The 47994-nt window shown below is 42.2% G+C and carries 37 protein-coding genes and 1 riboswitch; of the genes, 18 read left to right on the top strand and 19 right to left on the bottom strand.

The genetic code is table 11. The features are described from left to right. Nucleotides 1-263: 263 nt before the first annotated feature. The 4 genes from ACZMIG_RS11300 to ACZMIG_RS11285 all read right to left on the bottom strand — a co-directional run bounded on the left by ACZMIG_RS11300 (nucleotide 264) and on the right by ACZMIG_RS11285 (nucleotide 6109). On the bottom strand, nucleotides 264-2051 hold the full coding sequence (locus ACZMIG_RS11300) for a hypothetical protein (protein ID WP_487889562.1): 1788 nt from the start codon (nucleotides 2049-2051) through the stop codon (nucleotides 264-266). 239 nt (nucleotides 2052-2290) lie between these two features. After that, a complete protein-coding gene (gene nrdG, locus ACZMIG_RS11295) occupies nucleotides 2291-2764 on the bottom strand; it encodes an anaerobic ribonucleoside-triphosphate reductase activating protein (RefSeq protein WP_021853602.1) in 474 nt (157 codons plus the stop codon). A 90-nt stretch (nucleotides 2765-2854) separates the two neighbouring features. Continuing rightward, nucleotides 2855-4966, bottom strand: a complete 2112-nt coding sequence (gene nrdD, locus ACZMIG_RS11290; RefSeq protein WP_021853601.1) for an anaerobic ribonucleoside-triphosphate reductase — start codon at nucleotides 4964-4966, stop codon at nucleotides 2855-2857. Nucleotides 4967-5152: 186 nt separating this feature from the next. Next, entirely contained in the window at nucleotides 5153-6109 is a 957-nt protein-coding gene (locus ACZMIG_RS11285) for a LuxR C-terminal-related transcriptional regulator (RefSeq protein WP_487889561.1), read from the bottom strand. 2068 nt (nucleotides 6110-8177) lie between these two features. Between ACZMIG_RS11285 and ACZMIG_RS11280 the strand changes: the two genes are divergently transcribed. The 6 genes from ACZMIG_RS11280 to ACZMIG_RS11255 all read left to right on the top strand — a co-directional run bounded on the left by ACZMIG_RS11280 (nucleotide 8178) and on the right by ACZMIG_RS11255 (nucleotide 18935). Further along, on the top strand, nucleotides 8178-9935 hold the full coding sequence (locus tag ACZMIG_RS11280; protein WP_487889560.1) for a hypothetical protein: 1758 nt from the start codon (nucleotides 8178-8180) through the stop codon (nucleotides 9933-9935). Nucleotides 9936-10274: 339 nt separating this feature from the next. Continuing rightward, on the top strand, nucleotides 10275-12356 hold the full coding sequence (locus ACZMIG_RS11275; RefSeq protein ID WP_418874035.1) for a TonB-dependent receptor: 2082 nt from the start codon (nucleotides 10275-10277) through the stop codon (nucleotides 12354-12356). A gap of 96 nt (nucleotides 12357-12452) precedes the next feature. Continuing rightward, nucleotides 12453-12590 carry a hypothetical protein gene (locus ACZMIG_RS11270; protein ID WP_418874034.1) on the top strand — a complete coding sequence of 46 codons (138 nt, stop codon included), beginning with the start codon at nucleotides 12453-12455 and terminating at the stop codon, nucleotides 12588-12590. A gap of 990 nt (nucleotides 12591-13580) precedes the next feature. Then, entirely contained in the window at nucleotides 13581-15878 is a 2298-nt protein-coding gene (locus ACZMIG_RS11265; protein ID WP_487889559.1) for a TonB-dependent receptor domain-containing protein, read from the top strand. Nucleotides 15879-16430: 552 nt separating this feature from the next. Beyond that, a complete protein-coding gene (locus ACZMIG_RS11260; protein ID WP_487889558.1) occupies nucleotides 16431-18557 on the top strand; it encodes an outer membrane beta-barrel protein in 2127 nt (708 codons plus the stop codon). Between the two features lie 261 nt (nucleotides 18558-18818). Next, a complete protein-coding gene (locus ACZMIG_RS11255; protein ID WP_302024725.1) occupies nucleotides 18819-18935 on the top strand; it encodes a cysteine peptidase family C39 domain-containing protein in 117 nt (38 codons plus the stop codon). A gap of 171 nt (nucleotides 18936-19106) precedes the next feature. On the opposite strand, the gene rny is transcribed toward ACZMIG_RS11255, so the two are convergent. The 4 genes from rny to ACZMIG_RS11235 form a co-directional block, all read right to left on the bottom strand. After that, on the bottom strand, nucleotides 19107-20642 hold the full coding sequence (gene rny, locus ACZMIG_RS11250; RefSeq protein ID WP_487889557.1) for a ribonuclease Y: 1536 nt from the start codon (nucleotides 20640-20642) through the stop codon (nucleotides 19107-19109). Nucleotides 20643-20675: 33 nt separating this feature from the next. Then, nucleotides 20676-21014: a cell division protein ZapA gene (zapA, locus tag ACZMIG_RS11245; protein ID WP_487889556.1), complete on the bottom strand. Its 339-nt coding sequence runs from the start codon at nucleotides 21012-21014 to the stop codon at nucleotides 20676-20678. A gap of 10 nt (nucleotides 21015-21024) precedes the next feature. Continuing rightward, the gene (locus tag ACZMIG_RS11240; RefSeq protein WP_053398179.1) at nucleotides 21025-21318 is read right to left on the bottom strand and encodes a hypothetical protein; all 294 of its coding nucleotides are present in this window, start codon (nucleotides 21316-21318) and stop codon (nucleotides 21025-21027) included. 134 nt (nucleotides 21319-21452) lie between these two features. Next, nucleotides 21453-22103, bottom strand: coding sequence for a DUF8491 family protein (locus ACZMIG_RS11235; protein ID WP_487889555.1), 651 nt, complete (start codon nucleotides 22101-22103; stop codon nucleotides 21453-21455). Between the two features lie 249 nt (nucleotides 22104-22352). On the opposite strand from ACZMIG_RS11235, the gene rfbA reads away from it, so the two are divergent. The 3 genes from rfbA (at nucleotide 22353) to ACZMIG_RS11220 (ending at nucleotide 26312) form a co-directional block, all read left to right on the top strand. Further along, complete coding sequence (gene rfbA / locus ACZMIG_RS11230; RefSeq protein ID WP_021853939.1) at nucleotides 22353-23225, top strand: glucose-1-phosphate thymidylyltransferase RfbA; 873 nt, start codon at nucleotides 22353-22355, stop codon at nucleotides 23223-23225. A gap of 27 nt (nucleotides 23226-23252) precedes the next feature. Further along, on the top strand, nucleotides 23253-25760 hold the full coding sequence (locus tag ACZMIG_RS11225; protein ID WP_053398178.1) for a GumC family protein: 2508 nt from the start codon (nucleotides 23253-23255) through the stop codon (nucleotides 25758-25760). A 120-nt stretch (nucleotides 25761-25880) separates the two neighbouring features. Next, entirely contained in the window at nucleotides 25881-26312 is a 432-nt protein-coding gene (locus ACZMIG_RS11220) for a BT0820 family HAD-type phosphatase (protein WP_021853941.1), read from the top strand. A 465-nt stretch (nucleotides 26313-26777) separates the two neighbouring features. Here the strand turns inward: ACZMIG_RS11220 and ACZMIG_RS11215 are convergent, their stop codons facing one another. Both ACZMIG_RS11215 and ACZMIG_RS11210 read right to left on the bottom strand, forming a co-directional pair. Further along, complete coding sequence (locus ACZMIG_RS11215; RefSeq protein ID WP_021853942.1) at nucleotides 26778-27158, bottom strand: GtrA family protein; 381 nt, start codon at nucleotides 27156-27158, stop codon at nucleotides 26778-26780. Between the two features lie 80 nt (nucleotides 27159-27238). Continuing rightward, nucleotides 27239-28606, bottom strand: coding sequence for an MATE family efflux transporter (locus ACZMIG_RS11210; RefSeq protein ID WP_302353806.1), 1368 nt, complete (start codon nucleotides 28604-28606; stop codon nucleotides 27239-27241). Nucleotides 28607-29023: 417 nt separating this feature from the next. Between ACZMIG_RS11210 and ACZMIG_RS11205 the strand changes: the two genes are divergently transcribed. The 5 genes from ACZMIG_RS11205 to fmt all read left to right on the top strand — a co-directional run bounded on the left by ACZMIG_RS11205 (nucleotide 29024) and on the right by fmt (nucleotide 34501). After that, entirely contained in the window at nucleotides 29024-29524 is a 501-nt protein-coding gene (locus ACZMIG_RS11205; protein WP_370799831.1) for an RNA polymerase sigma factor, read from the top strand. A gap of 4 nt (nucleotides 29525-29528) precedes the next feature. After that, entirely contained in the window at nucleotides 29529-30194 is a 666-nt protein-coding gene (locus ACZMIG_RS11200) for a PG0215 family putative anti-sigma factor (RefSeq protein ID WP_487889554.1), read from the top strand. 13 nt (nucleotides 30195-30207) lie between these two features. Then, nucleotides 30208-31149 (top strand): hypothetical protein, encoded by a 942-nt coding sequence (locus ACZMIG_RS11195; protein ID WP_487889553.1) that lies wholly within the window; start codon nucleotides 30208-30210, stop codon nucleotides 31147-31149. A 411-nt stretch (nucleotides 31150-31560) separates the two neighbouring features. Then, entirely contained in the window at nucleotides 31561-33411 is a 1851-nt protein-coding gene (glmS, locus tag ACZMIG_RS11190; protein WP_021853948.1) for a glutamine--fructose-6-phosphate transaminase (isomerizing), read from the top strand. A 109-nt stretch (nucleotides 33412-33520) separates the two neighbouring features. Next, nucleotides 33521-34501: a methionyl-tRNA formyltransferase gene (fmt, locus tag ACZMIG_RS11185; protein WP_487889552.1), complete on the top strand. Its 981-nt coding sequence runs from the start codon at nucleotides 33521-33523 to the stop codon at nucleotides 34499-34501. Between the two features lie 168 nt (nucleotides 34502-34669). Here fmt and ACZMIG_RS11180 read toward each other — a convergent pair whose 3' ends face one another. From ACZMIG_RS11180 to ACZMIG_RS11155, 6 genes are all read right to left on the bottom strand, one after another. Continuing rightward, the gene (locus tag ACZMIG_RS11180) at nucleotides 34670-35080 is read right to left on the bottom strand and encodes a hypothetical protein (RefSeq protein WP_302024629.1); all 411 of its coding nucleotides are present in this window, start codon (nucleotides 35078-35080) and stop codon (nucleotides 34670-34672) included. A 22-nt stretch (nucleotides 35081-35102) separates the two neighbouring features. After that, nucleotides 35103-35627 (bottom strand): acyltransferase, encoded by a 525-nt coding sequence (locus ACZMIG_RS11175; protein WP_302330744.1) that lies wholly within the window; start codon nucleotides 35625-35627, stop codon nucleotides 35103-35105. Nucleotides 35628-35711: 84 nt separating this feature from the next. After that, the gene (locus ACZMIG_RS11170) at nucleotides 35712-37280 is read right to left on the bottom strand and encodes a peptide chain release factor 3 (protein WP_053398170.1); all 1569 of its coding nucleotides are present in this window, start codon (nucleotides 37278-37280) and stop codon (nucleotides 35712-35714) included. Nucleotides 37281-37425: 145 nt separating this feature from the next. Further along, nucleotides 37426-38286: a dTDP-4-dehydrorhamnose reductase gene (rfbD, locus tag ACZMIG_RS11165; protein ID WP_053398169.1), complete on the bottom strand. Its 861-nt coding sequence runs from the start codon at nucleotides 38284-38286 to the stop codon at nucleotides 37426-37428. A 38-nt stretch (nucleotides 38287-38324) separates the two neighbouring features. Next, nucleotides 38325-38870 carry a DUF4924 family protein gene (locus tag ACZMIG_RS11160; protein WP_288949199.1) on the bottom strand — a complete coding sequence of 182 codons (546 nt, stop codon included), beginning with the start codon at nucleotides 38868-38870 and terminating at the stop codon, nucleotides 38325-38327. Nucleotides 38871-38938: 68 nt separating this feature from the next. Then, complete coding sequence (locus ACZMIG_RS11155) at nucleotides 38939-39607, bottom strand: LysE family translocator (RefSeq protein ID WP_053398167.1); 669 nt, start codon at nucleotides 39605-39607, stop codon at nucleotides 38939-38941. Between the two features lie 119 nt (nucleotides 39608-39726). Between ACZMIG_RS11155 and ACZMIG_RS11150 the strand changes: the two genes are divergently transcribed. The 3 genes from ACZMIG_RS11150 (at nucleotide 39727) to ACZMIG_RS11140 (ending at nucleotide 43916) form a co-directional block, all read left to right on the top strand. Further along, complete coding sequence (locus ACZMIG_RS11150; RefSeq protein ID WP_021853956.1) at nucleotides 39727-40707, top strand: ROK family protein; 981 nt, start codon at nucleotides 39727-39729, stop codon at nucleotides 40705-40707. 787 nt (nucleotides 40708-41494) lie between these two features. Beyond that, complete coding sequence (locus tag ACZMIG_RS11145) at nucleotides 41495-42064, top strand: L-threonylcarbamoyladenylate synthase (protein ID WP_418874444.1); 570 nt, start codon at nucleotides 41495-41497, stop codon at nucleotides 42062-42064. Between the two features lie 82 nt (nucleotides 42065-42146). Further along, nucleotides 42147-43916, top strand: a complete 1770-nt coding sequence (locus tag ACZMIG_RS11140) for a chloride channel protein (protein WP_053398166.1) — start codon at nucleotides 42147-42149, stop codon at nucleotides 43914-43916. A 36-nt stretch (nucleotides 43917-43952) separates the two neighbouring features. On the opposite strand, the gene ACZMIG_RS11135 is transcribed toward ACZMIG_RS11140, so the two are convergent. Continuing rightward, a complete protein-coding gene (locus tag ACZMIG_RS11135; protein ID WP_021853959.1) occupies nucleotides 43953-44366 on the bottom strand; it encodes a PaaI family thioesterase in 414 nt (137 codons plus the stop codon). A 135-nt stretch (nucleotides 44367-44501) separates the two neighbouring features. Further along, the gene (locus ACZMIG_RS11130; RefSeq protein ID WP_418874445.1) at nucleotides 44502-45182 is read right to left on the bottom strand and encodes a phosphoribosylanthranilate isomerase; all 681 of its coding nucleotides are present in this window, start codon (nucleotides 45180-45182) and stop codon (nucleotides 44502-44504) included. Between the two features lie 805 nt (nucleotides 45183-45987). Between ACZMIG_RS11130 and rpe the strand changes: the two genes are divergently transcribed. Further along, entirely contained in the window at nucleotides 45988-46638 is a 651-nt protein-coding gene (gene rpe / locus ACZMIG_RS11125) for a ribulose-phosphate 3-epimerase (protein ID WP_021853962.1), read from the top strand. A 220-nt stretch (nucleotides 46639-46858) separates the two neighbouring features. Here rpe and ACZMIG_RS11120 read toward each other — a convergent pair whose 3' ends face one another. Then, entirely contained in the window at nucleotides 46859-47455 is a 597-nt protein-coding gene (locus tag ACZMIG_RS11120; RefSeq protein WP_487889551.1) for an RNA polymerase sigma factor, read from the bottom strand. Nucleotides 47456-47628: 173 nt separating this feature from the next. Then, nucleotides 47629-47808, top strand: a riboswitch (cobalamin riboswitch). Nucleotides 47809-47994: the final 186 nt, after the last annotated feature.

The following is a 47994-nucleotide window of genomic DNA, read 5'->3' as shown; positions in this document are numbered from 1 at the left end:
AGCATTGCTCCGAGGAGTTATTGACATACCATTCTTCCTCTTTAGGCTGACTAAAATTTATGCGTAATATTTTCTTTCCCCACTATTTATCGGGTGAGCCTTAATTACCTTCATCACGCTATTTTGATTTTTCTGCAAAAATAGGCAACAAGCACTAATTCAGCAAATTATCGCTGAAATAAAACTTCACAAAACTTCACAAAATTCACCTAAACCTTATATTCCCATTTATATAATTAAAATTCCTACTTTTCCGCCCTACATCAGAACTCTTCCTTCATATAAATATCAAAGTCTTTCGCGGAACCCTCTCTGTTTGAGAGCTTTAGCAACAATCTCTTACGGATATTTGCAATGTCAGATAATTTTCTTCCGGTGAGTATTCCTATTTCTGAAGGTGCGAATCCCAGTCTTACCAGAACGCAAATCTCATATTCGCCATTCTTCAATGTGTCTTTATACTCAGCAAGTTCGGGAAGCTCTTTTGATACGAACTTATACAATTCTTTCCAATCATCAAAAGCAGGAGATGCCATAACTTTCTCGGCGAAATAATGAAATCTAATGACAATTGACGAGTTATACAGTTCGACATTCTTTTTCTTTCTATACCGCTCCTGACTGTTTTTATCATATTCAGATATCTTTCTCTGCAGATCTTCCACAGCAGCAGTTTTTTCCTTTACCAGCTGCTCTATCTCTCCCTCGTATTGTCGCAGCAGTACATTCAGATCTTCTTTCGTCTGCTTGAGCATTCGTATATTCTCCCTATGCTTCCTGTTCTCCAGCTCCATCTCGTGCCATTCTTTCTGCATCCGTTCATTCTCTTTTTCCTTAAAGAGCAATTTTCTATAATAGAAAACAAAGAACACCAACAGAATCACAACAAACGAAGCAACAATAAGCACAATCGCTAACAATGCATTGTCCGCCCTCTCTCTCTCATCGGATGCAATACGCTGCTGCTGACCATAGTCATATAGCGTCTTCATATGCAACAGCTTTTCAGTGGTCATGCTGGCATAGGCCGAATCATTTGCCACGCGGGCCATCTCTGTATACTTCACCAAAGAGTCTGCCTGATTAAGCTGTTTATAAAGGGCTGCCAACCCGCGGCATGCACTCTCCGTATTGCTGAAACTTGACGAACAGCTCAGACCTTTGCGAAAAAAATACTCGGCTGAATCAGTTTTATTTATTCCCAGATAATATCCTCCCTTATATGAATAATACACATCGCGCCCCTCTTCTGCCATTTTATCATTACCGCCGGCAAAGACGTATCTGTCGTATATGTCCATATATTCTTTTGCAGCTGAATAGTTTTCGCAGCGCAGCATCTGATGAACCAAAGCCCCGACAGCCAACGCAGCATGTGCAGAATATCCATACTGTGAATATAATGCCGCCACGTGTTCTCTGACAGCCTTAACCGAGTCAGGCATATTTAGCAGATAGTAGGCATTGGCACGCTGTTCATGAAAGACCAATGCCGACAAAGTGTCACCGGCAGTCATGGCATAACGCTCTGCAATGGCAAATTCTTTAAGGGCATAATATGGGATTTCCTGCTTAAGAAACAGATTGGCCGCCTGTCCGTGTATACGGCATAGCAGACGATAGTCGCAGTCAGCGCTGGTTGTATCGGCCTGCTCTGCAGCTTTATTAAAATATTGCAAGGCCAAAGGCGAATCGCCTAAGTCGCGGTACACACTGCCCATAAGATAATAGGCCAGCATACGGTCGTCTGCGTCTCCTTCACTTTCATAATATTCAACGATATTGCGCATCACGCTGTCTGACGTAAACATCACTCCGGCACTGTTCTGAGCTTTTGTCCTCAATAGTCCTAAGCGCATTCTGCTGTCCGTTGACATATTTTCATTGCGCGCTGTAATGCTGTCTATAAATGCCATAGCTGCCGCCGGATCTGACTGCGACAGGCTGTCTGCCATAACAACAGACTTAGAGATACCGGTTCTTCCACACGAAACAACACCTAAAGCTATTGCCACAACCGACAATATATATATAGCCAAACGATTGTTCATTGACGCTTTCATTCTTTTGCGAATACAAAAATAGCCTTAAAAATCAAGACGCGCAAAAATTTACACTATTTTTACAATGCCTCTGTGGTATCCTTATGCAAAAATTCACCTTATTATATATGTCTGCCAAGCAAGCTAACAACCGACTACACCCCGCAAGCAATGTGGCTACCGGTGAAAACAAAGCGTCCGGTGCACTTACGCACCGGACATCATAGATATCAAATAAGAAAAAACTTTCAGTCTTTTCCACTCCAGAATCTGTATGTTATATCAGTAAAGCCGTCTCCCGAAGCACGCTTGTAAAGCCGCTGATTTGTCGTGCGGCTCTTCAGACATCCAAGATGCTCTATATATGGGCCAACCTTTATATAGTCGAAGTCAGCCTTGTTCACAGCCGACGATATCCTTGTGCGGCCGCTATACCAGCCTACCTTCATTTTAGGATAGGCCTTATGCACATAGCGGGCAAGCATATCTACATACTCAGGCTCCGAGTCGCCGCCCATAAAGCAGATGCACGTTATATCGTCGCCATACTCCCGTATAAATCCATCGAGCACCAGGGGCGTAAGCGGTTCGCCCACATCGCCCCAAAGGTAGCGGCTGTGGCAGCCGGGACATCGGCACGGACAGTTGGATATGTTCACCGCAAGTGTAACCTCGTCGGGTATCTCCTGAAACACCACACCGGTGTTAACGTATTTAAGCATGTATATGTCTTTACTTTAAGTTTTTAGTTCTCTTTGTCATCCCCGGTATGGCGCGTAATACGCCTGCCGGCATTTCAGCTACCGACACGACTACTCTGATACGGCCATCTTGTCCTTACCGGCATAGTATCTGCGCGCTGCCTCCTCCTGACGTGCTGCAGAGAAATTGCTAACACGCTTCAGGTATCCTATTATTCGCGTCATGTAATCAATGTTCTTGCTGTGGCAGTGAGGACATTCCTTCAGATAGCGTTTGTCTATGTGGCCGCAGTCGTTGCATATTGTATTGGGGATGTTGAACGTGAAATAGTTGCATCCCTCCTTGGCTGCCACCTTGAGCAGCTGGCGGTATTGTGCCTTCGACAGATGCTCGTCCAGGTTCATATGCAGCGCCGAGCCGCCCGTAAGGTGCTGTATGTATGGTGCTCCGTGCATCTTAAACTTGTCAATGATGTTCAGCGAATCGTCCTCAACAACATAGAAATAGCTGTTGTAGCAGTCGCGCGGCACGAAGTAGCCGTCTTCCCTGTCCCATTTGGCGTGCTTAACTCCAACGTTCTCTGCCGGAATCATCTCGCAGTTGAACAGCACGTCTTTCGAACGGTATTGCTTGTTGTATTTCTCCACAAGTCCGAGCACAGTCTGTACAAATGCCAGATAATCAGGATTGTCGGTTATCTGCAGGCCCATAAACTCGGCAGCCTCCACAAGTCCGTTGATACCTATTGTGAGATACTGTCTGCCTATGTTAATATATCCGGCGTCAAACAGCGGCAGCATGCCGTGGCGCTGCAGTTCCTTGAGGTTTTCGTTATATGCCAGCTGCACCTTGTGCGTAAGGTCGATCACGTCAGACAGAAACTCCTTATAGTCCATCTTGTTGTTCACGGCATACTGTATGCAGCGGTTGAGGTTTATTGTCAGCACGCTCTTCGAGCCAGTAGACACGCCGCCCGCACCAAGCGTATAGCTGAAGCCGTTGTCCTGTATCTCGTTTCTCAGTCGGCAGCATGAACTCAGCGAGTCGGCATTGTCGCTCATGTATGTAAAGAACGAGTGGCCTTCTGAATACATCTCTGCCGTAAAGTCGCCCCACTCCTTGTCTATCACGTCGCCGTCCTTGGCCAGCAGCGCCATCGTCTCAACAGGGAATGTCAGCACGGTCTTTGTGCGCTCCTTGTTAAACCATTTCATAAAGCGCTTCTGCAGCCAGCTTAGTCCGTCCCAGTCGGGCTTGCTGCCGTCAGGGAAGTAGAAGTCGCCGAACAGGCTCTCAAAGTATGGTTTGTCATAATATGCTATGTTCCAGAACACAGCCTGATAGTTGCGTGCGCCCGTAGGCTGGTTTATAGAGTAGACAATCTGCTCAAAGCAGTCGGTAACCATCTTGTCTATGGTGCGCTTCTTCATCGACAGGTCTACCACTTTGTCGGCCTCCTTCCAGTAGTCTTTTCCGTACTCAAGACCGATAAAATAGTTGAGATACATCAGAAACTCGGGCGTGGCGCATGCTCCGCTCAACATGCTCGACACCATGAACACCATATTGACAAAGCCGCCGCAGAACGACTTGAGGTTTGTGGGCGCCGTAGAGTTTCCGCCTATCGACGTAGTGCCGCCTATAAGCCACGGATACATCGTTATCGATGCACAATAGTTGGCCAGGCTCGTCTCGTCGTTCTTATATATAAAGTGGTGGTTAAGCAGGTCGATATACTTGTCGGCAAGCTCCTTTCCGTACATCTTCTTTATACGGTCGGTAAGCAGACGGCGGTTAAGGCGTATGAAGTTCGACTTTGGCAGCTCGCCTATGAGCGTTGCTATGTTTTTATGTTCAACGTTGGCGTTGGCGTCATATTTTGAGCCGGTTGCAGCATTTGCCGCGTCGCAGTAGTCTGTCAAAAATTTCAACTTCTCCATTGTCTCGCGGTCTTCGGTGTGCCTCTGTCTGTACAGCATGAAGCTCTTTGCCACCTTGTAGTATCCCTCCTTCATCAGGGCCTCTTCAACCTGGTTCTGTATGTCCTCCACCTTTATGCCCTCATGCATATCCAAGTGGCTGATTATCTTTGAGATACAGCCCAAGTCGGCAGGTTCATTCACTGAGTTGAACGCCTTGATTATGGCATTCATTATCTTGTCAAGACTGAAACGGTCTGTGCTTCCGTCGCGCTTCGTGATTGTAAAATTCTTTATTTCCATATTCTTGATTTTGGAAAACTTTTTCAAAAACGTTTTCGCAAAAGTTTTCCATTTTTGTCAACTTCGCAAATAATTTTCTTCAAAAAGTTTTCTTTTTAATTCTTTTTCGAGTGCAAATATAAAACAAAAAATCGATACAGCGTACCGATTTTAACACAAAAATTCATGACCGTTTTAAATCTTCTTTCAGAGTTTCACAGAAGATATGTCCACCAGATTGTTCACAATGGCATATATCGTCAGGCCTGCGGGGCTGTGTATCTGCAACTTACGCGCGATGTTGCGCCTGTGGGTTATCACGGTGTTGATAGAAATACAAAGATGGTCGGCAATCTCTTTATTGGTCATTCCCTGCACCAAGCTAACTATAACGTCTTTCTCGCGGTCGCTCAGCGTCTCGCTGTTATTAGGATTACGGCTTATCATTTTCGAAATCTTCACGCTCACGTCGTTCTGCTTAAACTTGCGTTCAAGGTTGCGTATGGCCGGTATGAATATGCAGTCTTCCACCATCGAATGGTTTTGCAGCCACTCTTCGTTGTTATACAGGTCATATAGCGTGGCCGTCAGCCTGTTGTTGTGCTGTATGTCGCTCGGCAGATACTTTATTATAATGTTCTTCAGCTCTCTCAGCTTCAGGTCTATCTGTCCGTGGTGCTTCGAGAAGGTTTCTATGTCATACTCATTGTTCACCTTGTTGTTAAGCAGGTCGTTTACATAGGGAAAGACAGTCTTCTCCTCATACTCCATGTGATGCCTTATCTCGTGGGCATATTCGTCATAAAGCTTCATTATAAGCCGCGCCAGGTTGTCGTTTTCGTCGAGCGCAGCCTCAAGTTCCTTTCTTATCGACGGAAGCTGAAAATTGAGATAATATTCGTGCGACGCCTTGAGATAGTGTATCAGCGTGGGTATCGAGAAGCGTCCGCCGTCGTCAAAGTCGCGATAGCCGTTTATCGAGAAGTTCACCACAGCAAGAAACGTATATGTGTCTACATTCTGATCTTCACAAACCTCACGCACCGTCTTGTCGCCGAAGCCGAGATTTATGCCAAACCTGCCAAGGCTCTGCAGTATGTTATAGTTGTCGGCAATCAGAGATATCATCTTGTCGTCGGCTTCATACATCTTGTTATTTTTCATCGTCCGCTAAATGTTTATCTGTCTTTATGACCCGAAGCTGTCATGCCTCCGTTATGTTGTCTGCAAAATAACAAAAATTATCTGAAACTTGCAATCATAATAAATAGGTATTTTGTCGTCATCCGCCATACTTCATCATACCTATTTTTTATGGCACGGACATTCATTCAATACAAATAACAGCGTATATCATGCCATAGAAGGCATTAAACTTTTACCGGTCTGACTCCTTTTAACCCAAATCTGTTATTAGGATCAGGCCTGGATTTTGCTTTATATTGAGTTGATTTTCGTTGGATTTTTCGCAAGCATTTTTATAATTCACAATTCATAATTAGCTACGCTGAACTTCGTTTCACAATTGACTATGCCGAAATTAAAGGAGTTAAAGCCAAATGCCTTGTGGGTATTATCTATTTTGGGCATTTGGATTTTTCACTCTTCCCTTTTCGTTTTTCACTTAATAACGTTTCTTTATTTGTAAATATTTCTGACATTTTCAGTCCGTTTGACGCTCTCAGAATAGCGATGTTCATCGCAATGTTGTGATTTGGCGTGAAAAACGGCAAAAATCAGGCGTTATGGTTAAGTCACTATCATTCAATGTCTTATGCCGTTTAAAGCTCAAAACTTCAATAGTTAAAAAATATTACTCTGCCGTTTACGCTCCAAAAGTGGCCGACTTATACTCTCAAAAGCATCCTTTAATCACTCTAAAACCATGCTTTTACGGCTCAAAATCCATGTTTGTTGCCTCGTTATCCATCCTGATAAGCAAACGAATGTTAACCATTTAGCATTTTCGCGCCATGCAATTAACATCCGTTATCTTTTGATTTTGCAGATTGAAAAAATATTTTGTCATAAGTTTTTACTTAAAGCAAGAACTGCTGATAAAAGGAAATCCAAAGAATTTGCAGCTTGGAACGAAAAGAAGCAACAAGACAATTGTTCTGTCGGATATGCTATCCGACAGCATAAAATATCAGGATCTTTGATCCGAAATTCATACCTTAATAGCTATTTTTTTGATTGAAATTCATACCTATTAATCAAAATAGGAAACAAGCGGATTAAAATCCTTATATTCAATTCCGGCAGATTACAAATCAGCCGGCACATTAGCTTTGTTGGTTCATATCGGTTGCACAGGACGAAAAGAAGCAACAAGACTATTGTTCTGTCGGATATGCTATCCGACAGCATTAAGTATCAGGATCTGTGATCCGAGATTCATATCTTAATAGCTATTTTTTGATTAGAAATTCATACCTATTAATCAAAATAGGAAGCAAGCGGATTAAAATCCTTATACTTAATTCCGGCAGATTACAAATCAGCCGGCACATTAGCTTTGTTGATTCATATCGGTTGCACAGGACGAAAAGAAGCAACAAGACTATTGTTCTGTCGGATATGCTATCCGACAGCATTAAGTATCAGGATCTGTGATCCGCAACTCATACCTTAATAGCTATTTTTTTGATTAGAAATTCATACCTATTAATCAAAATAGGAAGTAAGCGGATTAAAATCCTTATACTTAATTCCGGCAGATTATAAATCAGCCGGCACATTAGCTTTGTTGGTTCAAATCGATTGCACAAGTGGCGCATTAGTCTTGTAGCGATAAAAAGTCAGGAAACAACAATAAGAATCAAAATGCAAAGTAAGTTGATTATACCCAAAAGAAACTACAAAAATGTCAAGAATCAACAAGGCTATTGTTCTGTCGGATATGCTATCCGACAGCATCAAGTATCAGGATCTGTGATCCGAGATTCATACCTTAATAGCTATTTTTTTGATTAGAAATTCATATCTAAAATAAAAATAGGAAGTAAGCGGATTAAAATCCTTATACTTAATTCCGGCAGATTGCAAATCAGCCGGCACATTAGCTTTGTTGATTCATATCGGTTGCACAGGCGGTTAAATGAAAAGTGAAATAACAATAATCCACAAGAGTATCGAATTTTTCACTCTTCACTCTTCGTTCTTCACTTAAACAAGCTCCTTTAACTCCTAAAAATACACTATCTTTGCATCTCGAATACCATTTAAAACAATGAAAAGAATTATAACCAACATAACGGGCGGCCTGTTATTGGCCGTATGTATAGTACCAACACTATTATCTGTTGTATCTTGCGGACAGCAGGCAGCAGATAGAGATATAGCTGCGGCAGACAGTCTGAGCGAGGCGGCACCGCAAAGGGCGATGACGCTTATTGACAGTCTGGAGGGAGAAAGCACAATGAACAAAAGCCGGCACATGAAGCTGTTGCTGCTAAAGGCTAAAGTAAGAAACAAGCTCGCAATGCCCATGAGCACCGACTCGCTGAAAGACATTGCCGACTATTTTGACAAGCACGGAGATTCTAACGAACGTATGTTCGCATACTATATCATTGGATGCATATATCAAAGAAGTCAGGATGCCCCCATGGCATTGCAGTATTTTCATGAAGCGGCAGCAAAGGCAGACACCACTGACAGCAGCTGCGACTTTCTTACACTGCACAGAATACACGTATGGTCGGCAGAGATTTTCAAAAGCCAGCGTGCCTTCAGCGATGCATTCCACGAAAATAGCCTGGCATTTAAATACGCAATGAAGGCAAAAGACACTTTAAATGCTATTATTACATACGAGCAGAAAGCAAATATTTATTATATACAAGATTTAACAGACTCTGCCATCACTATAAGAAAAAGGCTGTATGAGCTTTACTCTAAATATGGATATAAAAAAGAAGCAGCCAGATCTTTAGGACCGCTTATTGACATTTATGCAAAAAACGGAAACATATCAAAAGCCAAGCATGCCTTGGATGTATATGAAAAAATGAGCGGAAGGTTTGATAAATATGGCAACATTAAAAAAGGCCTGGAAGTGCATTATGCAATTAAAGGATATTATTATCTTAGCATTAACGACTATGACTCTGCAAGGCTGTGCTTTGACAAGTGCCTGAAGACAACATCCAATTATCCTAATGATTTCTCTTACAGCTATAAAGGTCTTACTGGATTATACAAAAAGCTTCATCAACCTGACTCTGTCGCGAAATATGCAGACTTAGCACGCATGATGACGGATACGCTTTATGCCCAGATGTCAACCGAACATCTCCAGCAGATGCAGGCCATGTATAACTATAACAGATACAGGCAGACTGCTGAAGAGGCTGAGAAAGACGCATTGCGGACAAAATATATCAGCATAATCATAATTATGGCTATCATGGCAGCAGCCATTGGCGGGGCACTTGCCGTGAGAACATATATAATGAGGAAACGCAGGGCAAGAGTTAACGAGATAAAAGAATATGAACGCAGCATAAGCGAACTGAAGAAGGCAAGGCGCGAGCTGGACATACTGACCGAAAACAGACAGACACGGATGGAAAGTCTGATTAAGGAGAAGGAGGAAGAGATTGAAAGGCTGCAAAAAGAGAAAGCCGAATATGAGAAAAACAAGGACATTGCAGCCCGAATGACGCCGTTTGCAGACGAGCCTGTCGTAAGAATTTTACGTAGACATGCCGAAAAGGAGCACGTGATGATGAGCGGAGAAGAGCGCAAAATGCTCATAAGCCTGTTTGACAGCTACGAAGAAATAAGCAGGCTGAAGGCCGTTTTGAGTGAAAGCGAATATGAGCTGTGCCTCTTGGTCAAGCTTGGCTTCGCACCTTCGCAGATAAGTCTGCTCACCGGCCGCAGCAGGTCTGACATAACCAACATACGAAAACGTCTATACAACAGAATTACAGGCAAGGATGGAACGTCTAAAGACTTCGACAGATACATAAAGTCTTTATAGCCAGCATGTTATAGAATGCAAATTATGACGTTTGTGAATTATTTGTGAAGTTTAATGCTTCAATAATCTTTGCAAAACATATCTGCTCAGGACTATTCGAAAAGCTAAATATAAACAGGTTTTAATAAATATAAAAATCAGACACGTTTGCGTAGGTATGCAAACGTGTCTGTGAATTTTTTGTGAATTCTGAGTTGTCTGAAAATTTGTTTCTTGTATAAAAATTCCGTTCCTTTGCGAAAGAAAATTCAAGAAAAGCAAGTTAAATTATATTAATGAAGTCACAAAACGGTGCTTGCCTGCGTACACAATACAGTTAAACTAAAAAATTTTAGATATATGAACAAAAAACGTTTACTATTATTTACGATAGTTCTTCTAAGTCTGGATTATTATGCAAAAGCCCAGACAGACTCGATAAAAAATTATAAACTCAACGAGGTTGTGGTTGAGGGTACACGCAACTATGCCATTGCAGACGGTGTGGTTTACATTCCGTCAAAAGAAGCGAAGCAGCATGCTATAAACATAAACGACCTGCTGGCAAGAATGATGGTGGCAGGACTTAGAGTTGATCTTGGTTCAAACAAAGTGGAAACAACTTATCAAGGCGAAGTGCATTTCTACATTGACGGCGTGGAGGCGCAAGACTGGGAGGTGAAAGCCCTGAGACCGAAAGACGTGCTGCACGTAGAATATCTCAAATCACCTGCAGATCCTAAATACAAGAATTATCAGGCAGTGGTAAACCTCGTGATGAAGAAATACAAATACGGAGGATATGTGCTCGGCGAGGTTAATCAGTCGTTCGTCTACAACAGCGGCAACTATGGAGCCGCGGCAAAAGTGAATACTGGCAAATGGACGCTTACGGGACTGGCCGAAGCCTACTACCGCAACGCTGACGACATAACGCACAACACCGGCACACAATACATATTCAGTAAGGACAACATAATAGACAAGCTGACAGAAGAAACGCAAAGAGAACACACAAAGATGTTCACAACAGCCGTAAACGCAAGATACATAAGCGACAAGCTGACCTTCACGGCATCGGCAGGATACAGATATGAAAGCACGCCGGTGAACAACAGCGACATAAACATAACCTATACAGGCAACAACGCACCAGACAACGGCAAGGCTCTGACGGAAGCGTCGTCGAAAGGCATGCTGCCATACATCAACACATACTTCCAGTTGTCAAAGTTGCCCCGCAACTCAATGCTGTACGGCGCGGCATCGTTCTCTTACAACCACAACGACGCGTCTACCCTGTACACATTCGGCAGCCCGATATTCAATGCCACCGAGGAAGACGTGTATCTGCCTGACGTATGGATGTCATACGCCTTTCCGCTATACAAACAAAACTATATGACCGTAACGGCAGAATATAAATCTGAAATATTCAACACGCTCTACACAGGAACGGACAACACACGACAGAAACTCATAAACAACTATGTCTATGCCAGAGTGAGATATAACCACAAATTCTCTGACAACTGGTCGGCAAACGCGCAGATAGAAGTGCCTGTAAACTTCTACAAGGTGAACGACGACGGTTATGACACCAAGCCATACGTAAACGGATTCGTAGTAATGAACGGCCGCATCGGAAAGAAACACTCTCTGTATGCATACGCGCAAATTATGCAGATGCCGATAACTCCTTCATTCTATAACACCGTGGTGCGACAGGACAACGAGATTGAAGGCACCAAGGGCAACGCCGGCCTGAAGCCTCAACGGTATGCCTCAGCCCTTATGTCGTATGCATGGATGCCTATAAACGGATTTTCGCTTAACGCCGACGTTATCTGGGAAGAGATAATGCACGACATTGTGCCCTTATGGCATGCGGAAAACGGACTTATGATTAAGGACATCGTTAACAGCGGCAACTACGACATCATATCGGCATCGCTTACACCGTCGCTGTCGCTTGCCGGCGGAAAGCTTAACATACAGGCAAAGCTGTATTACGCACACGAGATGCATTCGGGCATAAGGAATTTCTCGTTAAACAACTATGGCTTGTACCCATACGTAAGCTACAACATGAACAAGAATTTCTCTGTGTCTGCAGGATACGGCAAAAATTTCAACAAGGGATTTATGCGCGGCGGATACGGCACGACGGCGCAATTCAGCGATAACCTTAAGGTGAATCTGCAATACACAGCCGGAAACTTTTACGCAATGCTGTCAGTAAACTCTGTGCTGAGAAAACACGGCTGGGTGAAGTCATGGTTTGACAGTGACAATTTGCACAGCAGCGAATATCTGTCGCGTCCGTGGGACGGAAGATACGTCAGCCTGACGATGCGCTACACACTCGACTTCGGCCGTAAGACAGATCATGGCAACAATGCCAGGTTTGAAGGCAGCGCAAAAACAAGCGTGCTGAAATAATAACAATGAAAATTGTCAAAGCGTAATGACAATACGATGGTTACGCTAAAACGGCTAATAGAAAAATGCCAAGACTAATTGTTCTTTCATTTACAAATGTCTGTGCCCCAAAAGGCATACTGTAATGCGATAAGCGAAGAAGCTGTATATGCCAACGCAGCACAGATAAACACTCCCGACTCGAGTCTGATACCAGGAGGGCTTACGGATGAAGAAGGCAATTTCTCTGATTAGCTTTGTTGGTTCATTTTAGTTGCACAGGCGGCGCATTAGTCTTTTAACGATAAAAAGTCCGGAAACAACATGACTATTGTTCTGTCGGATATGCTATCCGACAGCATAAAGTATAAGGATCTTTAATCCGAAACTCATACCTATTAATCAAAAATAGGAAGCAAGCGGATTAAAATCCTTATACTCAATTCCGGCAGATTATTTCTATTGATTGTCGGCTGCGCTCGGCATAACCAAATATAATTTGCTTCTACTCTCGCTTGCACGACAATTGCAAATCAGCCGGTACATTAGCTTTGTTGGTTCAACTCAGTTTTACATACGGCGTATTAGTTTTATAACTATAAAAACGTCAGAAAGCAACAAGACTATTGTTCTGTCGGATATGCTATCCGACAGCATTAAATATAAGGATCTGTGATCCGAAACTCATACCTATTAATCAAAAAATAGGAAGTAGGCGGATTAAAATCCTTATACTCAATTTCGGCAGATTATTTCTATTGATTGTCGGCTGCGCTCGGCATAACCAAATATAATTTGCTTCTGCTCTCGCCTGCACAACAATTGCAAATCTGCCGGAACATTAACTTTGTTGATTCATATCGGTTACACAAGCGAATTCTTCACTTAAACATGCTCCTTTAACTACTAAAAGTCTTATTTTCTCTTTTCCAGGCATACATACTGTCTAATTTTTATACACCACTGTCCAAATATTAGACATGCATACGAATAGGATATTAGTCTATCTCTCTGATATACAACAAAATACGTTTTATGGCACGGTTTTGGCAATTATAATATCGTACAAATTATAAAATTGCCCATAAAAGCACAACCTTAGTATCTGCCGACAGGCGGTCTGGCCTGAGTCGCCGTATGCGTACCGACAACAGACGAGATAATATGTAACCCATATCCTTCAAAAATACGACATGGGAAACAGTATGTAAAAATATTGACAGAAAGAACAATAAAATTATAAATATGAATAAACTTACAATACTAATCATCATGCTCCTTGCACTTACAAAGGCCTATGCACAGCAGATAAGCGGCAAGGTGATGAACGAAAAAGGCATGCCAATGGAATATGCCAGCGTGGCACTGATAAACACTGCCGACTCAAGTCTGATATCAGGAGGGCTTACGGACGAAGAAGGCAAATTCGTTGTAAACGACACAACACACTGCAAGACTCTGGCAGTGAGAGTAACATCACTGGGCTATGAAACCGCCTATGCCGACATTCCGCTAAACGGAGCAATACGCATGCAGCCTCAGGCTAAGGCTCTTGAAGGCATAACAGTAACGGGAGTGAGAAAATTCATAAAGCACAACGCTTCAGGACTTACAGTTGATATGGAAGGCAACCCGCTCGCCAAACTGCCGTCGGTCAATGACGCCATAAGAATGATGCCGATGATTGACGCAACAAGCGGCGGAATAGCAGTACTCGGCAAGGGAACGCCTGAAATATACATAAACAACAGACGCGTAAGGAACAGCAGCGAACTGAGCCAGCTGTCACCGGAAAACATAAAGAGCGTAGACATCATTACAGACCCGAACGTTAAATACGGCTCAAGCGTAACGTCGGTGATAATAATACACACCAAGAAACGCGACAATGGCCTGGCCGGAGTTATAACAGGCTCCGGAACAATGTCTGAAGTTGCATCGGGAAACGTAAACGCCGACTTTTCGTATGTCTTGAAGAACGGATTAGGATTCTTTATCGGAGGCTCTGTTGCCGACAGCGGATTTAAACAGGACAGGACGTATGACGAGAAATTCAACAACAACCAAAATTATACATTAACAGAAGGCGAATATAACAGCCGCAGCAAATCAATGAACCTGCAGGCAGGAAGCAGCTTTGATTTCGGAGAAAGCAATTCGGCAGGAGTAAGATACCAATTTTCGAGAACACCGTCAAGCAAATACAACACGGACAGCAACATAAAGACCAACGCTGACGGACAGGAAAGCAGCATTGCTTCGGCAAACGAATCGTTATCGCAGAGCATGCAGCATTATCTTAACGGATATGCCACGATTAAGTTCGGCGCAAAAAAGAACTTTGAGATTACGGCTGACGCCGACTACCTGTACGGAGAAAGCAGAAACAATCAGAACACCACCGAGGACAGCAAAGGGATATACAGCATTGTGAACACATCAAACAGGGCATCGTATCATCTGATTGCCACAAAGGCAAACTTAAACATGGCTTTCGGTAAACTGTCCTTTGACGTGGGAGGCGAATATTCGTACACGTCAGACAGGACTGATTTTGGCAGCATTATTGACGGCACAGGCTCACAAGCAAACGACTTTATTAAACAGAATCTTGCAGCCGGATATGTCAACGCAACATACAGACCGCTTAACAACCTGACGCTGACAGCCGGAATGAGGGCTGAAGCGACAGACTTCACTTACTATAAAAACGGAGAACGAATAGACGGTCAGTCAAAGTCGTACACCGACTGGCTGCCGAGGTTCACAATCAGCTATGCCGTAAAAGACCTGAGAATAGGACTTTCGTACAACACCAACGTATACAGGCCGAGCTATTCCATGCTAAACAACAATTCGACATACGTGTCGCATACGTCATGGGAGACAGGCAACCCGCTGCTGATCTCATCGACGCCACACAATATAAACCTTAGCATGGCATGGAAACAGACCATGCTTAACGTAACATATATAAGAATGAAAAGACAGATAGAGTATGTCTACATGCATATGCCTGACTATAACCTCAACATACGCAAGCCGATAAACCTGCCTGACTTCAACAAACTAAACATAGTGCTGTCGCACAGCATGGATATCGGCTTCTGGCATCCAATGGTACAGGGACAGCTCGCCGTCTGTGACTTAAAATACGGCTCGCAAGAAGAGAGCTACAACAAGCCCATAGGAAGCATTAGTCTTCAGAACCGTTTCGACCTGCCTTGGGGGATATATGCATACCTTACGGGATGGTGGTCGAGCAAAGGCAATAACAACACTTATTATATGTACGACAACGCCTCGGTGTATGTTTATTTGTTGAAAAGCATAGGCAACTGGTCGTTCTCTCTTTTGGCAAACGACATCTTCGGCACACAGAAGCAAAAGCATCTCACACGCACAAACGGAGTTAACGTAACCGAATACCGTAAAGGTGCTTCGCAACTGATACAACTGTCTGTAACCTACTCGTTCAACAGTAAAAACAAAAAGAAATATAAAGGTAAGGGAACCGGCAGTTCTGAGCTTAACAGATTCTGACAAGTATTTGTTTTAACAATATATAAAACGATGAAAAACTTTAAGATATACCTTCAGCACGACGCGATGCATTACTGGATTGCATGCCTGCACATGATATGCAGCCACTATGGAGCAGACAACAGTTTCGACAGATCCCCGGAATGACAAAACTGACATATGGATGCCAACAGCACAAAATGCATCATGGTCTTTCATCATTTAACATAAAATACAACCGACATATATAATTATGTATAGGCGGTGTAAACATAAAATAAAAAAGCGTGAACAGAGATTGAAATTAAAACCAAAATATTATGAAAAAAATACTATTAATAATGTTTGCCGTTATGGCATTTACAGCACACACATTGGCGCAATCTGTCGACACTTCGTCAATAAGCTCTTGTGGCAATACATTATATATCCAGTGGCACAGAAGCTATTGCTCCATTTATAAAAACATATTGAAGAGATGTTACCTTTAATTTATGGGAACAAAAAAGAGAAATAGTAAATTATAATTAAATACCAACGTTAAATTTAAGTCGAATCTAAAAGAACAAACATATGAAGACTTTTTTATTAATATTAGCACTGTATATTCATACCACCACTGATATTTATGCGCAACAAGACAGCATAAGTAAAGATTTCAGACTGAGTTCTATTGAAGTGAAAGCTTACAGACCTATAGTAAAAACAGAAGGAAGCAGACAGACTGTAACCGTTAAAGGAACTTTTCTAAGCAAGATGGGAAACCTTGGAAATATGCTGAGTGTCACACCCGGGATAATAGCAAAAGGGAACAACAACTTTGACGTGGCTGGAAAAGGAAAGCCAATATACTATGTTGACGGAAAAGAAGTAACCAATCAAAACATATTCACAACACTGAAAACATCAGACATTGCAAAGATAGAAATTGAAAGAGAACCTTCAGCCAAATATCCGGCAGGAACCAACGCTGTGATAAACATAATAACAATAAAACCACTAAAAGACTTCATTGCACTTGACGTCTATAATACGACCACTGTAAGACGGAAATTCTCAGAAAATCCATCATTTGAGCTTCGCATGAAATATGGTATATGGAATTCATCTATAGGATATGATTACGGAGCTTGGATGTCTCTCAACAAAGAAACATATTATACAGAGATTTTTCATCCCGACCGTACATTCCGAAGCGATGAAGCCAACGAATTATTCATGGGTTCTCACAGTCACGACATAACGTGGAATAATAATTTCGACATCAACAAAAACAACACAATAAGTCTGGCTTATTACTTCCAGCATGAAAAAGAAAACGACATAGGTAATGCTGATATGAAATATTCTGATACAGAAAAATACAACGACAAGAATATCAGAAGACAAACAATAGACAATCGTAACCTACATAATGTAACTCTATATTACAAAAGTAAAATAGGACAATCACTCCTGTCACTGGGCGGAGACTATTCTATAATAAGCAACAATTCGCGAACAGATATTGCAGAAAAAAACAAAAATAATGATAACGGGAACAATAACTTTACGAAAACTACGAACAAATATAAAATAATGACACTTAATGCCACTTATTCATTTAATCTGCCTTTCAATATCAGTTCGGAAGCAGGGGCACGTTATTATAATGTAAATGACAGATACGGCTATCTGTCTGACAGCAAATGGCAGCCTGAGACATTGGGCTCAAACGGACAGAAGACGGAAGACAATGTTACAGCCGCATATTTAAGCCTCGGGAAAAAATGGAAAAAAGTTCACTTATCATTGGGTGGGCGCTACGAATATTCTGATACAAAGGTTTGGATAAACACTCTGTCGGAAACAATCAGCAACTCCCGACATACTTCTTTCTTCCTGCCATCGGGTACATTAACCGTCTTCCCGTGGAAAAACTTGACTTTCCAGCTTAATTACAGACGAAGCGTAAATAGGCAGAAATACACCGGCCTTAACCCTTATCCTGTTTATCAGGACTCTTTGTCGTATTCAGCAGGTAACAGAGATCTGCAACCCAGCGTGAACGACAATATCTCAATTTACGCAGGATGGAAAGGATTATACGTGACTGCCGGATATACTCACACACGCAACCTTATAAAAAGCGTTGTATACAATCAGGATCCGTCCACAGATATAGTATGCGAGACACCGATAAACGTTAAACGTTCTGAATCATTTTACACAATGCTTGGATACAACAGAAGAATGTTTTCAGGTAAACTATACTTCAGTGGAAACCTTTACATAAACTTTCCGAAATATAAATACATATTCCTCAATAAAACAATAAAAATACACCATCCGTTTTATTCAGGAAACATGAATTTGTATTATTTTCTGAACAACAAAATTACGGCATACACAACATTCACATTCCAAAGTTATCTTGAAGACACAAATATATCCCAGCGTCCCGCAAACAACTGGAGCGCAGGTGTACAGATGAACATGATAAAAGACAAATTAACACCCACACTCAGTGTATCAGATATCTTGCACCGTGCAAATTATAACAATATTGATATCAGATACATCAACACCCAACACGGAACCTACGGCACTAATGACATGAGAGGTATCACATTGTCAGCATCGCTCAGTTTGTTTAATCAAGACATAACAGTAAGTTCATCAAGAAATAACAACGATGTGATAGACAGAACAAGGCAATAATCAATAAAAATCAGAATATTAAATGCTATATAAATTCATAAATTATGAAAAGATTCTTGGTAGTACTTCTATTTTTTAACGCCATTATCTATACAGATTCACTGATATCCCTCTTAGAAAGAATTATATGAAATGTCAATCTTAAGCAAGAAAGAACCATAAGAAAATTGACTTGGACAAGGACATCATGAAAGATATTCAGGATGACCTCAACTTGATGAACCGTAAATATTAGTTTGATTTTCGGGTATTATAAAATAAATGAGAAACTTTAAACTCTACCTTCAGCACGACGCGATGCAGTGCGGTTTAGCATGCCTGCGCATGATATGCAGCCACTATGGGACAGACTACATCTTCGACAGATCCCCGGAATGACAAAACTGACATATGGATGCCAACAGCACAAAATGCATCATGGTCTTTCATCATTTAACATAAAATACAACCGACATATATAATTATGTATAGGCGGTGTAAACATAAAATAAAAAAGCGTGAACAGAGAAATGTTCACGCTTTTTATATAGAAGTATGTATTTTCTGATTTTACTTAGCGTATGCCACGCTTCTTGTTTCACGGATAACAGTGATCTTAACCTGTCCCGGATATGTCATCTCGTTCTGAATCTTAGTTGCTATCTCGCCAGACAGATTCTCTGTTTCCTTATCGTCCATCTTATCCGCACCGACGATTACGCGCAACTCGCGGCCAGCCTGAATTGCGTATGTCTTTGTAACGCCCGGATAACTCATAGCGATAGCCTCAAGATCATTAAGACGCTTGATGTAAGCCTCTACAATTTCGCGGCGTGCGCCAGGACGGGCTCCACTGATAGCATCGCAGACCTGAACGATAGGAGCGAGCAGTGTGTTCATCTCTATTTCATCGTGGTGAGCGCCAATGGCATTAACGATATCCGGCTTCTCCTTATACTTTTCAGCAATCTTTGCACCATAAAGAGCATGCGGCAGTTCGCTCTCCTCGTCAGGCACTTTACCTATATCGTGCAACAATCCGGCACGTTTAGCCTTTTTAGGATTAAGACCAAGCTCAGAAGCCATTACAGCACAGAGGTTGGCTGTCTCACGGGCATGCTGCAAGAGATTCTGACCATAGCTTGAACGATACTTCATCTTACCGATGATACGTATAAGTTCAGGATGCAGACCATGTATACCAAGGTCGATGGCAGTACGCTTACCTGTCTCGATAATCTCGTTATCGAGCTGCTTCTTAACCTTAGCAACAACTTCCTCGATACGTGCCGGGTGGATACGTCCGTCAGTAACAAGCTGATGAAGAGCCAGACGGCAAACCTCACGGCGAACAGGATCGAAAGCAGAAATGACAATAGCCTCAGGAGTGTCATCGACAACAATCTCGACACCTGTTGCTGCTTCAAGAGCTCTGATGTTGCGTCCTTCACGGCCGATGATACGTCCTTTCACTTCATCGTTGTCGATATGGAACACGCTGACAGAGTTTTCTATCGCGGTTTCAGTGGCAACGCGCTGTATTGTCTGTATAACGATTTTCTTAGCCTGAGCATTGGCGTTAAGCTTAGCCTCGTCCATAATCTCGTTGATATAGCTTGCAGCATCTGTACGGGCTTCGTCTTTCAGACTCTCAACAAGACGGTTCTTTGCCTCTTCTGCGCTGAGACCGGAAAGTTCCTCAAGCTTTGCACGCTCCTGAAGCTGCATCTTGTCGAGTTCCTCCTGCTTAATCTGCAAAAGTTTCTTTTCATTATCAACACGCTGCTGCTGCTGATCTACGTCCTGCTTTCTGCGGCCCAGTTCTTCCTGGCGCTGATTCAAAGAGAGTTCTCTCTGCTTCAGGCGGTTCTCGCTCTGCTGAATTTTCTGGTTACGGCTCTGCACCTCCTTTTCGAGTTCAGACTTTTTATTAAGAAGAATCTCCTTAACCTCGAGCTTCTTCTTTTCCTTCAACACTTCAGCTTCTTTTTGAGCTGCAGAAATCATTTCATTATATTTCCCGGTAAGAACATACCTGAATATAAAATATCCGCATAGTCCACCCAAAACAAGTGCTACGACGGCAATAATAATATTTAATATCATTTGTTTATTTTAATAATGTTAATATTCTCACTTTTATTTTTTATCCGTAGTTGCACGCATGCCTGTATCAGACACGCCAAGAGCATCTTCGATCTCATTGGTTATCTTTGTGAGAATATCATCATAGGGTGCTGTGTCGTTGTTAGTTTTTTCAAACTCCAGATTCAGTGCGATATTAATCATCGCCATATACAAGATTTCTTTCTCGCTTTTAGTTGACCTAAAGCGTTCTGAATATGTATTTACCGTTTCTGTTATAAGCTTGGCCGCATTACGATAAAAAGGCTCTTCTTCCGGTATTATATTATAAACCGGTATCTCTGTATCATAAACGTGCAGTCTTATATTTAATTTATCTTTTCCTTCAGCCATCACTACGTCACTATTCCTCACTAAGCAGCGTGATACATTTATTAACCTCACGTATAAGGCCTGACAGTCTGCGCTTTGCCGACTCAATGTCGCCGTCAGATATCTCCATCATTTTGGCCATCTTGAGGCTTTCGTAGTCTTTCTGTGCCTGTTCCAAAGTTGATTTCAGACGCTTCATTTCCTCCTCCTGTGCATCAAGCATCGCATAAAGCTCCTCGTTTTCTTTCTTCAATTGGTTGTACTGAAGAATCAACTGCCTTACACGTGTGGTAAACAGCGTCATTATTTTATCATTGTCAGCCATCACAAAAAGTTTTGCCTACAAATTTAGCACAAATTTATCAACTTGCAAAATTTATTCATCCGATTTTACATAAATCAACAAATTATGCCATAACGAGACTGCGGAGGCAAACTCATTACGGCATATAAGCAGACTTAATATTTCGAATTATTTTTCAAGTTGTCATCATCAGCGGGACGCGGTTCCTTCTTAGCCAGCATTACGACCTGGAACACAAAATCGGTTATCCATTTTTCGCTGAAGCCCAACCGTTTATCGTAATTACGGATGGCTACCACCGTCTTCATGACGCCCATATCCTTAAAGTCGTTCTTATGGAAAATGTCAGCTACGGTCTTTTCGGTCATTCCATATATAGCCTTTTTCATGAACGAAGGCATACGAAGCTTAAACTTCATCAGATTACCCATAAGCATCATGAGATCTTGAGTAAAATTCTGGAACTGGATAAGATATGTCTGCACGTCCTGTATCTTACGGCAATTCTTACGGATGCTTTGGTCAACTTCCTTGAAGAAGTCATCTTCTGTATTATACAAGTCCTTAAGCATCTTTTTACAATGCTTTTTCTCCCCCACTCCAAGTTTGTTGTTCAATGTCGGAACGTGAAGAGTGGTTTTGAACATTCTCAGGTCAGGAAGCATCGCCAGATTAGTTATGCCGGCATTTTCAGCGATTGCAGCCTGAAGATAGACACGCACAAGTGTCATATAATCTTCCATGCCTCCAGTCTTATGTTCTTCTTTTTTATTGCTTTTTCCAAATAATTTACTTAAAAGTCCCATGTCTTTAATCAATATAATTTAAACTAACGAGCCATGAACAATATCACGGCAATTAAAATATAAATGCAAAATTACATCAAATACATCAAAAATCAAAATAAAATTTGATTATTATCAACTTTTATTATACCTTTGCAAAGCATATGCGATTATTGCAATTGATGTATAATTTTTTAAACAACATCACAAAGACCTGACAAAACAGGCATTCAACAGGTTAAGTATTATTTAATTTAACAGCAAAACAAGATGAAAGGTATTGTATTGGCCGGTGGTTCTGGCACACGTTTATATCCAATCACTAAAGGTATCAGCAAGCAATTGATACCAATTTTTGACAAGCCGATGATATATTATCCCATTTCAGTACTTATGCTTTCTGGCATAAAAGACATTCTGATAATATCAACACCACACGACCTGCCTGGATTCAAAAGACTGCTAGGAGACGGCTCCGACTATGGCGTACATTTCGAATACGCCGAACAGCCTTCGCCTGATGGACTTGCACAGGCATTTATCATCGGCGAGGAATTTATCGGCGACGACAGCGTATGCCTTGTATTAGGCGACAACATTTTTCACGGAGCAGGATTTTCTGCGATGTTGCACGCAAGTGTCGAAGAGGCAGAGAAGAACGGAAACGCAACTGTATTCGGATACTATGTCAACGATCCGGAACGTTACGGAGTGGCTGAATTTGACAAGAACGGCAACTGTCTCAGCATAGAGGAAAAGCCTGAAAATCCGAAGAGCAACTATGCCGTTGTCGGCTTATATTTCTACCCAAACAGCGTTGTTGAGATTGCAAAGAACATCAAGCCAAGCAAACGAGGCGAACTGGAAATAACATCTGTCAACCAAGAATACCTCAGACGACAGACTCTGAAAGTTCAAACACTTCAAAGAGGATTCGCATGGCTCGACACAGGCACACACGACAGTCTGAGCGAGGCGTCAACTTTCATTGAGGTTATAGAGAAACGTCAAGGTCTGAAAATTGCATGCCTTGAAGAGATTGCATTCAAACAAGGTTGGATTGACTCTGAGAAACTTAAAGAAGTTGCTCAGCCCATGTTGAAAAATGAATACGGAAAATACCTTATAAGTTTAATAGGATAACAAACAAATAAACTAGGATAAAAATAAATGAACGAATTAAAAAACAACCAAGAAGTTCAGGAATTTGCAGAAGAGCAATCTTCCTTCAACTTCCAAACCATTTACAAGGCGTTTATACTTAATTGGAAATGGTTTATTTTATCTATACTGATATGTGTTGGCATTGGTTTTCTTTACCTGCGCTACACTACACCGGTATACAACACAATAGCTAAGTTGCTGATTAAGGACGACGACAACAGCCGACGCTCTGGACGAGGAGGCCTTCAGGCACTGGAGAGTATGTCTAACCTTGGTATTATAAGCAACAACTATGGTATAGAGAATGAGCAGGAAATCCTGACATCAACCACTGTTGCCGAACAAGCTGTACGCGACTTAAAATTATACGTCAATTATTATCTAAAGGGGCATGTAAAAGACCAGCTTATATACAAAGAGCAGCCAATAAATGTTGACATGGATTTTGCCCACATGGATAAGCTGAATGCTCCGGTCAAACTAAAAATTACAAGAAAAGACAATGGCTACATTGTCAAAGGTACATATTATATCCCAGAAAACGAGGTTGCTTTTGACGGTCCTTACGAAATAGAAAAGACAATAGATGGCATACCTGCCGTAATACGTACAAAAGTCGGAATTATCACATTGACTGCAAACGGCCGTTATAAACTTGAAGACGGAGAATCAGAAATTGCCATATTAAATTCACCCCGTATTGCTGCATATAAATATGTCAAGAGCTTATCCGTTGAACAGACATCAAAGACGTCTTCTGTATTGAGCCTGCAGCTTCAGGATCAGGACATAAGCCGCAGTATGGATTATCTGCGCCAGCTTGTGGTTTGCTATAACAGACAAGCCAACGAAGACAAGAACGAAATAGCCGTACGTACAGAAGAGTTCATCAATGAACGTCTGGCAAAAATCAATGCCGAACTTAGTTCGACAGATGGCGAACTTGAAGATTACAAGAAGCGCAACAGGCTGATGGAGCTAAAACTGGATGCCACCACGACATCGACAAACACTTCTGTATACGAGCAGAAGCTCAATGAGGCAAACACTCAGATATCTCTGATAACCAGCCTTATCAACTTTGCCAACCGTCCCGGTAACAGGCATCAGGTTTTGCCGTCAAATGTAGGACTTCAAGACGAAGCGTCAACATCGCTTATCAATGAATACAACAAGATAGCCCTCGAACGCAACAGACTGCTTCGCACGGCTTCAGAAAACAGCCCGGTGGTAATAGAGCTGACATCACAACTCGATGACATGCAGGCAAGCATACATCAGGCTCTGCAGCAGGCAAAGAAGAGCCTCACAATACAACGTGACGCCATACAGATGCAGCTGGGCCAATACAGCGGTGAAGTAACCAAAGCCCCTGAACAGGAGCGTATACTAACTCAGATCGGAAGACAGCAGGAAGTAAAATCAGGACTCTATCTTATGCTATTGCAGAAACGTGAAGAGAACTCTATCTCATTAGCAGCAACAGCAGACAAAGGAAAACTTATCGAAATGCCGCAGTACGCCGGCAAGGTTAGCCCGAAGGGCAGCATAATAATGCTTATAGCCCTCATAATGGGTATAGCCATTCCGTCTCTGATTTTATACGTAATTAATTTCTTCAGATACAGAATTGAAGGCCATGAAGATGTTGCAAGCCTTACCAAGCTGCCAATCATTGCAGACATTGTCGTAGCAAGCGAAACAGCAAAGACAAGGGCAGACATTGTCGTACACGAGAACCAGAACAACCAGATGGAGGAAATATTCCGCTCTATGCGTACGAATATTCAGTTTATGCTGAAAGAAAAGCAAAACGTAATCATGTTTACGTCTTCAACATCCGGCGAAGGAAAGACATTTACAGCAGCCAACCTGGCCGTAAGCTTTGCACTTCTCGGCAAGAAAGTAATCCTCATCGGTCTTGATATCCGTAAGCCAAGATTGGCAGAATTGTTTAAGATAAACAATCACAATAACGGTATCACGCCATTGCTTACAATGACGAATCCGGAATGGAGCGATGTTAAAAAACAAATCGTACCTTCAGAGATTAACAATAACCTCGATCTTCTGATGGCAGGTCCTATTCCTCCCAACCCGGCAGAGCTTGTTTCTCGCCCAGCACTTGAACAGGTGCTCAACTTGCTCAGAGAGAACTACGACTATGTATTGGTAGACACGGCTCCGGTCGGACTGGTAACAGATACGTTGCAGATTGGCAAGCATGCCGACATCTGTATCTATATGTGCCGTGCAGACTACACTCCGAAAGCCAGCTTCGGCATGATAAACGAACTGGCTGCAGAGAACAAGTTGCCAAATCTGTGCATCGCTATCAACGGCATAGACCTTTCAGACAAGAAGTATGGCTATTATTATGGATATGGCAAATACGGCAAGTATGGCAAATACGGACATTACGGCAAGGGTAAGTCGTATGGCTCATACGGCAACTATGGCGATTATTCTAACAGCCATTACGGCAACAAAAACGACACATCTGTAAAAAGATAACAACTGACTAAAAGTATACGGCGGCTTTCTCATCAGAAAGTTTCCGTATACTTTTAAACATTTATATTCAATTACTTATAAAGTTATTCATATTTAGCATTATTTTTTTGAAATAGAATTATGACTATTGCAGTAGACTTTGACGGCACAATTGTTGAACACAGATATCCTGAAATAGGCCAGGAGATTCCGTTTGCGACAGATACTCTTAAAATGTTGATTGCTGATCATCACAAGCTCATATTATGGTCTGTACGCGAAGGCGAACTGCTCGACGAGGCCGTACAATGGTGCAAGGACCGCGGAGTGGAATTTTATGCTGTTAATAAAGATTATCCTGAAGAACAAGGCACGTCAAACAACAACCACTACTCACGCAAGCTTAAAGCAGACATGTTTATTGACGACCGCAATATAGGAGGCCTGCCTGATTGGGGAACAATATACAGAATGATAAAAGAAAACAAGACATATAAAGACATCATGATGGAACGCCAGGGCCATGTTTCATATGATGAAAGACCTAAGAAAAAACATTGGTGGCAATTCTAATCAAAAGATATAAATAAAAGCATTGCGCAAAAAGCGTGATGCTTTTTTTAGCTCCCTATCCCGAAATTTTTTAATTCGATGTAATAATACATCGGATTATCCGTAAAAAACCATTTATTTTCAATGAAAAACTGGGCCACTTTTGATGCAAAAGTGGCCCAGTTACGACTCAAAAACAATAGGTTAATGATTTAAAACCAATACACGTCGTTTTACTTATACATTTCGCAAACCCTACTGTAATATCAACGATTTGCAACCACAACCAGGCTCTCTGCTTTCGATTTTTTTACATTCAAAATTAGCGCTGCTTATAAAAGTGCCATAATGACTGCTAAACAAAACGGGCAAAGAATAATACTATGCAAAATTTTGTTTACCTATGTCCCAATATTCTTTTAATCATATTTCACCAGATATCCTTATAACTAAGCTGTAAGCCATATTCAGTCAAGCAAGCAAACATCAACCTATTTTCCTGAATACAAAACGGACAATCAAAAAGTTTGTCGGTATTGCAATACAATAAACAGGCACAGGCGCAAGCTCTTTGCTCACACCAAGCCAAAGGAATAGATTAAGCAGTCCAATCTGCAGGAAATAGTTGAAAAGATGAGCTCCGCCAAAGCCAAAACCATTTTTAACCGACTTTTTCTTACGGAACGTAAACTTTGCCGACAACAGATAGTTTACCACAAAACTCAGAAAATATCCTATGGTATAAGCAACATTTACGTCGATTACACTTTGCAAAAGCCAATATATGCCATAATGCAGGGCCGTGGCAATAACGCCTACGATGCCAAAACGTATTATCTCAAAAAAAGTTTCACGACTTAACAGCATAATTTATAATATTCTATTCTGCAAAGGTAATGCAAAGCTGAAACAAAACCAAATATTTGAAAAACGATTAACAGCACGTGCTACATGCGGCGCAATATACGTGGAAACTGATATGCAAAAATCAGCGTACATAGTATTGCTGCAGTTGCATCAGATATTCCTTCGGCTGCATAAACGCCCATCACGCCCATATACTTAGGCAACAGCAAAGCCAAAGGTATGAGCAATATAACTTTACGGAGCAAGGCGATAAAGACAGAAACCTTAGCCTGTCCCAGGGCTACAAACATATTCTGGCACGTGCGCTGCAGTCCAAAAATGGTCATACCGCACAAGAATACGGGCATGGCCCGGCATACCGTACTGATAAGAGCTTCGTCGGTTGTAAAGGCTGCTGCAACCAAAGACGGAAACAGAACCATGAACAGCACAAGTACGAAATTAAACGTAAACATTATTGCCAGCACAATCTTGAAGCATTCCTTTACACGGTTTCTGTCTCCATGGCCATAGTTGTAGCTGACAATAGGCACAAAGCCCTGCGCAAAGCCTGCAAGGGGAACACTAACTACAAGCATGGCGCTCTGCATTATGGCCAAAGCGCTGACATTAATGTCGCCGAACTTTTCAAGACTGCTGTTAAGGACAAAGCCAACGAGGCTCTCCGTACTTGCCATAATGAACGGCGACACACCCAAAGCCAGAATGTGAGAAATCACGTTTCTGTCAGGGCGCATATACCTAAACTCCAATCTGAGTGAAGCACGCTTTGACGTTAGAAAACTTACTATCCACAACGCGCTGCATGCCTGCGATATAACAGTAGCCAAAGCCGCGCCCCTGACGCCCATGCCCATCACAAAAATAAAAATAGGGTCGAGTATTATGTTAAGAACGGCGCCTATCAGCACCGAATACATCGCTATCGCCGGACGTCCCTGAGTGTTTATAAACGTGTTAAGTCCTACCGACGTTTCAACAAACAGTGTACCTAAAAGATAAATTGAAAGATAATCTTTTGCGTAACCTACAGTATTCTCAGACGCGCCGGTAAACATCAGCAACGGCTCCATGAAGAGATATGTAAGAGTAGTGGTCAGAAGCGTAAAAATAAGCAACAGGACAAAACCGTTACCCAAGGTCTGCCCTGCCCTCTTTCTGTCGCCCTGACCGAGGGCTATGGCAGCCAACGGAGCACCGCCGCCACTGACTATTGCCGAAAACGCAGAAATAAGTATTATTATGGCCCCCGTAACGCCGATACCAGCCAGCGCGTCCGTGCCGATGCCCGGAATATGGCCGATATATATCCTGTCGACCAGATTATACAACAGATTCACAATCTGAGCTGCCACCGACGGCATAGCCATGCGCAGCACAAGAGGCAACATTCTGTCTGTACCCAAACGTTCTTCGTATGCCGTATTATTTAGATTTGCCTTACCCATAAATTACCTTAAAAACTCTAACCTGTAACATTATTCATGCCGAAACCAATATGCAGACATCAAGCAAGATTGCTGCATCGATGATTTCAAGGTGCAAAATTACACAATATTCATAAAACGGCGTATCTAAAACAAATGTTATTTCCGGCCAAGGCAAAATGATATACAATATGCGAAATCTTAGCAACAGTCAAAAGACATTTGACTACAATATATATAGGTAAAAAATCAGATCGTCCTGACATAACGGCACATACAAGCCGCCATTATTATAAAAGGAAATATCAGTCATAAACAGAAAATACTCTAAAAGGCGAAATGATTTTTATAAGCGCGAGCCGCTGCTTTCATAATAAATGTTAACGTCAGTTTATAATCAGGCAGGCAAAACGTTATAACACTAAACAAGGAAAATATATGGAGCAGACAGAGTTCGAACAAATAGCAAAATCAACAAGAGCAAAAGCTGTGGCTACAGCCCTTGCCCTCTCTATGAGCAAGGATGAAGCCGAAGACATTGCTCAAGACGTGATGCTAAAGCTCTGGACATTGCGCAACGACATAAGCAGCAAGACTGACGCCGAGAAACTGGCAGTATGCATTGCACGCAACAAGGCAATAGACGTACACCGCAAAAGGCCTCAGCAGCCATTGGACAGCCACAGCAACATAGCCGACAGCAAGGCTCCGGCCCCGGACGTCTGTGTTGAAATAAAAGAAGACCACAACTGGCTGATGAAACGGGTGGCCGAACTTCCTCCGAAGGAATATCAGATACTAAAGCTGAGGCAGGTTGAACATAAAAGCAACGAGGAAATAGCCAAGCTGCTCGGCATGGAAAAAACCTCGGTGGCAACTCTACTATCAAGGGCTAGAATGAAAATACTGAAAGAATTTCAAAAAAGGGCTGGAATATAACACTATGAATAAAGAAATAGAACAACTCATAAAGCGATTCATGGACGGACAGACTACGGTTGACGAAGAAAACCGCATAGCTGAATATCTCCGCACACATGAAGTGGAAGACGAATGGAAGCCATACAAAGATATGTTCGGATGGTTTGAAGACGGAATGCCATTACAATCCAACGGACAAAAGCATACGGTAAAAAACAGGAGTAAAGCCATAACAGTGGCTATGCTCATGGCAGCAGCCGCAGCAATAGTAGCATTGGTTATGATAGTGCGTCCTGGTACTCCGGACATTATGCCTGAACAACAAACAGTTAACGCAGCCGGCAAATTGGCGACAGAAGAAAATATCAGATCATCCAAAGATACTTTGGCCATCGACTCTATGAAGAAAGAGGCCGTAAAGCCAAATAAGAAAAAGAGCAGAATAAAGAGAAGGGGCTACAAAGTGATGCCGCCAAAGACATATCTCGCAAAGGCTGAGCGCGACTCGATAAATGTTGTAGCCGACCAAATGGCTGAAGAAAAGCTGCGCCAGATATGTTTCGAACAAGAACAAAAAATAAGAGAGATATACGACCTGTATAACAGACAGGATATAAAGATAGAACTTATTATGGCCACCCTCGAAGAAGGTATTGACTATGAAACAGAAGAAAACGAATATTATTAAAAAACATACCATTATGAAGACATATAGATATTTTGCCACAACAGCAGCGTGCATAATAATGTCGCTTGGTGCCCATGCCCAAAAGAATATAGACAATGCCATTGATGACTTTGTGAACAATAAAAATTATGAGGAATACATAAAGAAAGAAGTTACAATGGAGCAAAACGGCGTAAAAGACAAATCTTACTGCTATTCATATACCTTTGAGCTTCCGTCAAATAAGTCGAAAGCCTTAAACAGCATACACTCTGCATTCAACAAAGACGCATCAAATGCCTATAATTTGGCAAAAAGATCAAGCGGTATAAGCGATGCAACACTGATGAGAGTAAGCTATGGCCGCAATCTTGACAAAGAGATTTTGTTCGGAAAACATATTGACCATAACTATGATGTTATGTTGTTTCATGACAGCAACGACAGTCTTTACAGATACGTTTATGCCATAGTATGGAAGGAGAAAGTAAAAGAAGACAAAGTATGGGGAATAATATATAAGATATACGGAAAAGACCCACAGAAAGTGGATCGCCCTGCCACAAGAACAATTATTACCATGAAAGACAACGGCGATATAGTTACTATTAATGACAACGGACATATTATAACACATAAATCAGGACAATCGTCATCGTACAACAATAACAAAGATTTTTCAAATATAACAATCCACACAAGCGATGACGCAATAAAAACTGACATGGACTTTCTGAAAAGATTCGGAAATCTAAGGGTTGCATATTATGCCGTTCTGGATGAAGGCGGTTCAAACAAGCTCACTATCTGCACTGGAATTGTAAACAAAATATTGGAACTATGCAAGTCATACGGCAGCCTGCTCAACGAAAGCGAGAAGGTGACATGTATGGACAGCATTAAGGAAATGCAAAAGCGCAGCAAAGACAATTATCTCAAAGCGCTGCTCAACGAAGCAATTAACGAACTGAAATAATCATAATACTCGCTCTAAAATAAAAAATCTTTAAGATTAAAACAAGTCAAAACAAAGCATTCCGTCCTTGTCTTGCCAATGGCTGAAGACAAGGGCGGAACTTTTTATATAATGGCTTCAGCTATTTTTATCCTCTGCCATATTCAATTAACACGAATAGCCAAAACAGCTTGAATATTTAATCCATAGGCAAAATATTTTATCGCATTATCCATATGGCAGAATATTATAGTAACCGGTCAAACATTTGTAACAGTCAATACATAAAACTCAAAAATAAAATATAAAATGACAGGGCAAAATGTATATTTATGACTAAAATTACTATCTTTGCAGATATATACCTGCCGCATATAACCGTTTGACATCTGATGCGGTGAACTTTTATATAAAAACAAACAAGGAATAACAATGTGTGGAATAGTTGGATATATAGGTTTCAGAGATGCTTATCCCATTCTTATACAAGGACTTAAGCGCCTTGAATACCGAGGATACGACTCTGCCGGAGTTGCACTTATAAACAACGAAGGAGTTATGAACGTTTATAAGGAAAAAGGCAAGGTAAGTAATCTTGAAGCCCTGACATCACAAAGAGATATTTCAGGACAAATTGGCATTGCTCACACAAGATGGGCTACTCATGGCGAACCATCAGCCATAAACGCACATCCACACGTGTCTCAGAGCGGACGCCTCGCCCTTGTCCATAACGGAATAATTGAGAATTACAGCAATCTGAAAATCCTTCTCGAAAAAGAAGGATACACATTCAAGAGTTCAACAGACACAGAAGTGCTGGTTCAGCTCATTGAATATATGCAAAAAAAATACGACAAGAGCCTTGAAAACGCCACTATCATGGCGCTGCGAATGGTTGTCGGAGCCTATGCCATTGCCGTTATCGACAAGAACTGTCCCGACAAAATTGTCGTTGCAAGAAAGAGCAGCCCTCTCGTAATAGGCATCGGGGCCGATCATAAAGAGTTCTTTATTGCATCTGATGCCCTGCCGATTGTTGAATATACCAAACAGATGGTTTATCTCAACGACAACGAAGTGGCACTGCTGAAAATCGGAAAGAAAATAGAGATAAACAATCTTAACTACGAAGACATAACGCCTGAGGTTAAAGAAGTGAACATTAGTCTCGAGTCGCTTGAGAAAGGCGGATTTGAACATTTCATGCTGAAAGAGATTTACGATCAGCCGAGATGTATGGCCGACTGCATGAGAGGACGCCTGCTGCTCAACGAAAAGCGAATTGTACTAAGCACCATAAACATGCACCGCGAACGCCTGATGAAAGCCGAAAGATTCATTATCGTAGCATGCGGTACTTCATGGCACGCAGGCCTTATCGGCAAACAGCTCATTGAGCAATGGGCCAATATTCCGGTTGAAGTAGAATACGCTTCTGAATTCCGCTACCGCAACCCCGTAATATCACCGGACGATGTTGTGATTGCCATATCACAGAGCGGTGAGACAGCCGACACGCTTGCAGCATTCCAGCTCGCCAAAGAGAACAAAGCCATGTGTTTCGGCATAGTCAATGTTGTCGGATCCAGCATAGCCAGGGCATCTGACACAGGCATATACATACACGTAGGTCCGGAGATTGGCGTAGCCTCAACTAAGGCATTCACAGGCCAGGTTACGGTTCTGACACTTTTTGCCTTAGCTCTCGGACATGAACGTGGAACAATCTCAAAAGAAGAGTATGAAAGCACTATTGAAGAGCTTGGCAACATACCAGAAAAGATAAAAAGCGTTTTAGCAAAAGACGAAGAGATCAAAGACATTGCACGCTCACTGACTTATGCAGAAAATGCCTTATACATGGGGCGCGGATTCAATTATCCGGTAGCACTCGAAGGCGCTCTGAAACTAAAGGAAATAAGCTACATACATGCAGAAGGCTACCCTGCAGCCGAAATGAAGCATGGTCCGATAGCTCTTATTGACGAAAACATGCCCGTGGTATTTGTGGCGACCCACCATCAACTGTACAAAAAAATCATCAGCAACATAGAGGAAGTAAAAGCAAGAAACGGCCGCATCATTGCCGTCGTAACGGAAGGCGACGAGGCCGTAAAAGAAATTGCAGAAGCTACGATAGAAGTTCCTTCTACGTTAGCCTCGCTGGCCCCACTTCTTTCTGCCATTCCTCTTCAGCTCATAGCATATCACGTGGCTGTTGAAAAAGGACTGAACGTAGATCAGCCACGAAATCTCGCAAAGTCTGTTACCGTAGAATAACATGACTTTAAAATTTACAGACATGTCATAACGACAACCTCTATAATATTAAACTTGGAGAAATAATTTAAAATTTAGTAACAACAAGCAAAAGATTAAGGTAAAAGACATGGAAAAGAAAGATTTAAGGATAATATTTATGGGTACTCCGGAGTTTGCCGTTGAAACTCTTCAGGCACTCGTTGAAGGCGGCTACAATGTTGTAGCTATAGTAACACAGCCGGACAAGCCGGTAGGCAGACACCAAGACACGCTCCAGGCTCCTGCCGTAAAACAATATGCGTTGTCAAAAGGCCTGCCAGTTTTGCAGCCTGTAAAAATGAAAGACCCACTGTTTATCGAAGAACTTAAAAAGTATAACGCTGATATTCAGGTTGTAGTAGCCTTCCGCATGTTGCCGGAGGTTGTATGGAACATGCCTAAATACGGAACATTCAACGTGCATGCAGCCCTGCTGCCGCAATACCGCGGTGCAGCTCCTATAAACTGGGCTGTCATAAACGGTGAAAAACAAACCGGAGTAACGACATTCTTCCTAGACCATGACATTGATACAGGAAGAATAATCATGCAAGAACCATTCGAGATAAAAGAAGATTATAATGCCGAGGATGTGTATAATGGGCTTATGCACCTTGGGGCAGGAATTGCAATCAAGACCATAGACAAAATAATTGAAGGCAACGGACATGTAGATTCCATGCCGCAGGAGGAAATGATAAAGACCGGAGAAGAGATGCATAATGCACCCAAGATATTTAAAGAAACCTGCTTTATCAATTGGGAACAGACAGCCAACAGTCTTTACGACTTCATACGCGGTATGGCGCCATATCCTGGAGCATGGACAAACATGACAGATAAAAACGGCAAGAAAAACGTATTGAAAATATTCAAGTCAACAAAGACAATGATTCCATGCAACGGCAAGAAAGAAGGAACAATAATGGTGTTCAACGGAAAATTCTTAGTTGCCACAAAGAATGCATGGCTCCAGCTCGATGAGATACAGCTTAGCGGCAAGAAGCGCATGAATGCCAACATGTTCCTCAACGGTTTCAGAAACATTGAAGAATACACATTGGGATAATTCTTTTGCTGTAATTCTTATTATTCACAAACTCACGTGATATTAAACAAAAATCCATACATGCTGTTAGTATATGTATGGATTTTTGTCTATTGTAGGCATTATTATCTCACACAAGGCACATTTGCATAAAACGTAAGGGATACCGACAGTCAGCCTTGACTATGTTCAATCATTTTGCCATAAGGTGAGGCTATGCCTGACAGCATGCATCAGCACGTCATTTTCTTGTTTCACCATTTTTTCAACTTCACTCCATCTTGGATCAGACGTAATCTTGGGATTCTGTCTTGCTGCATTAATCTGCATTCTCATCATATTCCATTTCGAGAACTTATTTCCCATAAACATAATAAGCCACTGAGGAACACTTGCGTCTATAACAATATTTCCGTCACAGTCTTCCATCTGCTTATTCAGTTCTTCGCCAATACGCATCATTTCATCACCAAAATCATCACAAGAAATCTTACCATCGGCAAATTTTGCCAAAACAGATACCGCCCGCAGTTCAATACTATCAACCATGCCGTTGCCTTCATCTGCAGGACAAATATCATATAAATGTTCGTAACTCATAACGTTAATTGTACAAAAATTATTATTTCATCATTCTCTTCTTAATAAACATATCTTCTCCTGCCGCCATTATCACCTTTTTTTTCTCCCTTCTCGACAGTCCCTTTGTATCAAGATTATAAGGTTTATTGCGCTCTATATATTCTTCCACCCTGCATATTATGCGTGCCGGATTGCCACCGACAACCACTCCTGAAGGAACAGAATGGCAGACAACACTGCCTGCAGCAATAAGCACATCACTGCCAATGGTTACTCCGGGCATGATGAGCGAATTGTTGCCGATATACACATTATCGCCTATCTCAACTTTTCCGAAACAATCAAACTTTGGATAAATTGTACGGGCAACCTTACTTCCGCCATGAGTGAAAATCTTAACGTCAGCCGTTATCTGACAGTTGGAACCGATCTTTATCAGATAAGGCTCGGCAGAAGACCAAAAACATGAAGCAAAAGAATTGTTCTCACCAAAAACGACACCTGCCTTCTCTGCAAGTTTTTCAACAGAAGAGCGTTTGTGTCTACGGAAGAAAGGAAAATGCATGATATAGATTTTAAAGGTTAATGGCGTGAAATAGCCGGAAACGTCTGTATGCGTTCACGGAATTTCACGCCTATACTTGAAATATTAAAATTCACTAGTAAAATGGAATCTGATATGCTTAAAGTCCTGCTGTGCCATCTGCAAGACATAACCAGAATCAGCCAGGAACACATCGCGGCCGTCCTTATCTTTAGCCATATACTGATATTTGCGTTTCTTGAATGCATCTAGCTCTGCAGGATCGTCAGAGTCTATCCAGCATGCCTTATACAGATGAACCGGCTCCCAACGGCATTTTGCGTTATACTCATTTTCAAGTCTGTATTGTATAACCTCAAACTGCAGCTGCCCTACCGTGCCGATTATCTTTCGGCCGTTGAACTGATTAACGAACATCTGCGCCACGCCCTCGTCCATAAGCTGGTCTACACCTTTGTTGAGCTGCTTGCTCTTCATCGGGTCGTCATTCTCTATATACTTGAACATTTCAGGAGAGAAAGACGGCAATCCTCTGAAATGCAATATCTCTCCGTCTGTCAGCGTATCACCTATCTTGAAGATGCCATTGTCGGGCAATCCTACGATATCGCCTGGATACGCCTCGTCGATAGTACTCTTGCGCTGCGCCATAAACTGCGTCGGCGACGAAAAGCGGAGAGTCTTTCCCTGACGTACATGCAGATAAGGATGATTGCGCTCAAACTTACCGCTGCAGACCTTACAGAAAGCGATGCAAGAACGATGGTTGGGGTCGATGTTTGCTGTAATCTTAAAGATAAAGCCTGTAAACTTAGGCTCATCAGGCGAAACCATACGCTCCTCAGCCTTGACAGGCTTAGGGCTCGGGGCTATCTTAACGAAACAATTCAACAGCTCCTGCACACCGAAGTTGTTCAGCGCACTACCGAAAAACACAGGAGCAACTTCTGCATTGCGGTAATCATCTACATTGAACTCAGGATATACACCCTCAACCAGCTCAAGATCTTCACGAAGCTTGCTTGCGTCAGCCTCACCTATATGCTGTTCAAGTTCCTCGCTGTTAACATCAACTTCAACTTTCTCTGTCACGCGCTGCTTGTCGGGGGTAAACAGGTCGAGTTTCTCCTCATATATATTATATACGCCCTTGAACTTCGCGCCCTGGTTTATCGGCCACGACAAAGGTCTCACATGTATCTCGAGTTCCTGTTCAAGCTCATCAAGAAGGTCGAACGGGTCACGTCCCTCACGGTCCATCTTGTTGATGAATATTATAACGGGCGTGTTGCGCATACGGCACACATTCATCAGCTTTCTGGTCTGAGCCTCAACACCTTTTGCTCCGTCGACAACAATGATAGCCGAATCAACAGCAGTAAGCGTGCGGTAAGTGTCCTCGGCAAAGTCCTGGTGACCGGGCGTGTCGAGAATGTTCACCTTATAACCTTCATAATCAAACTCCATAACCGAAGTAGAAACAGAAATACCACGCTGCTTCTCTATATCCATCCAGTCTGAAGTTGCCGTCTTGCGTATCTTGTTGTTCTTTACGGCTCCTGCCACCTGTATCTGTCCTCCAAAGAGCAGGAACTTCTCCGTAAGCGTAGTCTTACCGGCATCAGGGTGCGAAATTATGGCAAACGTTCTTCTTCTTTCAATCTCGTTATTCATATACTTTTATCTTGTAATTGGAAAATAAGCACGAGACGATTTTCCGGCTGCAACTGCTCACATGCAACATGGCAAGTCGTGCGGCCTGCCGTCTCAACTTAAAATCAGGAATTCTGTCATCAGACAGATTATTAAAAAATTCGTATCAGTTATTATTCAGCAACTTTTCAATGCAGTCGGCAAGACTTTCTTCCCAATAAGGGATATCCAGTCCGTACTCATTCTTTATCTTCGTCTTGTCGAGCACGCTGTAATGCGGACGTACCGCAGGTGTGGGATACTCGGCAGTGTGAAGTGGCCTTACCTTGCAAGTGCTGATACCGGCTATGCGGTGAATGGCTTTGGTGAAGTCATACCAGCTGCAGACGCCTTCATTAGAGAAATTATACACGCCCGGCTTAATGCCCTGCTCAATGACAGCCATTATTGCAACAGCCAAATCGCGTGCATACGTAGGTGTGCCTATCTGATCGAACACCACGCCAAGCTGCTCTTTCTCGCGTCCAAGACGCAGCATGGTCTTCACAAAGTTATTTCCGAACGTTGAGTAAAGCCACGCTGTTCGTATTATCATCGTGCGCTTACAGAATTTGCTGACGCCAAGTTCGCCTGCCAACTTTGTGCTTCCATATACGCTGTCAGGACACGGTGTGTCTGTTTCGGTGTAAGGAACAAAGCTCTTTCCGTTAAACACATAATCTGTAGATATCTGTATCAGCCATCCGCCACGCTTCTCTATTTCCATGGCGAGGTATGCCGGAGCCTCCGTGTTGAGTGCCGTGCAAAGTTTCTGATTCGACTCAGCCTTGTCAACAGCCGTGTAAGCCGCACAGTTTACAATACCGTCGATTGCATTGCGGTTGATAAAGTCAGCCACAGCCAGCTGATTGGTGATGTCAAGTTCGTTTACGTCTGTATTATAAAAGCGGTGCTGAGGATATTTATCCTCAAGCAGCTGCATCTCGTTGCCCAACTGTCCGTTGCAACCTGTAATCAATATATTCATAGTATAAAAGTTTCTTTAGTTAAAAGCTAAGCTGACTGTCAGTCAAACTCAAGGGGCTCATTCTTGTCTTTGATATAATAATCCGAGAGCATCCCGATGAATGTCGTTATCTCTTTTATTGCATGCTCCGTGTCCGGACTTATCTTTTTTTTCTGCAGTCTGAGCATCATCACGCCATAAAGGGCATTAAAGCAGGTTTCAATTTCATTCTCCTCGTTGTCTGCTCCCCTCTTGCGCAGCTCAACAATAAACGGCAGGACTTTATAATACTCCGTAGTATAGAACGGGAATTTTGTGCTTTGCAGCAACTGCGCGTTAAGCTCGATAAGCTGCTGCATTACGATTTTGTTTATCTGTAAATGTCCTTTCTGGCGGCATCCTTCCTGATTCATCATTCTCACCAGGTTTCCATACCAGTCGGTCATCTCCTCCTTCTGTTCCTCGTCATAGTTGAATTTGTCGATATAATCATGACGTATGGCGCTAAGGCTGCAGCCATATGCCCTGATAAGGTCTTCCACCTGCCACATATAGAGCAGATACTCGGCTATGTTCTTTTTTCTTAATTCTTGTGATATAAACATGTTTTAGATAAAATAAAGTTCAACACAAAACTGTTGCGCCGGCAATTAACGGTTACGGCTCATGCACACTAATAGTGGAAAGTGTACAGATTGAACACAGTGCCGATAAGCACCAGCAACGAGAAGATAATGACAACACTGCCGATAATCTTGTTGATTATAACGATGCTGCTGTTGTCGAACTTATTGCGGACTTTGTCAATAAGCCATGTAAGACCAAACCACCACAACAGGGCTCCGCATATAATGCTAAGATAGCCTACACACATGTGTAGCGGATGCTTTGGCATTACGAAAGCAAACTGGGCAAAGGCTGCCATGAACAGGAATATAATCAGCGGATTTGAAAAAGTTACAAGGAATGCCGTTACGCAGTTATGAATAAGACTGCCCTTTTTGCTGCCGCTGATATGTATTTTCTTCGTAGGGTCAGACCTGTAGCAGTATATACCAAACGCCATGAGCATTATGCTGCCAAGTATCTGAAAGACAAAACGATTTTGGTTATTGTTGATTATGTCTACAATAAAGCTCATGCCAAAACCCGTTATCAGCGCATAGATAAAGTCGCTGATTGTGGCTCCGATACCGGTAACAAGGCCATACCAACGCCCTTTGTTCAGCGTGCGCTGAATGCAAAGAACCCCGACAGGCCCCATAGGCGCAGACGCTACAATGCCTATGAGTATACCCTTGAAAATCCAGTCAAGTATGTCAAGATGAAATTGAAACGGCATAACGGGTGCAAAATTGCTAATTTTTTATGAAAGGAACAAATTTTATATACAAAACTTTGCTACGTATAATAAATTTGATAACTTTGCATTGCTAGAATTATTATTTAAAATAAAATATCATGATTTCACAAGCATTAAAGCCCTACGTCATAGGCCTCGACCTCGGTGGCACGAACTCTGTTTTCGGCATCGTCGACAGCCGTGGTGACATTAAGGCAACAACAGCAATAAAAACACAATCGTACTCGCAAGTGAGCGAATACGTCGACGCTTCAATAGACGCACTGCAGATAATAATCGACCAAGTCGGAGGCATCGACAAAATTAAGGCAATGGGCATAGGCGCCCCCAATGCCAACTTCTACAAAGGCACAATAGAATACGCACCTAACCTCGTATGGGGACATGAATGTGTAGTTCCGCTGGCAGAGATGTTCAGCCAGAAATTAGGCATTCCCGTAGCCATAACAAACGATGCAAATGCCGCAGCCATAGGCGAAATGACATACGGAGTGGCACGCGGAATGAAAAACTTCATCATGCTTACACTCGGCACAGGTGTTGGTTCAGGCATAGTAATCAACGGACAGCTTGTTTACGGATGCGACGGATTTGCAGGAGAACTTGGCCACGTCATAATGAGACGTGAAAACGGAAGATTATGCGGTTGCGGACGCACAGGATGTCTTGAAGCATACTGCTCTGCCACCGGCGTTGCACGCACAGCACGCGAATTTCTGTCAACATCAAACGAGCCTTCATTGCTGCGCGACATGAAACCGGAAGACATAACATCGTTTGACGTTTCTGTTGCAGCAGGAAAAGGTGACGAGCTTGCAAAAAGAGTGTACGACTTTACAGGCGAGATGCTCGGAGAGGCCTGCGCCGACTTTGCAGCCTTCGCTTCACCCGAAGCCTTTGTCTTCTTCGGCGGCCTCACTAAAGCCGGCGACCTGATTATGGACCCGATCAAGAAGAGCTACGATGAACACGTGTTCCACACATTCAGAGGCAAGGCACAGTTCCTTATAAGCGGACTCGACGGTTCTTCTGCAGCCGTGCTCGGCGCAAGTGCCATTGGATGGGATATCCAGGAATAACTCAGAAAGTAACATTAAAACATAATTTGATATTATATCAATGGGCCTGCAGGCAATTTGCCTGTGGGCCTTTTTTATTGCATTCATATAATGGATTTGGCTAAACCATTGAGCCGCCTTGTTGCATATTTTAGTGAAAAAAGATGATACATACAACAGCATAAAAGCATCCGACTTTATGATATGCCAGATTGGCAATGAAAAACCTATTGTTTAGGTGACGAAAACGGGCCATTTTCGATGCAAAAGTGGCCGAGTTACGACCCGAAAACAATAGGTTAATGATTTGAAACCAATACACAAGATTTTACTTACAATTTAAACCGCACACATCAAGATTTGGCACTTCCTTAAACATAAAACACACGATTTGCTTTCGATTTTCGCGCCACAAAAACGACATTACTTTTTCTACATAAGAAATTGACAAACTTTCGGAACAAAAAGTTCACGGCTTATCCGTATATATTCCACTCGTCTGTATTGCATAGCAGCCTTACAGCAGTCTAAAAGACGACAACTATCATCCAAAAGACGACAAACAAAAAAAATAACACCTTAATTAATATAATAAAGACACAATAAAACAGACATTGCAGCTGTCGGAACTTCATTTATTGACCAATCACAATAAATATATAATACAAAAAGTAAAAAAGCACGTAATATTTTATGTGTATCGTATTTTTATGTATATTTGCAGTTTGTAAAAACACCGGCTAACACGCCGGAATGTTTGAAAACAACTTGATGAACAGCAATAAAAACATTTAAATAATTTAAGGCAATGAACAGACAGGACGACATAAAAAAAGCAGTTGAAGTAATGAAAAAAGGCGGAGTGATTCTCTACCCCACCGACACTGTATGGGGCATAGGATGCGACGCTACCAATGCCGAGGCCGTGGCGAAGGTATATAAGATAAAACAGCGCGACGACTCAAAGGCTCTCATCTGCCTTGTAGACTCAGACGCAAGGCTTCAACGATATGTACGCAATGCACCCGAAGTGGCATGGAACGTAATGGAGCTTGCCACAAAGCCAACTACAGTCATCTTTGACGAAGCTGTCAACCTGGCGCCCAACCTCATTGCAGAAGACGGAAGCATAGCAATGCGCATAACCAACGAAGAATTCTCCAAAGAACTGTGCTACAGATTCCAAAAGCCCATTGTGTCTACAAGCGCCAACATCAGCGGCCAGCCGGCAGCGCAAAACTACTGCGACATTTCTGAAGAGCTGCTTAACGCTGTAGACTACGTATGCTTCAGCCGCAGACAGGAACATAAGCCGCACACTCCGTCGAGCATAATAAAGATAAAGAACAACGGAGAGATAGACATAATAAGAAAATAAGTTTTTATAATCTGAAATAAAAGGACACAAAGTGAGTCGTATTAACGGAATTGCAGAAGGGGCTTCAGGCGAACAGACACTGATGGAGCGTATCATATCATGGCGCAAGCAGTATATAACAGACCGCCAATTCACGCTATTCTTAAGCTTTCTTGTAGGATTTTTTGCTGCCATAGCAGCATTCATCCTGCACTGGATTATTGAGGAAATTGCCCTTTTGCTGACATCTAAATTTGATGCAAACACATTCAACTGGATGTATCTTGTATATCCGGTGATAGGTATTTACCTTACTTCACTTTTTGTCCGCTACATCGTCAAAGACGAGATAAGCCACGGTATCACCCGCATCCTTTATGCCATCAGCAGCAAGCGCAGCAGGCTGAAAGGACACAACTGCTGGAGTTCGGTGATAGCGTCGGCCATAACTATCGGATTCGGCGGAAGCGTAGGAGCCGAGGCACCTATCGTACTTACTGGTTCGGCAATAGGCAGCAATCTCGGCAAGCTGTTCAACATGGACAACAAGACCCTGATGCTGCTTGTAGGATGCGGAGCCGCCGCAGCGATAGCCGGAATATTCAAGGCCCCGATAGCCGGGCTTGTGTTCACGCTCGAGGTCCTGATGATAGACCTTACCATGGCATCGCTGCTGCCAATACTGATATCAAGCGTAACAGCCACATGCTTCACGTATATATTCACGGGCAGCGACCCGCTGTTTTTCTTCCATCTTGACAGCGCATGGCCCGTTGAACGCGTGCCGGCAAACATTCTGCTGGGTATATTCGGAGGCTTTGTAAGCCTTTACTTCATACGCACCATGACCGCCTGCGAGTCTGTTTTCGGCCGCATAAAGAACCGCCCCATGCTAAAGCTTCTGCTCGGCGCGATGGTGTTAAGCCCGCTGATATTCTTGTTTCCGTCACTTTACGGTGAAGGATACGGCAGCATAAACATCCTGCTAAACGGAAAGACTGAAGCCGAATGGGAGACCATTCTGCACAACTCGCCGTTCTACGGCAACAGCGAAATGCTCCTGCCATACATCGGAATGGTTCTTCTCACCAAGGTGTTTGCCACCTCTGCCACAAACGGCGGAGGAGGATGCGGCGGAACATTCGCTCCTTCATTGTTTATAGGAGCATTTGCCGGCTTCTTCTTTGCAAGAGTATGGAACATTTATGAGATAGGAATATATCTGCCTGAAAAGAACTTTGCACTGCTCGGAATGTCGGCCGTAATGGCTGGAGTGATGCACGCACCGCTTACGGGTATCTTCCTCATTGCCGAAATAACCGGCGGTTACCAGATGTTCATCCCTCTGATGATTGTAAGCATCTGTGCATATCTTACCATCATTATATTTGAGCCTCACAGCATCTACGGCATGCGACTGGCACGTCAGGGAAAACTGATAACACACCATAAGGACAGGGCCGTGCTTACGCTTATGAGCCTTGACAGCGTGATTGACAAGAGTTTCACGGCCGTGTCTCCCGAACTCAACCTGGCTTCGCTCGTACACGCCATAAGCAAGAGCCACAACAACGTGTTGCCTGTGCTCGACGATGCGGGCAACTTGCTTGGCGAAATAGACATAACCAAGCTTCGCCACATTGTGTTCAGGACTGAGCTGTATCATCACTTCAAGGTCAAGCAACTGATGTCTCAGCCAGAAGCAACGCTCAGCGTGAACGACACAATGGAGATTGTGATGAAAAAGTTTGACCAGACCGACTCTGCCATGCTGCCTGTGCTCGACAATGAGAACCACCTGCTGGGCTACATATCACGCACACACATGTACACCATGTACAGAAAGATGGTGGCCGACCTGTCGGAAGACTGATTGCCAAGCAATAATCAAAGCAATCAGTCTGACGCTTTACATCAAAGCGTCAAACTTGAAGTCTGTCTTTTTCCTGTAAGCTATAGCTGTAAACTTACAAATTAGTTTATTGTCCTGATTGCATATCTTAACCTCGCAATAAGGTATTTTGTGATGATTGCACGTTTCTGTTGCCTCAGCCGTAAGCACATCACCTTCTACGGCACTGTGCAGAAACGTTATCGTGCTTTCTATGCTAAGCGTCAGCTGTCCATGGCTGTTCATTACTGCAGCCAGAGCCAAATCGGCAAGTGTAAAAAGCGCACCGCCCTGACAAACGCCACCGGCATTGAGATGCGACTTGCCAACCGTCATTACTGCACGTGAATATCCCTCTCTCACCTCCACAAGTTCCATGCCGGCATTCGCCGCAAATATATCCTTTTCGTTTAAAAAATCTTTTAACGTCATTGCAAATTATTTATATATAACCTTCCTCTGTCAAAAACACTTATCAGCTAAACTGATACAAAAGCTAAAACATCCTGTAAGCGACTGCCGCCTCCGGCGACATTAAACAATATCAAAGGCAACAGGGCTATGCTGCTATCCATTTCTTATACTTTCTATAAACGGCTTCAACAAAGAAATATCCTTTACAGCCGGAGAAGTTTCAAAACGGCTGTTAATGTCTATTCCTGCCATGCAAGGATGAGTCAACGAAAGCACTTTCTCCACGTCATCAGGTCCTATTCCGCCGCTTATAATAAACGGTATATCACCGTCATAATAGTCAAGCAAGCTCCAGTCAAACTTTGCTTCAACATCATCGCCATACTGTTTTTTAGGATAAAAGAGTAGCATGTCAGCAACATTCTTATACTTACGCCACAGTCCGACATCTTCCATATCAGCAATACCAATAGCCTTAATGAACTTTATTCCCGGACATATCTCATCCCTAAGAGTCAGCCGGAGATTATTTATCATTATCTCGTCGTTTTTGCCATAAAGCTGAACATAATCGAGCTTATAATTATAAGCCATCGTTATAATGTTCTGGGGCATATCGCTACCAAAGACCCCTACTCTTGCCACTTTTCCATCCTCATTCAGATCATGCCCCTGTATACTTGCATAATCAGGCAATAAGCCGACATTAGAGGGTATCGAAGAGACATAACGCGGATTTCTTCTGTCAAAAACCAAGCCTATCATATCAGCGCCAAGCCCCATGACGGCACGTATATTTTCAGGATCGCGCAATCCACAAACTTTTATTATCATGACTACAGTTTCGTTTCAGACATAAATAAATTAGCTATGACAAATTCCTTTAAATACATTACTGATGAATTCTGCCATGTAACAAAGATACAAATATTCTGCCTATTAAGGCATACACGCCACGAAATTTTTACCTAATAAACTAATCTTAATAAAAAAGGCCTGCCGTTTCGGCAGGCCTCAAAAAATGTATAATTCTTCTTCACACAGTACAATAGCCAGCTATATTCTGCTTTTGTGAACTAAGCCATAACTATGCAAATATTGTTTTCAGTAAATTTTATCTATTTATACGTATGCCGCATAAAACAAAGGCACACTCACCAACAAATCAAGCGGATACCCCAGCTTAACCGATTGCAAAGATAAACATTATTCTATAAGCAACAAACTTTTTGGCACATTTTTATCAAAAAAGTTGCAGTTTTAACACAATACGGCAAGTTATGTTTACAACGTTAGCACATTTATATATAAAAACAAGAACATCAGTGCAACAACAAAAGAGCATAAAACACACAGAAAAGCCCTAATATCTAAATGTAATTCAATAATATTTTAAACATCAACAGCTTCTGTCAAACGAAATCAGAAAAAAAGACATATAAAAGAGTAATAAAAACGATTTATCATCGTTACAATAATAGAATTAAAAATAATTTGCCTATGAAATATTTTACCAAAGAAGAAAACAAGCCGTCTAAGAATACGCTAAACATTATCAAGCAGATAGCTTATACCTACAGGTCTATAAAACTTAACGGAAAAAACGAAGCTTATTGTCTGAATTAGAAACCTACCATTTATGGCAACATTAATTTCACCTTCATTACTTTCTGCCGATTTTCTTAATCTGCAGAAAGACATCGACATGATAAACAACAGCGAGGCAGACTGGCTCCATCTTGATGTTATGGACGGAGTGTTTGTGCCAAACATTTCATTTGGCTTCCCAGTAATTGAAGCTGTCGCAAAAACATGCCAAAAGCCGCTTGACGTGCATTTCATGATAACAGCACCTGAAAGATACATAAAGCAGACAGCAAAGACAGGAGCCATGATGATGAACGTGCACTTCGAGGCATGCACACACCTTAACAGAACAATACATGAAATACATGAAGCAGGCATGAAAGCCGGCGTAACGCTAAATCCGTCGACACCTGTATGTATGCTCGAAGATGTCATAAAGGACGTTGACATGGTGCTAATAATGAGTGTAAACCCCGGATTCGGAGGTCAGGCATTCATAGAAAACACCATTGACAAAGTAAAGCGTTTAAGAAGACTGATAGAAGAATCCGGCTCAAAGGCACTTATCGAAGTTGACGGAGGCGTACAGAGCCAAACAGCCCCAAGACTCGTTGAAGCCGGCGTGGATGTCCTGGTAAGCGGAAGCTATATATTCAAATCTAAAGATCCGGCTGCCACCATACACGACCTGAAGCAACTCTAAACGCGCAATGTTGGACGCAGAAAACAAGCATAAAATTAATATACAATATAAAATGGCGCAGACGGATAATACAGTCTGCGCCATTTTATGTTGCCAACAGATTAAGACAACCTATTGTCCGCAACATCATACAGTAAAAAACCGAATTAAATCGGCTTGTCTATATTATTAAAGTTATTCAATATTGACTAAATCGAAAGAACGGCGCAAGTCTGACCGGTCAGTCAAGCTGAAGCGCTATATTATGTTCCTTTGACATACGGCGCAGATTGAGGATAGCATACCGCATTCTGCCCAATGAAGTATTGATGCTGACTCCCGTAGTCTCGGCAATCTCCTTAAACGACAAATCTTGATAAAACCTCATGAACACAACCTCACGCTGCGTAGGAGTCAACATATTCATCATGTTCTTGACATCAACCATTATCTGATCGTTTACATAACGGTTTTCAACGTTGCTGTCCAGTATTTCATTGCCGCTGAGATTAGAGAGATCGTTCTCGTCAGTAGGCTCAATCAGATTACGCGAACGCTGCTCACGATACCAATCCATAATGACATTATGCGCGATGCGCATAATCCACGCTCCGAATTTTCCACTGTCAACATACCTGCCCTGATGCAGCTTTGTTATAACCTTCACAAAAGTTTCCTGAAACAGGTCGTTGGCCTTGTCCTCGTCTCTGACGACAAACAATATGTATGAGAACAATTTGCTCTGATTTCTTGATAACAGCTCATCAAAAGCCCTGTTGTTTCCCCTTACATAAGAAATAGCTAACTCCTCATCAGTCAACCTACTTATATTTTCCATTTCTTTATTCTTATTTTTTAATTTTAGGTAAACAGTGTTTCGATAGGCTTTATCTAAATTAAATTAATATTAAACAATCATATTGTACGTGCAAATATAAGAAGAAATGTTTACACGCACAAATATTTTAGAAAAATAACGTTTTTTCTTTTGAACTTTGACAAACTATATGTATCTTTGCGGATGATTAAGGTTCGATACGACTCGATTAAAAAGGGAACGGGGTGAAAATCTCCGACTGTCCCGCAGCTGTAAGTTCCTTTATAACTTAAAAGTAACATGCCACTGTGAAAACGGGAAGGTGCTTGAAAGTGGAACAAAGTCAGAATACCTGCCTTATGATGTAAGACCTATTCTCTCGATGTAAGGGGCTATGGTCAATCTTATAAAATTAATATCAGACTAATAAATGCCGTGTCACTGCATAGCTGTGTAATATCGCTATATGCAGTTGACGTGAGTATTACACATTGACGCTACATTTGACAAGACGTTATATTATCGTGTTTTAATTATATAAGTTTATCCGAGATTGACAA

The sequence above is a fragment of the Xylanibacter sp. genome, from assembly GCF_057607445.1.
This window is presented reverse-complemented; position numbering and strand designations above follow the sequence as displayed.

What these genes read in the sequence shown, in the direction of transcription:
- ACZMIG_RS11300 (WP_487889562.1), bottom strand. Translation starts at nt 2,051, where the DNA reads ATGAACAATCGTTTGGCTATATATATATTGTCGGTTGTGGCAATAGCT.
- nrdG (WP_021853602.1), bottom strand. Translation starts at nt 2,764, where the DNA reads ATGCTTAAATACGTTAACACCGGTGTGGTGTTTCAGGAGATACCCGAC.
- nrdD (WP_021853601.1), bottom strand. Translation starts at nt 4,966, where the DNA reads ATGGAAATAAAGAATTTTACAATCACGAAGCGCGACGGAAGCACAGAC.
- ACZMIG_RS11285 (WP_487889561.1), bottom strand. Translation starts at nt 6,109, where the DNA reads ATGAAAAATAACAAGATGTATGAAGCCGACGACAAGATGATATCTCTG.
- ACZMIG_RS11280 (WP_487889560.1), top strand. Translation starts at nt 8,178, where the DNA reads ATGAAAAGAATTATAACCAACATAACGGGCGGCCTGTTATTGGCCGTA.
- ACZMIG_RS11275 (WP_418874035.1), top strand. Translation starts at nt 10,275, where the DNA reads ATGAACAAAAAACGTTTACTATTATTTACGATAGTTCTTCTAAGTCTG.
- ACZMIG_RS11270 (WP_418874034.1), top strand. Translation starts at nt 12,453, where the DNA reads ATGTCTGTGCCCCAAAAGGCATACTGTAATGCGATAAGCGAAGAAGCT.
- ACZMIG_RS11265 (WP_487889559.1), top strand. Translation starts at nt 13,581, where the DNA reads ATGAATAAACTTACAATACTAATCATCATGCTCCTTGCACTTACAAAG.
- ACZMIG_RS11260 (WP_487889558.1), top strand. Translation starts at nt 16,431, where the DNA reads ATGAAGACTTTTTTATTAATATTAGCACTGTATATTCATACCACCACT.
- ACZMIG_RS11255 (WP_302024725.1), top strand. Translation starts at nt 18,819, where the DNA reads ATGAGAAACTTTAAACTCTACCTTCAGCACGACGCGATGCAGTGCGGT.
- rny (WP_487889557.1), bottom strand. Translation starts at nt 20,642, where the DNA reads ATGATATTAAATATTATTATTGCCGTCGTAGCACTTGTTTTGGGTGGA.
- zapA (WP_487889556.1), bottom strand. Translation starts at nt 21,014, where the DNA reads ATGGCTGAAGGAAAAGATAAATTAAATATAAGACTGCACGTTTATGAT.
- ACZMIG_RS11240 (WP_053398179.1), bottom strand. Translation starts at nt 21,318, where the DNA reads ATGGCTGACAATGATAAAATAATGACGCTGTTTACCACACGTGTAAGG.
- ACZMIG_RS11235 (WP_487889555.1), bottom strand. Translation starts at nt 22,103, where the DNA reads ATGGGACTTTTAAGTAAATTATTTGGAAAAAGCAATAAAAAAGAAGAA.
- rfbA (WP_021853939.1), top strand. Translation starts at nt 22,353, where the DNA reads ATGAAAGGTATTGTATTGGCCGGTGGTTCTGGCACACGTTTATATCCA.
- ACZMIG_RS11225 (WP_053398178.1), top strand. Translation starts at nt 23,253, where the DNA reads ATGAACGAATTAAAAAACAACCAAGAAGTTCAGGAATTTGCAGAAGAG.
- ACZMIG_RS11220 (WP_021853941.1), top strand. Translation starts at nt 25,881, where the DNA reads ATGACTATTGCAGTAGACTTTGACGGCACAATTGTTGAACACAGATAT.
- ACZMIG_RS11215 (WP_021853942.1), bottom strand. Translation starts at nt 27,158, where the DNA reads ATGCTGTTAAGTCGTGAAACTTTTTTTGAGATAATACGTTTTGGCATC.
- ACZMIG_RS11210 (WP_302353806.1), bottom strand. Translation starts at nt 28,606, where the DNA reads ATGGGTAAGGCAAATCTAAATAATACGGCATACGAAGAACGTTTGGGT.
- ACZMIG_RS11205 (WP_370799831.1), top strand. Translation starts at nt 29,024, where the DNA reads ATGGAGCAGACAGAGTTCGAACAAATAGCAAAATCAACAAGAGCAAAA.
- ACZMIG_RS11200 (WP_487889554.1), top strand. Translation starts at nt 29,529, where the DNA reads ATGAATAAAGAAATAGAACAACTCATAAAGCGATTCATGGACGGACAG.
- ACZMIG_RS11195 (WP_487889553.1), top strand. Translation starts at nt 30,208, where the DNA reads ATGAAGACATATAGATATTTTGCCACAACAGCAGCGTGCATAATAATG.
- glmS (WP_021853948.1), top strand. Translation starts at nt 31,561, where the DNA reads ATGTGTGGAATAGTTGGATATATAGGTTTCAGAGATGCTTATCCCATT.
- fmt (WP_487889552.1), top strand. Translation starts at nt 33,521, where the DNA reads ATGGAAAAGAAAGATTTAAGGATAATATTTATGGGTACTCCGGAGTTT.
- ACZMIG_RS11180 (WP_302024629.1), bottom strand. Translation starts at nt 35,080, where the DNA reads ATGAGTTACGAACATTTATATGATATTTGTCCTGCAGATGAAGGCAAC.
- ACZMIG_RS11175 (WP_302330744.1), bottom strand. Translation starts at nt 35,627, where the DNA reads ATGCATTTTCCTTTCTTCCGTAGACACAAACGCTCTTCTGTTGAAAAA.
- ACZMIG_RS11170 (WP_053398170.1), bottom strand. Translation starts at nt 37,280, where the DNA reads ATGAATAACGAGATTGAAAGAAGAAGAACGTTTGCCATAATTTCGCAC.
- rfbD (WP_053398169.1), bottom strand. Translation starts at nt 38,286, where the DNA reads ATGAATATATTGATTACAGGTTGCAACGGACAGTTGGGCAACGAGATG.
- ACZMIG_RS11160 (WP_288949199.1), bottom strand. Translation starts at nt 38,870, where the DNA reads ATGTTTATATCACAAGAATTAAGAAAAAAGAACATAGCCGAGTATCTG.
- ACZMIG_RS11155 (WP_053398167.1), bottom strand. Translation starts at nt 39,607, where the DNA reads ATGCCGTTTCAATTTCATCTTGACATACTTGACTGGATTTTCAAGGGT.
- ACZMIG_RS11150 (WP_021853956.1), top strand. Translation starts at nt 39,727, where the DNA reads ATGATTTCACAAGCATTAAAGCCCTACGTCATAGGCCTCGACCTCGGT.
- ACZMIG_RS11145 (WP_418874444.1), top strand. Translation starts at nt 41,495, where the DNA reads ATGAACAGACAGGACGACATAAAAAAAGCAGTTGAAGTAATGAAAAAA.
- ACZMIG_RS11140 (WP_053398166.1), top strand. Translation starts at nt 42,147, where the DNA reads ATGGAGCGTATCATATCATGGCGCAAGCAGTATATAACAGACCGCCAA.
- ACZMIG_RS11135 (WP_021853959.1), bottom strand. Translation starts at nt 44,366, where the DNA reads ATGACGTTAAAAGATTTTTTAAACGAAAAGGATATATTTGCGGCGAAT.
- ACZMIG_RS11130 (WP_418874445.1), bottom strand. Translation starts at nt 45,182, where the DNA reads ATGATAATAAAAGTTTGTGGATTGCGCGATCCTGAAAATATACGTGCC.
- rpe (WP_021853962.1), top strand. Translation starts at nt 45,988, where the DNA reads ATGGCAACATTAATTTCACCTTCATTACTTTCTGCCGATTTTCTTAAT.
- ACZMIG_RS11120 (WP_487889551.1), bottom strand. Translation starts at nt 47,455, where the DNA reads ATGGAAAATATAAGTAGGTTGACTGATGAGGAGTTAGCTATTTCTTAT.